Source organism: Mycobacterium liflandii (assembly GCF_022354805.1).
In the GTDB taxonomy this organism is placed as follows: Bacteria; Actinomycetota; Actinomycetes; order Mycobacteriales; family Mycobacteriaceae; genus Mycobacterium; species Mycobacterium marinum.
In genome coordinates this window covers 2,074,033-2,131,703 of the sequence record NZ_CP023138.1, presented here as the reverse complement: position 1 = coordinate 2,131,703, position 57,671 = coordinate 2,074,033, and the positions used below count along the sequence as shown (strand labels likewise).

Here is a 57,671-nt window from a genome sequence, read left to right as displayed (position 1 = left end):
GACGTTGTTCGTTACGTGATGCCCAGCCCCTTCTGGAGCTCACTGGAAATTCCGGCAAGCGACTCGAGGAACTGCTGCTGGCGGGCCTCGATGCCCGCGGACGCGACGGCATCCGCATCTTGGAGCGCCTCGTTGATTCGCTGCTCGACGGCTTCAGCGCCCAGCCGTAGCAGACCTTCTTCGATATGCAGGTCGGTGAGCCACTGGCGTCCGTTCAGAGTCACGTCGACGGTCTTGGCTTCGTCGGTTCCGGCGAAGGATCCGCTGTTGGTCCGGTGCATCTGGTCTTCAAACGCGGACTGGAACTGCTGCGCCTGGCGCAATGCCTCAGCCACCTGCGGGTGCATCTGGGTGCTCATTTGGAGTCCTTACTGTTGGAGCCGGCCTTGCTGTCGGGCCCGGCTTTGCTATCGGGGGCGGCACTCGCGTCCGGGCCGGCGACCTCGGCGGCGGATTTACGTGGGCGTTTGCCGATGAGGCCCTCGGTCCACGGCCGCTCTTCGGTGTAGAGCAACTCGTCCCCCGGCTCCGCGCGCTTGCCCTTACCGGTCTGCCCCGGGGCCTGTCCGGCGCCGGGGGCTCCCATGGGCGCCATGCCCGCACCGCCCGACCCCATCGCGGCCCCCGGCGCGGCGCCAGCCCCCAACAGATCGCGGCCACCGAGCTGCGATGAGATGGAGTCCGGTCCTATGGGAGGCCGCATCGACGCAGCTCCAGCTCCTCCGAACGAGGCCGGTTTGAGTTTCGGCGCCCCCGCCGAAAGACCCGTCCCGCCGCCGCGACCGGCAAAGGAATCGGCCAAGGTATTGCCCGGCAGCTGGGGGCTGCCGGCGAACGGCACGACGGGCATGTCAGTGGGGTTGGGCAGGGCCTCGTCCACTGGCCAGTCATCAGCCGGGGCGGGCACCGGATCGGGCCCGGGCGGCACCACGATCTGCTCGGGCGGCTTGGCCTGCGCGGGCGGATCGATTTTGACCTCATTGGCTTTGGGAGGCTTGGTTGGCTGCACGGGCGGCAATGGAAAATTCGCCGCCCGTTCGTATTCCGCCAGCTCCTCATCCGATGTTTGCTGCAGCACCGCATAGATCGCAAGGATCTGGTTCCGCATATTCGTGACATCAGCCTTGGGGACGCTGCAGTACAGGTCGTCGAGGTCTCTCAGATCCGCGAAGCGAACCGTCTTTCCCTGGAACTGGATATGGCTGGCATGAAGCTGGCGTTGCGCGGCCGCAACCGTTTGGGCCTGACTCGCCATGGTGCTACACAAGTCCGCCATCTGCCGCAGCCACGCGATCTGCCTGTCAAAATGGTCCTCGACGGCCGCCGCCGCTTCACCGTCCCAACGCTGAAAGGGTCCGAAGCGGTCGGTGGCCTCCAGCAGCTTCAGCCGATAGTCCAGCCACGTCCTCGCGAAGTTTTCGAATGAATTGCCGTTGTCGGCCCACTCGATGGTCAATGCCCTGACCTTGAGATCTGCGTAGCCGTCAAGGCGGTGATCAGCTGCCATTGTGGAGACCCCGGCGTCGTCGAATGCCTCCGTTTCCGGCTCCGCGCCTGCGGGGCCGGGGGTCGCCGCCGACACCGAGGCGCTGCCCGTGTCGAGGTCGGCCGCAGCGTGCTCGTCGACTTCCTCGTAGGCCTTGGCCGCGTTCCTCAACGACTGCGCCAGCCGCGCCCGCTCCGTGTCGAAATAGCCCAGATACTTGCGCATTTCACCGGCGGAGCGCGCAAGCTCTGCGGCAGCTTCCTTAGCCGGTGCGAAGTCGCACGGGGGCTGGGGATCTTCCGTCGGCAGTCCGGGTATCGGAGCCTCCAGCCGGACCGCTCTGGCCAAGAGCTCCTCGCCTTCCACGGCGAGCACCTGTGCTAGCGTCACGCGAATCCTCCTCCTAGGGGCTATTGAAAATCGTGAAATTCACCGTCAGTGGCTGATAGACGCTGATAGACAATGAATTCAGTGTTCGAGCTGCAGAACGGGTCCGTCTTCGGCGGGTTCGGGCGCGGTCCCCGGGCCCTGCTGGGCCATCGACGCAACCCCCTGCAGCTGCCCCATGGTCTGGTTGACCAGGTTCGCGTACTGAGAAGCGTGTCCCGATAGCGTCGCGGCCTGCCCCGGCAGCGAACCCATCTGGGCCATGGTGGGCAAGGTGAACCTCGATGCGATCGGTATCTCGGGTTCAGCCGCCAAGCCATATCCGAGGGCCGCACTGCCCGCCATCAAGGCGTTGCCGCGAGCGGCATACTCGGACGTCGTTGCGGCGGAACGGAATTAGAACTGGCCCAATTGTTCTCCGAGCGACTGGTCGGCTTCCGCATAGATCGCGGCGGCGGCGACGAAATTGGACCCCGTCTTCGTCAGGGCGGAGTTGACGACGGGCAACGAGTCGGCCACCGGCGACTCGATAATCGGCAAGATTGCGTTGATGGCTGCCGACGCGGAATCCAGTCCGGTCGCAACGATCGGCGGCGGGGGCGTCGGCAAAGTCAGCTCCGCCAAATCGATTCCAGCAATCTTCAGGCGGGAAGAATCGATGACCAGCTCCTTAGCCATGTCCAATCCCCTTACATGTGTTGCTATTTGAGCTAAGGCGGCCCGCGGCCGCCGCGCCTGTCTTCGTGGGGTGGGCCACAAAACGCCTGAATCCGCACCTAGCGCAGGCGTTGAGGCCCTGGGATCACCGTCGATCCGGTCAGAGTTACGAATCTCGCGATCGTCGGCTCGGGTTGCATCCGCTACACGGCCGAGGCGTCGAAATCTGCAGCAGTTCCACAGCTATCGGTATCGGGTGGAGAAAACCTCTGCTTGTTTTGCGGTGGCCTGTTCTTCGGACATCAAACCCATGGTGTTCTCCATGAAGTCACGCAATACCTCGCGCTCGTCAGTGCCCATCTCCGCCACGGGTTCCCACTCGGAATAGCTTCCCAACATATAGCTGTGCTGGGCCGCCAACCCGTTTTGTCGAGCCAGGGCCGCGATTACCAGTACCTCCTCGGCGAGCTCGGCTTCACTCATGCTGGTCACCTTTGCCGACAGAGTGACTCGATGGATCCGGCCGTCCATCAGCGCCGACACCGACACCGTCCCAGGGGGGTTGACGACCGTGAACAGCGGGGCGCCATTCGAGTCGACGCCTTCCTCGGCACCCGCCGTCTCGGCGGCACCGTGGGGCTCTTCGATCTGCAATGGGGCGGTGTCGGGCTCGGTGTCTTCGTCTTCGACCTCGCCAGGCATGAACTGATCCATCGCATCGATGTCCGGTACTGGGTGTGTCGGGTCATCGGTGGCAAAGCCATCCAGGGCATCCGACTCCGCGCCGTCTTCGCAAACCTCCTCGGCGACAAAGAAATCCAGGGCGTCGAGATCATCGTGGTCGTGGTAGAGCGACATGGTGTCCCTTCTTTCTGCATCTGAAGCGCTAATGGTCGACCCCGGCGCGGTAACCATGCCCACCAGCGGGTTCCGACCCGATCAGCGCTCAATGATCTGTTTGTCGAGGCTTTCGCCGGCCTGCTCGTCGACTCCCTGGTATGCGCTGCTGGCGATGCGTAGCTTGGCGGCGAGCTTGCTAGAAGTCGTGTTCATGCTGTTGGCCGCCGCGCGGCGGGCAGCCTCGGCATTGGCAAATGAGGTCTTGGAGGCTCCACTGATCACACCGTGAGACACCCAGACCTCATTCTTGAGATTCGTGGACGCGGCACCCGCAGATGCTGCCGTGGCCGCCGCTTGGGTCTGTGTGGCGGCCAGTGTCTGTAGGTATTGCGGTGTGACAACCAAGTTCGCCATGGATCTATCTCCTCGTCATATCGTTTCTGTGCGCTATCGCATCGGCCTGCAGCGGCTTCGACTCGACGGCGAGCGTCACACGACCTGCTGCGCAAAGATCGGCTGCTGCGCCGGTGGGGTGTCAGCAGCGGCCGCTTCGATCGGTGCACGCCCGGCAGCTGCGCCGGCCGAGTCCGCCCCGGCGCCCTCGACATCTTCAACAGTGGTGGCCTCGGCCTGCGCGGTGTCCTCGGCGGGAGCAGTCCCCTTGCCCTGTTGGGCCATCGATGCGACCTGCTGGACCTGTCCCATCGCCTGGTTGGCCAGGTTCGCGTGCTGAGAGACATGCCCCGAGAACTTTGCGCCTTGCCCCGAAATCGCCATCAGTTGGGCCAGGTTGGGCATGGTGAACGCCGACGTCGCCGACGGCGCATCTTCGAGCGGCACAGCCTCATCGGCGGCAGCGCTGTAGAACGCGGATTCGTCCGCGGCGCCGCTGGCGCGGCCGAGCGACCCGGCCGCCTCAGCTGTGAACGCCGTGCCCGACGCCGCAAAGCTCGAGATCGTCGACTCGGCCGACGCGGGCATATTGGCCGCCACCGGCATACTCGGGTCCGCTCCTTGGTACGGATCCCAGGGCTCCGGCGTTGTTGATTAGCAGGCTTGTGAGCTGGGGAATTGTGGATTGAGGAGGTCTAGGCGGCGGTTGGCGGTCAAAGCGGTGATCCGGCAGGCTTCGGCGATGTTGTCGGCGCCGTTGAGGCGGTGCAGATTGATCGCGGTGTTGCGTAGCGTTGCTAGGACCTGTGCGCCCAGGGCTCCGGCGTTGTTGATTAGCAGGCTTGTGAGCTGGGGAATTGTGGATTGAGGAGGTCTAGGCGGCGGTTGGCGGTCAAGGCGGTGATCCGGCAGGCTTCGGCGATGTTGTCGGCGCCGTTGAGGCGGTGCAGATTGATCGCGGTGTTGCGTAGCGTTGCTAGGACCTGTGCGCCGTTTCCGGTATGTGCCCTTTGATGGTCTTCGTCGAAGGTGACGTCGCGTATCCAGTGCAGGCTGTTCTCGATTCCCCAGTGTTGACGCATCCAGGTCATGATCGCGGTAGGGCGGGCGTGCTCGAACGGCAGGCTGCAGATGGCATAGACCACCTCCACGCTGCGCTGGTCGGTGGCGGTGATCAAGCGTTCACGAGTGATCCGGATGATTTGTTTTGCGTAGGGGAAGCCGATTCCTCGTGCAGCGGTGATGATTTGCAGGGTGCGGGTCTCGACACGGCCGTGGTCGCGGGAGTCGTCGGTAGCGGCTGTGGGCACCTCGGCCCAGGGCAGCGCGGTGATACGCGCAAGTATTTTGGCTTGGTTGGACTTGACGATCATCAGGTAGTGCGACTTCAAGGTGGCGCAGATCAACTTCGCGGTGACGACCTGGGTATGCATCGCATCCACGGTGACCAGCCACCGCAAGCTACCCGGCAGCAGCGTGAGCAGGGCACGTACGCAGGGAATTTCATTGCTTTTCTCGGCGACAGCGAGTTGACTGAGCACCAATCGGGCACGGTGGGCGAACACCGACACGAGATGCGTGGCTGTCGCTTTGGCGCGTAAAGGCACCACGCAGCATCTTGCCGTCCAACGCGATCGGCACCAATCCACTGGGGTCGCTGCTGGCCACGTGTGCAGTGAAGTAACTGCCCATCCTGGCGTTGAGGTCGGCGGGGTCTAGCCGAGACAAAACAGCGCGGAAGGTCTTCTCACTGGGCCGCCGGAACCGGACCCCTAATTGGGCCAACACATCATCGGGAGCGGTGGCCGCCCATGTGGCAAAAACAGCATAGCCGCGCATCCCCGCGGCAGTGGCCAGAACCGCGATCGCCAACAAAGCCATCAGCGAATACCTCCGACCGCGTGGGTCCCTCGGGTCCGGCACCGAGACCAACACATCGAGAAACTCCGATCCGATGAGCTCGCTACGCTCACCAGGACTCCAGCGGTCGAACACCTCTGGAACCGACGACACAGGCAATACTGAAACGGTAGGCACGGGCAACTCCAGACCAACGACGAACAGTAACCAACTCGATCGTTCTCCAGATAGCCCGTGCCTACACTCCGGCCCCAATAGCGCGGCACCAAAGATCATCAACCCAGCTCACAAGCCTGCTAATCAACAACGCCGGAGCCCTGGTACGGATCCGGAGTCAAATCTTGGTAATTGGCGGTCAAGACGTCCGCCTTCTTGGAGTTCTCAACCGAATAGGTGAGCACGGTGGAAAGCAGGCCCATGGCGATGGCGATGCCAAGCCCACTCACCGTGAATCCGAAAGACCGGGCCATGGCTGGGCCGGCCGGTACCGCAAACATCAAGGCCATCTCAACCGCGAAAGCCGCCAGAAGTAGGTTCTTGAGAATCGCAATCCCCAGGCGCCCATGGGTCACCCATTCGGCCTGATCTTTTACCAGGGCCGCGAACTTGACGTCGAGCTCGGCGAGCGCTTGTCCGCGATTCTGCAGTGCCGTGTTCTGGCTGGCATAGGCATAGGATGCCGAGCCCTGCCAACTGTTATCCGGAAGGGCCGACCCCAACTGTGCCTGAGCCTTGGCGAACTGCGTCGAGCCGACCAGGAGTTCATCTCCTTCGGCTGGCGGCCCGAACCCCATCAACGTCTCCAACACTTCGACGATGTTGATCGTCCAGAGGATGGCACTGGCCCCTTGCGCCGCTTTTGAACTGGCAAGACTGGTCAACTGAGAGTGACCTACGCGCTTCGCCAGCGCCTGCGGCACCCAAGTTTGTCCGAAAACAGCGGTCAGCCCGTCCGAGGCCATGCCGGTCGCACTCGCCGCGAGATATTCAGGGTTAGTGAACTTTGGATCATTAACTCCGACGAATTGTTGACCAAAACTGCCGAGGTTGACGATGGTCCTAACCGCAGCGGCGATTAGTCCTGCAGGCATAGAGACGTCCTTACTGTTCGTTCTTGGCGATTCGGCGCCGTACGGGTGCCCCCGCGGGGCGACCCACTTCCATCACATCGTCGTGAGGCAACGCGGCGAACTGAATTGGCTTCGCACGCGCCGCCACACGCGCGGCCCGCCGGCCGACGCGGCTGGTGATCCAATTGCCCTCACCAGGAACGGTTCACACACGAACCGAACGTGGCTCGAGACGGCAAATCCAGTGCGAGGTGTCCGGGCAACGTACGTTGTCGCGCCAGACGTCGGCAGGCTCCCCCGACCGCGTGCCACTGGGCGCAGCTGGCTGCGGCACGGGTGAATACCGGGCGACCGGTTGGGATTCGGCGCGGACATCACTGCTGGGATTGATATTCCAGTGTCCGAGCACCGCGCGGTGCGGCAACAACGCGAGGGCGCCAGGCATCATCGGGGCAACCTCGCCGGGACGCGGACACGGCTGGCCAAAGCCCATGGATGAACACCACCGGTGTCCACGTACACGGCATTCGCTGCTCCTTGCCCTAGTCCCGCTTCATGGCGGTGACATGCCAAGGGTTGCACCTGGCGAACCGGGCGGCATCGGTCAGATGACTCAATTGCGTGAGGTAATCGGAATCAGCCGATACGGCTGCGCACCAACGGTGCGTTGCGATAGACGCAGCTTTGCACCGATCTACTCGTTTGTCAGGCGTTTTGCCACAAGTGCGGCCCGTCATGGTCGGCAACCGCACCGCGTTCGGGCCGCTTGGAGACGTCGGTGGTTACGCTGGCCGGCGGATGGAATCAATCAGATTTGATCGGGTGCCGCATGGATGGCGTCGAGGGCGTCATGCAATCCGGCCCGGTTTGTGACCCCCAGTTTGGGGAACAACCGATACAGATGTGCACCGACGGTGCGCGGCGACAAGCATAGCCGTGCGGCTATCTCCTTGTTCGACAGGCCTTTGGCGGCCAATTCGGCCACCAGGCGTTCCTGCGCGGTGAGCGGAGCGGGACCCACCGCGGCCGAGTGGCGTACCGCGGTACCCGCGGCACGCAGTTCATTGCGCGCCCGCTGGGTCCACGGTTCGGCGCCCAGACCGGCAAAGATCTCCGCGGCTGCACGAAGCACAACGCGGGCGTTGCGATAGCGGCGCAGCCGGCGGAGGCGCATTCCGTACGCCAGCCGAATACGGGCGTGCTCGAATGGAAATGAAGCGACCGCCGGATGGCCAAGTACCTTCTCGAACAACGCTGGAGCCCGCTCGTCCGAGGCACACAAGGCCTCCGCAGCACCGGTTGCGATGGCCAGTCGCGGCGGGGCGTCGGCGAATTGCAGGCGCTTGGCCGCCCGAACGTGCCGGCGCGCCTCGTTGAGTCGATCCGTATGAACCGCAGCCTCGACGAGATCGAACAGGGTGCGGGTGGCGTGCAACGCGAACGGCGGGAACTCCCCCGGCGCCGTGATCGCGGTGGCCTGCAGGTAGGCCGATTCGTAGTCGCCTTCGGCAAAGCTACACAGGATCGCGATCTGCGCGACGGCCCCGGTGAGGAAGCCGACCCGCCGCGGCTCGGCCCATACCCGCACTTGGGCGGCGAGCTCACGGGCCCGCACCACATCGCCGCGGCAGGCCGATATGGCACCCAAATAACCTCTGAGCTGATAGCCAAACAGCTCGTAGTGGTGCTGACTACACAACGCCACGCCGCGCTGACTGGTATCGACCGCCTCGGCCCACTGACCGCTGGCCAGCTGATAGGCCGTGACCAACGCGAGCGTCGCAAGCGCAATGGTGGCCGCGCCGCCCTCGATTTCGCGGTCAGCCAGCGGAACCAGTACCGAACGAAAGTCGTCGATCAGGTCCACGTAATAGCCGGCCAGGGCAACGCGCATCACATCCCATGGCTCCAGCTCCGCCAACCGATCCAGTTGCTCCTTCAGCCGCTGCGTCACGGTGCGGCCGCGGCGGGCCGCATCGGCCCAGGCGTCGCGGTAGATGACGCTCAGCTCGCCCAGCCGGTCGGCTAGCGAGTCGACCAGGCCATCGGTGATCTGCCACAGCGCGGGGTCCGCGGCAAACATGCTGACCGCGAGCAACAGGTTGACCATCCGGGTCAGGGTTTCGCCGTCGAGGTCATCGGCCGATTGCAGCCGCTCAACCAGGCGACGATGTGTCGCGGTGACATCTCCATAGCGGTATAGCGAAATGAAAGACGAGATCAACAGCGCACTTGCCGACGCGCCGCCACCCAAACCCGCATCGGCCAGAAGTCGCTCGGCCTCGTCGAGTTGCGCCGCCTGCAACGCAACAAAGGCCGCGCTAGCCAGCAACTGTTCGCGACGCCGTGGTCGGTCGCTCAATTCACCCGCGCGCCGCAGCAACTCGATCGCCTGACAGGCATCGCCGCGGCGGATCGTCAGCTCGGCCGCCGCGGCGAGGGTATCGACAACCGCCGGATCGGGATCGACGGTGGCATGAGCGAGATAGGCGGCCCGGCGCACCACGTCATCGGGATACAGGTCGGCCAACTGCGCGTAGGCATGGCGCCGCTGCCCGGCGGTTGAGGTCTGGATCACTGCCGCACGGACCAATGGATGCCGGAAGACCAGCTCACCGCGGTCGACCACCAGCACGCCGTGTTCGATGGCGGCGTCGACTCCCTGCATCACATACCGCGTTCGCGGCGGCGCCGATGCCACGCCACCCGTCGCGGCCCCATCCAGTGCGCCGCGCAGCAGTTGCGCCTTGACCGACTCGTCGAGTTTGTTCAGCCGATCACCGAAGATGGCCACCAGTCGCTGAGTCAGCGGCAACGGCGCGTCAGGCGCCCAGCTGTTCTCCAACGCGCACCGCGACAGCTCGGCCAGCGCCAACGGATTTCCGGCGGCCTGCTCGAGCACCCCAACGCGCGCGGAGTGCGGCAGGTCGACGTCGAGTTGATCCAGAAACCGCTCGGCCTGCTCCGGGCCGAGCGGAGCCAGCACCATCTGCGGCCATCCCCCGTCCGCCAACGCATTGGGGACCTCATTACGGCACGCAGCCAGAAACCGCACCGCCGCACCGTCGAGCCGCCGTCCGGCCATCGCGATGACCCGTGCGCTGACGTCGTCGAACCAATGTGCGTCATCGATAACCACCAGCAGCGGCGTCACCTCACTCGCCAACGCCAACAGGTTGAGCAAGGCAAAGGTCAGCGCGGTAACTGTCGGCACCCGGTCGGGTACCGCACCCAGCACCGCCGCCAAGGTGCGCCGATCATCGGCGCCCAGTTGGGCGATGAACTCCCGCAGCGGGTAAACGAGCTGGCTCAGCCCGGCCAGCACGAAGGCCGCCTCGGCTTCTACCCCGCTGCACCGCAGCACCCGCCTGCCCGGTACCGCAGCCCGCTCCGACAATGCTTGGACCAGCATGGACTTGCCGACACCGGAGTCGCCTCGCAACGCCAGGCAACCGTCAGCGGTCCCACCGTTAACAAACGACTCCAGCGCGGCTAGTTCATCGACCCTTTCGATAAGACGACAACCACCCAAGTCCACAAATTCATTTCAGCAACCAAAGACCGATGATCCGCGAGTACGGCAGCGACTTGCCAGTGAACTGACAGCTACCTGCCAGCAAGCGCGCGCATCGGGCCAGGTGGAGCGGCCCGCGTGACCGCCCAGGACTGACAGCTTCCGTCAGCCCTGGACAGGACTGCGGCCGGGCGGATGGCCGAAAGCGGCCGCCGGAGAGTTCGCAGGCAGGTCCGCAAACTCTGCGTCGCGTTCGATCACCGGGTAGGGCCGCTACCCGATCACCCGGACCGGCACCCAATTCGGCAAAGACCGACTGTAAGTCATTACAGCGCAAGGTAATACGCTCCGGATGGCGATCTATTGATGCGACGAGGTTGGCGCTCAGGGCGGGCACGGGCCCTTTTCAGGATTGGCCGGGCGCGCTGACCATGGTGGTGCCGCCGATGGGTTTGGGTTCGTCTCCAGACAACAAGTCTGGACACAAAGTTGGTCGCTTGACGACATCGCAGCGCGCTCGGACTGCAATTAACTTACGTACCGAGCGCAACGGTGCGCATTCGAATAACCCACAGCCACAAACTAATTCCGCCCCACTGCGTCCTAGATCGGTGGCGCGGAGAAATGTGAGTAGATCATGACCGTCATCCTGCCGTACCTGACCATCGCCGGAATGCTTGCTCTTGTCTTGTTCCCGCTGATCGTGCCGGCTTTGATCACGCTGGTGCACACCGTCACCGACCCGGGCTCGCGGGCAGCCCGGTACCTGCGTCGCACCCGGTCTCAGGGGCTGGCCGTTCCCGAGGCCGGATAGCGCGGCCCGGCCGTCCTGGCCTACTTCGACTGCAAGACCGAGCCGCCGTACCAGTGACACACCAGCAGCGCGAGTTCGACATCAAGGCGGTCGCTACCGATCGCCCGGCCACGCCGGGCGACGGCGCGGCCGACGCGATACTTCACCGTGTTGAAATGCATGTTGAGCCGCTGCGCGGCGAGCTTGTAGCTCGACCCGCACGCCAGGTAGACGCGCAGGGTATCGCGCAGCCGCGCGTCGCTATCTCCGTCGCGCGCCAGCTCGCCCAGGACTTGGGCCACCCACTCTCGGGTGCCGGCCAGGTCACCACCAAAACGCGCCACCACCGACAACCCGGGTTCACCGGCGCTGATCATCAGCGGCGGGCGGCGATCGCACAGGATCCCAACGCTGCGAGCTTCGGCCGCCTCCCGGTGCGATCGGCGAAAGCCGTCCACCCCACTGGCCGGTGTTCCGATCGCCACGTTCGGTGAATCCGGGCGAGACCGTACGAAGTCAGCGACCGCCGCCACGGCGCGCTCCGGCGCCGCCCGGTACGGCAGCCACCCCCATCCGCAGCTCGGGTCAGCGGCTACGAACAACGGGCTGGCGTCGACTCCGGCGGCTTCGCCCAGTTCCCGCAGGAAGCGTTGCAGCCTGGGCAGTTCGTCGACTTCCGAGCCTTGGTCGGGATACCACATGACAAGGGCGAGATGGTGCCATCGCAGCGGATGACGCACCGAAGTGATCGCCGCGTCGGCGTCGATCTCCTTGTCTGCGGCCAGGATCTCACGCACCCGCACGCCACGAAGACTGTTCTGGTTTTCCAGCCAGCATTCGCGCTCGTCTTCGTAGACGACGACCTGCTGCGACATCCAATCGATGTACTCGAACATCGCGACACTGATCGCTTCGATAACCGGCACCCGCATCGACTCCGGGATGTCGGTGGCCCGCAACTCGTCGAAGATCAGCTCGTTCATCAGGCGCTGACCCAGCCGATACGCCCGCACCAACGCGTTGACCGGCACGCCATGCTGCGCCAGTCGGCGCGCGTACTCCAATGCCGTGGTGGGCGCCTCGACTCGCTCGACGGCGATGTCGTAGCGCAGCGCATGCAGCATCGTGTCCACGTTGGCCTCGATGCTGGTGCCCAGCAATTCCTCGATGCGAAGGTCGCCGCCGAGTTCGGGAATGGTGCGCTCCAACGAGCGCCGAATGTGGGAAGCCACCTCGCCCAACCGGTCGTGCAGTCGCACGGCGACAGCGGCGACGTAACGGCTCACCCCGACCTCACCATCGAGGTGCGGATTCTCCACGTCCTCGACGTTAGCCCTTGCCGTCACGTTTCGGTGCCAGCAAGACGGTCCCGGATTCGCGCAGCTACGTATCCGAGGAATTCGGGTAGGTGTAGAAACCTTCGCCGGTCTTGACACCGAGCTTGCCCGCGTCAACGTAGGACCGCAGCAAGTCCCGCACGTTTGTCGGCAGGTACGAAAACTCGTCGGCATAGTGGTTTTCGATGTCGAGCACGACGTCCAGACCGACCTGGTCCATCAGCTGGAACGGCCCGGCCGGTACCCGCCAATTGACCTTGAACATCCCGTCGACGTCCTCTGGGCGGGCCACTCCCTCGGCGACCACGGCCAGCGACTCACGTTTGATGGCGGCCCAGACCCGATTGAAGATGAAGCCGGTGCACTCCCGACGCGCCTCGAAAGGATGCACGCCGAATTCGGGCAAAGCGGTCAGCAGGGTATCCAGGAGACCACGTTCGGTCTCGCCGTCGGACATCAGGTCCAGCGCATTGAACTGAGGCGGCATGTAGAAATGCGTGTTGCACAACCGGGTCTTGTCGCGCACGTTGTCGGCCATCAGCCGGGACGGGAAGGACGACGAGTTGGTCGCGAAGATGGTGTCCGGCGGCGCCGCCTGATCGATCTGGCCCCACAGCGCAGTCTTGATCTCCAGCTTCTCGGGAGCGGACTCGACCGCCAGCCATGCACCCTCTAGTGCGGTCGCCAGGCAATCCGTGGCCGTGACACTACCGACTTCACCGAAACCTCTGTCCTGCAGCAGCTTCGGCAGATTGTCTGCCACATACTGCGTGGGCCCGCTGTTCGGCGCGGCGCGCATAGATTCGCACGGTCCCGCCACGGCTGGCGAACATCAACGCGATACGGCGCCCCAAAATGCCCGCGCCGATCACCGCCACCGGGCGGCTACGGATGTCTGCAAAGGTGTACGTGTATGCGCCAGTCACACCCGCATGCTAGGTCCGCGCGGGGTGTTCGGGCAGTGTCGCGAAAGCACAAAGATCGACAGCTTGTTGTCTTGCCGAGACAGCCCGTACCGGCGCGCTAGAGCAGCGTGATCTGTTCGGGCTGCGGCTTGGCCGGCTCCAGCAGCTCCGGCCCGTTATTGCGCACGCTGTTGACCAGCGTGGACACCTCACGAAACGCCATGTCGCGCACATCGGGCGGATGGGACAACAGCGCCGGGTCCAGCGGTGCATCCGGGTTGAGCCAGGCGTCCCAGTCGCCTTCGGACAGCATCAGCGGCATCCGGTCGTGGATCCCGGCCAGTTCGCCCGCGGCATCGGTGGTGATGATCGTGGCGCTCAACAACGGGGCGGCCGCGTTATTCGGCTTCCACACCGACCACAGCCCGGCCATGCACACCGTGTTGCCGTCAGCGCGATGGATGAAGAAGGGCGTCTTGGCAACCTTCTTGCTCCCTGCGCCGCTGAGAACGTCGGGGTTGGCCCGCCATTCGTACCAGCCGTCCATCGGCACCAGACAACGCTTGTGCTGCGCAGCGCCACGAAACGCCGGCGACGTGGCGACCGTCTCCGCGCGGGCGTTGATCAGCAGCGGCCCCTTGCCCTCCGGTGCGCCCTGAGGCCCCGGTTTGGCCCACGACGGCACAAATCCCCAGCGCATCATCCGGACGCGGCGAGTCGGCTCGTCATCGGGCTCGCTGTGGCGGGTCACGACGGTGGCGATCATGTCGGTTGGGGCCACGTTGTAGTTGGGGGCGAAGCCATCGGAGGCCGCGCCGCTGGCTTCTTCGATGGCGTTGATCTTCTCGGCCAGCAAGGCCGGATCGGTGGTGACCGCAAACCGTCCACACATGACTCCCATGGTGCCTGGTATCCACGACACCCGCCGACACGGCAGGATGAAGCGGTGAGCAGCATCGAGCCATGGCCAGCCCCATTCGCACCGACACCCGTGCACGCGACCGTGACCGTCCCGGGCTCGAAGTCGCAGACCAACCGGACGCTGGTGCTTGCGGCGCTGGCCGCGGCACAGGGCCAAGGCTCCTCGACCATCACCGGCGCGCTGCGCAGCCGCGATACCGATCTGATGATCGAGGCGTTGCAGACGTTGGGCTTGCGGGTCGACGGGACTGGTTCCGAGCTGACGGTCAGTGGCCGCATCCGGCCCGGCCCCGAGGCCCGGGTCGACTGCGGCCTGGCCGGCACGGTGTTGCGGTTCGTTCCCCCGCTGGCGGCGCTGAGCGCCGCCCCGATCACCTTCGATGGGGATGAGCAGGCCCGGGCCCGCCCCATCGCACCGCTGCTGGATGCGCTGCGCGGCCTGGGTGTGCCCGTCGATGGTGCCGGCCTTCCGTTCCGGGTTCAAGGCACCGGGTCGGTCGCGGGCGGCACGGTGGCCATTGATGCATCCGCGTCGTCACAGTTCGTCTCCGGCCTACTGCTGTCCGGCGCGTCGTTCACCGATGGCCTAACGGTGCAACACACCGGTTCGGAGCTGCCGTCCGCACCGCACATCGCGATGACGGTGCAGATGCTGCGCCAAGCCGGCGTCGATGTCGACGACTCGATACCCAACCGCTGGCTGGTCCGGCCCGGCGCCCTCAGGCCTCGGCATTGGGACGTCGAGCCGGATCTGACCAATGCGGTCGCATTTCTGGCGGCGGCCGTGGTCACCGGCGGGACGGTGACCATCACCGGCTGGCCGGCGGACAGCGTGCAACCCGCCAAGAACATTCTCGACATTCTGCAGACACTGAATTCCACGGTCCGACATATTGATTCATGCCTTCAGGTGCAGGGTCCGCAGACCTACCGCGGATTCGACGTCGACCTGCGCGATGTCGGCGAACTCACCCCATCGGTGGCGGCGCTGGCGGCGCTGGCGAGCCCCGGATCGGTGTCCCGGCTGGCTGGCATCGCGCATCTGCGCGGCCACGAGACCGATCGGCTGGCCGCCTTGAGCACCGAAATCAACCGCCTCGGCGGCAACTGCGAACAAACCTCCGACGGTCTGGTGATCACCGCTACGCCGCTGCGTCCGGGCAGCTGGCGCGCCTACGCCGATCATCGGATGGCGATGGCCGGCGCGATCGTCGGGCTCCGGGTGGCCGGGGTCGAGGTGGACGACATCGGGGCTACCAGCAAGACGTTGCCGGAGTTCCCACAGCTGTGGACCGAGATGGTCGAGGGGTCCAGCGGTTGAGGCCAGGCGACTACGACGAATCCGACGTCAAGATCCGTTCGGGTCGCGGCTCACGTCCGCGTACCAAGACCCGTCCGGAACACGCTGACGCCGAAGCCGCCATGGTGGTCGCCGTTGACCGCGGCCGCTGGGGATGCGTGCTCGGCGAGGACCCGCTGCGTCGGGTCACCGCGATGCGGGCCCACGAGCTCGGACGCACCCCGATCGTGGTCGGCGACGACGTCGACCTGGTCGGGGATCTGTCCGGACGCCCCGACACCCTGGCCCGCATCGTGCGCAGGGGGCCACGCCGAACGGTGCTGCGTCGCACCGCCGATGACACCGACCCCACCGAACGGGTCGTGGTCGCCAACGCGGATCAGTTGTTGATGGTGGTGGCGTTGGCCGACCCGCCACCGCGCAGCGGATTGGTGGACCGGGCCTTGATCGCCGCCTACACGGGCGGTCTGACCCCCATACTCTGCCTGACCAAGACCGACCTGGCCCCGCCCGAACCTTTCGCCGAGCAGTTCCTCGAACTGGACCTTCAGGTGGTTGCGGCGGGCCGCGACGATCCGCTCCTCGCGGTGGCCGACCTACTCGACGGCAAGACGACCGTACTGCTCGGGCATTCCGGCGTCGGCAAGTCGACTCTGGTGAATCGCCTGGTCCCTGAGGCCGATCGGGCCGTCGGCGAGGTCACCGAGATCGGCAGGGGCCGGCACACGTCGACGCAGTCGGTCGCGCTGCCTCTCGAGACGGACGGGCAGGGCGGCGGGTGGGTGATCGACACTCCCGGAATCCGCTCGTTCGGCTTGGCCCACATCCAGCCAGACGACGTGCTGCTGGCCTTTACCGACCTGGCCGAGGCGATCGGCGATTGCCCGCGCGGCTGCGGGCACATGGGGCCGCCGGCCGATCCCGAATGCGTACTGGACAGTTTGTCCGGAACCGCGGTGCGCCGCGTGGCAGCGGCCCGCCGGCTGCTGACCGCCCTCAGGGAGACCTGACCAACCGCATACCGAGTTCGTCGGCGGGCACCAAGTGCCCTTTGGCACATCGAATTTCAACCTGCGCCTGCGCCCCACAGCCCAGGTGGGTCAGTTGCAGGCAATCGCCGCCGGGCAGGTGGCGCTTGCCCCACTGAAACAGGGAAAAGACCACCGGCATGAAATCAAGCCCGGCCTCGGTGAGCACATACTCATCGCGGCTGCGCTGCCCCGGCTCGCGATACGGCCGCCGCGCCAGCAGTTTGAGGCTGACCAATTCGGCCAGCCGCGCCGAGGTCGCGGCCTTGGTGATACCCACCCGGCGGGCGAAGTCATCAAAACGGGTGGTGCCGTAGTAGGCCTCCCGCATGATCAGCATCGCGGATTTGGTACCGACGACGGCCATGGTCTTCTCAATCGGACACTCGCCCACCGCCGACCAGCCATCACGGTCGGCCAGTGGGCCCTCAAGCATTGTCACGAAGATCACCCTCCGCTCCAGGTTGCGTTGAGTATACCCAGCTGTTATAGCCGAGTATAGTTACCAATACTCAGCTTAAGGAGGAGCCATGTCCCAGAGTCGCGACGCCGTCATCGTCGGCGCCGTCCGCACCCCCATCGGCAAGGGCAAGGCCAACGGCGCACTGCACCAGGTACTACCCGCCGACCTGCTGGCGCATAGCCTGCGCGAACTGGCGGCCCGAACCGGCGTCGACCCGGTACAAGTCGACGATGTGATCGCCGGCGCGGTGACCCAGGTCGGCGATCAGGCGGTCAACATCGCGCGCAATGCGCTGGCTGGGTGCCGGATTCCCGGAATCGGTTCCCGGGGTCACCATCGACCGGCAATGCGGCAGCAGCCAGCAGGCCATCAGCTTTGCCGCCCAGGGCGTGCTGGCCGGTGCTTACGATCTGGTGATCGCCGGCGGCGTTGAATCGATGAGCCGCGTCCCGATGGGCACCTCGGTGCTGCCCGGAAGCAACCCGTTCGGCGCGGACATGAACAACCGCTACCCCGACGGGCTGGTCCCCCAGGGCATCAGCGCCGAGCTGATTGCGGCACGGTGGGGCTTGTCGCGCACCCAACTCGACGAGTTCTCCGCAGCCAGCCATGACAAGGCCGCCCGCGCCACCAAGGACGGACTCTTCGACAACGAGCTGATCCCGATCGCCGGGCTCACCCACGACGAGATCATCCGCCCCGGCGCCACCGTCGATACGCTCGCCGCGCTGCGGCCGGCGTTCTACAGCGATGCGATCAAAGAGCGCTTCCCGCAGATCAACTGGTCGATCACCCCGGGTAACTCGTCACCGTTGTCCGACGGCAGCGCCGCGATCATGATCACCAGCAGCGACGTCGCCCGGAAGCTGGGCCTGCGCCCGTTGGCGCGCATTCACACCACCACGGTGGTGGGTTCGGATCCGCTCTACATGCTGACCGGGGTCATCGCGGCCACCGAAAAGGCGCTACGCCGCGCCGGGTTGGCCCTGCGCGACATCGACCTGTTCGAGGTCAACGAGGCCTTCGCCCCGGTCGTGCTGGCCTGGGCGAAGGACACCGGGGCGGATCTGGCCAAGACCAACGTCAACGGCGGCGCAATCGCCATCGGCCACCCGTTGGGCGCCAGCGGTGCGCGTATCATGACCACGCTGGTCAACGCTTTGGAGCAGCGCGGTGGCCGCTACGGCCTGCAGACCATGTGCGAGGGCGGCGGCATGGCCAACGCGACCATCATCGAGCGACTGGGGTAGCCGCAGCGCGCGCCGACGGCCGCCGCCACCGCCGAGGCTAGGCCGCCAGACCGTCGGTGCCGCCGGCCTTCTTGGCCTTGCCGGGCTTGGCGCGCCGCCAGGCGCGTACCGCGGTTATCGCGGCCTTGAGGCCGCGACGACGGCCGGTCATCGGATCGGTTCCCGCGAAGCCCGCCTCCAGACCGGCGAACATGCGCTCGCTGCGGGTCTCCGGAGCGTCGTCGGCGTTGTCGCGCAGGTACTTGTTCGGCAGCGAGAGCTTGGCGAGCGTGCGCCATGTCTTGGCGTACTGCAGCGGAAATGAGCCTGTGGTGTAAGGCAAGTCGTACTTATCGCAGATCTCGCGCACCCGCACCGAAACCTCGGCCAGCCGATTGCTCGGCAAGTCCGGATAGAGATGGTGCTCGATTTGATGACTGAGGCTGCCGCTCATGAAGCGCATCGCCGTTCCAGCATTGAAATTGGCGCTTCCCAACATCTGCCGCAGGTACCACTGGCCCTGGGTCTCGTCTACCAAATCAGTCTTGGTGAATTTCTCTGCGCCGTCCGGGAAATGCCCACAGAAAATAACGGCGTTGGACCAGACGTTTCGGATCACATTGGCAAACGCGTTGGCGGTCAAGGTAGACCGGTAGGTCGCGGCAGGCGACACCGACGTCAACGCCGGGAAGGCCACATAGTCTTTGACCGCCTGACGACCGGCCTTACCCGAGAACTCCCGTAGCCTGAATTTGGCAGCTTCGCGCTCTGTCCCATCTTTGAAGAGGTCGCGAGCCTCCAAGTGCCGCAACGCGATTCCCCATTCGAACCCGATCGCAAGCAGAGCATTGATGGCCAGGTTGAAGGCGTCTCGCCGCCGCCACCCTTGATCCCGGGTCACCCGCAGCATGCCGTAGCCGACATCGTGATCCATGTCGAGAATGTTGGTGTACTTGTGGTGCACCACGTTGTGGGTATACCGCCAGTGCTTCGACGTCGAGGCCATGTCCCACTCCCACGTCGAGGAGTGCACCTCGGGATCATTCATCCAATCCCATTGGCCATGCATGACGTTGTGACCGATCTCCATGTTCTCGATGATCTTGGCCACGCTGAGCGTCACCGCACCTACCCACCACGCCGAGCGACGCGAGCTGGCCGCCAGCACCAACCGGCCACCGACCTCCAGCGCCCGCTGTGCGGCGATGGTTCGGTAGATGTAGCGGGCATCGCGTTCACCGCGCGATTCTTCAATGTCGCGGCGGATGTCATCGAGTTCAGTGCTCAGGTTTTCGATATCGCCGTCCGTCAGATGCGCGAACACGTCGACGTCGGTTATCGCCACCTCTCACCTTCCTGCCCCGTAGCCATCAGCCACGACAATGCTAATCTACGACCCCGTAGGTTACCTACGGGTAACTGGATCATGTCTCGCCCGCGAGCACCTGATGCGATCCGGGCGCGGGCCCGGTTACCGACCGCTTTGCGGCATGGCCGCGGTGGCCATCCCCGCCGCGACACCAATCTCGCGTCAGCAACGAACTGGCTGCCCCCGCAGCGGGATGCTATCAGCTAGGCCGCCAGATCGTTTGTGCCACTGTCCCTTACCTCCGGGACACGCTTGCCGCGCCGACGGCCCCGCACGGCGGCAATCGCACTCTTGAGGCCACGGCGCCGGCCGGTCCGCGGATCGGCTCCCGCGAAGCCCGGCTCCAGGTCCGCGAACATCCGCTCACTGCGGGTCTCCGGAGCATCGTCGGCGTTGTCACGCAGGTACTTGTTCGGCAGCGACAGCTTGGCCAGGGTCCGCCAAGTCTTGCCGTACTGCACCAGGAACGAGCCTGTGGTGTAGGGCAAGTCGTACTTGTCGCAGATCTCGCGCACCCGCACCGAAACCTCGGCCAGCCGGTTGCTCGGCAAATCTGGATAGAGGTGGTGCTCGATTTGATGACACAGGTTGCCACTCATGAACCGCAGCGCGGGCCCGGCTTCGAAGTTGGCGCTACCCAGCATCTGCCGCAGGTACCACTGCCCCTTGGTCTCGCCCACCATGTCAGTCTTGGTGAATTTCTCTGCGCCATCCGGGAAGTGCCCACAGAAGATGACGGCGTTGGTCCACACGTTGCGGAGCACGTTGGCCGTGACGTTGGCGGTCAGGGTGGACCGGTATGTCGCGCCGGGCGACACCGACGTCAACGCCGGGAACGCCACGTAGTCCTTGAACACCCGGCGACCGGCCTTGCGGGAAAACTCGCGCACCCGGGTCTTGGCGGTGTCGCGGTCCAGCCGCCCCTTGAGGAGCTTGCCGATCTCCAAATGCTGCAACGCGACTCCCCATTCGAAGCCGAGCGCCAGCAAGGTGTTCCACACCAAGTTGAAAATGTTGTAGCGCTTCCAGCGCTGATCGCGGGTGACGCGAAGCATGCCGTAGCCGACATCGTCGTCCATGCCCAAGATGTTGGTGTACTTGTGGTGCACGAAGTTGTGGGTGTAACGCCAATGCTTGGACGCGCCGGTGATGTCCCACTCCCACGACGAGGAGTGAATCTCCGGATCGTTCATCCAGTCCCATTGGCCGTGCATGACATTGTGGCCAATCTCCATGTTCTCGACGATCTTGGCCACCCCGAGGGTCAATGCCCCCGCCCACCACGCCGAACGGCGCGAGCTGGCGGCCAGCATCAGGCTGCCACTCACCTCCAACGCGCGCTGCGCCGCGATGGTGCGGCGGATATAGCGGGCGTCGCGCTCACCGCGAGAGTCTTCAATGTCTTGTCGTATGGCATCGAGCTCAATCGCCAGATTCTCGATATCGGCGTCCGTCAGATGCGCGAATACGTCGACGTCGGTAATCGCCATCGTCTTCTCCCTGCGTCGTACGGTCCCAAATCTGCTACGAACCTACGCAATCGTAACCTACGACTCCGTAAGTTACCAGTGGGTAGCTTTAGACGTCGATCACACAATCGCCGGACGCTGCCGTGACACAGGTCTGCACCCGGCTCCCGGGATCGTGCTCCTGGCCCGTGCGCAGGTCACGGACGTGCCCCTGCACCAGATCGACCACACACGACTGGCAGATACCCATCCGGCAACCGAACGGCATTTGCACACCGGCGCGCTCGCCGGCATCCATCACCGAGGTCGCCGCGTCGACGTCGACACTGCGCCCACTGCGGGCGAACGTGACCGTCCCACCGGCGCCCGCGGGGGCCGCCTTGGACACCGCGAACCGCTCCAAGTGCAGTCGGTCGCCGATCCCGGCCGCGGACCACACCTTTTCCGCCTGGTTGAGCATGCTCTCGGGCCCACACGCCCAGGTCTGTCGCTCACGCCAATCCGGCACCTGCTCGCCGATCCGGGAAAGATCGAGACGACCCTGGGAGCGCGTCGCGCGCACCGAAAGCCGGTAGCCCGGGTGCTGGGCGGCCACCCCGGCAAGCTCATCACCAAACATCACGTCCGCTTCGGTAGGCACCGAATGCAGGTGGGTGATGTCAGTGATCTGGTTGCGGCGCAGCAGCGTTCGCAGCATCGACATCACCGGCGTGATCCCCGACCCGGCGGTGAGAAACAGAATCGACGGCGGGGCGGGGTCGGGCAAAACGAAATTGCCCTGGGGTGCGACCAGTCGCACGATGGTCCCCTGCGCGACACCGGCCACCAAATGCTTGGACAGGAAGCCTTCGGGCATCGCCTTGACAGTGATCGTCACCGTCCGCGCCGACCCCGGCCCGGACTTCCCGCCAACCGGGCTCGACGTCAGTGAATACGATCGCCACCGCCAACGCCCATCCACCAGCAGCCCGATCCCGATGTACTGGCCCGGCTGATAGTCGAAGCTAAAGCCCCAGCCGGGTTTGATGACCAGCGTGGCGGAATCCTCGGTCTCCCGGCGAACCTCGAGAATGCGGCCGCGCAATTCGCGCGCCGACCACAATGGGTTGGCCAGCTGAAGGTAGTCATCGGGCAACAGCGGCGTGGTGATACGTGAGGCGATCTTGCGCAGCGCGTGCCAGCCCGGGTGTTTGTCCGCACCGACGATGCTCGGCCGCTTGGTATCGATGATCTGGGCGCTCAGTGCCGCGTTCTTCTTGACCATAAAAAGCTCCTGCTCGCGGCGTGGAGTCGGTAGCCGCCCGGGTTTGGGCGGCAGCACGCCCTTGCGATAAATCTACGGTAGCGAAGGTTACAGTTGCGTAGCTAGACCCCGGCGGTGCTGATTACCTCACATCCGCGGGGTTACAGCAGGTCGAGCAGGAACGGCAATTCCTGGTTCGCGTACCACGCCAGGTCGTGATCCTGCGCGTCGCCGACGACCAAGTCGGCGTCCTCGTCACCGAGGTCGGCGGCATCTATGACGGCGATGGCCGCGCTGACGGCCGGTTCGGCGGCAACGTTGTCGACGTAGGCGGCGACCACCTGATCCATGGCAATCGGAGCGCTCAGCCGGACGACGGCATCGTCGAGATCCGGCCGGTAGATGGCGTCGTCCACCTCCGCGGTAAGCACCGCCCGCCGCGGCGGCAGCTTCTCGTCCTCATCGTTTGCCAGCAGCCGCAGCGACGCCAGCGCGGCCTCTTGAAGTGCCACTTCGGCCAGCTCATCGTCGTCGCCTTGCGCGTAGGCCTCACGCAACGTCGGAGTCACCGCGAACACCGTGCCATTGACCGGCCACAACGAGCCATCAGCCACCAGTTGCTGCAACATGGCCAGCGTCGCGGGCACATAGACCTGGATCATCGGCCGACCACCTGTTGGCACGGTTGTCTACACCAGCACCGGCCCGCCGCATTTGGGATCGTCATTCAGCGCCCGATCAACGTCGACGCGTAGTCCTCGACATACTTGGACAATTCGCGTGGTGGACGCTTGTAGTTGCCGGTGACGATCGGCTGGTCGGGCAGATTGACCTTGGGCATCTCCACCGGGCGGTAGTCGATCGTCGACAACAGATGCGCCATCATGTTCAGCCGCGCATGCTTCTTGATATCGGATTCGACGACGTACCACGGGCTCACCGGGGTATCGGTGTGGACCATCATCTCGTCCTTGGCACGCGAATAGTCCTCCCACCGATAGACCGATTCCAGGTCCATGGGGCTGAGTTTCCACTGCCGGACCGGGTCGGTCTGGCGCGCCTTGAACCGGTGCAACTGTTCCTCATCGGAGACCGAGAACCAATACTTGCGCAGCAAGATCCCATCATCGATGAGCATCTGTTCGAAGATCGGCGTCTGCCGCAGGAACAGCGCATGTTCTTGGGGCGTACAGAATCCCATCACCTTCTCGATACCGGCGCGGTTGTACCAGGACCGATCGAAGAAAACGATTTCCCCTTTCGCGGGCAGATGGGCGATATAGCGCTGGTAGTACCACTGCCCGCGTTCCCGATCGTTGGGCACCGGCAACGCGGCAACGTAGGCGTGTCGTGGGCTGAGGTACTCGGTGATCCGTTTGATCGCGCCACCCTTGCCGGCGGCATCTCGACCTTCGAAGATGACCACCACACGCGCGCCCGCGTGCCGGACCCACTCCTGCAGCCTCACGAATTCGGTTTGTAGCCGGAATAATTCGGCTTCGTAGACGCCTTTGGAAATCTTGTGTCTGCCGGCCCCGGCTGACTTCTTCTTCTTTTTCTTCGCCTTCGCCGGCGCGCCGTCATTCGTCGCGGTGCTCACATCAACGAATGCTAGCTCTAAGCAGCACCTTTGCCCCGGCGACTACCGAGAAGCTTCCAGCAGCTCCTCGAGCGATTGAGCCAGCAGCGCCGGCAGCAGCTCGACGTCGCTCATCGCGTCGCGGTCGGCGTTGATGCCGAAGTAGAGCATGCCGTTGTAGGAGGTCACGCTGATGGCCAGGGCCTGATTGTGCAGTAGCGGCGGCACCGCATCGGCCACATACATCTGCGACTGGGCTCCGGGGGCATTGGTAATCAACAAGTTGAACGTCCGCTTGGAAAAGCTGGGAAAACTGGTGGCGACCCGGATACCCATCGCGTGCAGGGTGGGCGGCGCAAAGCCGGACAGCGTGACGATGGTGCGGGCATCGACCAGGCTGGCCGCCGTCGGGTTCGATTCGGTGGCGTGAGCGACTTGCGACAGCCGCACCACGGCGTTGCGCTCCCCCACCGGCAGGTCGATCAGGAACGGCGTCACCTGGCTGATCTGCTGACCGGGCCCGGACGAGTCGAGTTGGTCCTCCACATAGACCGACAGCGGCGCCATCGCACGCACCGTTGCCGTCTGGGAAACCGTCTCACCGCGCGACATCAGCCAGTTGCCCAGGGCGCCGGCTATCACGGCCAGCACCACGTCGTGGACGTCGCAGTCGTAGCGGGCCCGCACCGTCCGGTAGTCCTCCAGGCGTCCGCTGGCAACCGTCAACCTTCGATTCCGCGAAACGGGCGCATTGAGCGGACTGCTGGGGGCGGTGCCGCGCGCGACGTTACGCGCGACATCGAGGATCCGACGGCCGGCGTTGACGAGCTGACTCTGATTGGTCGCCAACCCGGCGATCGCCGATCCGACCGCCTGCAACTGCGCGCCGGGTCCCACCACCCAATCGCCGATGGCCCCCATCACCAACCTGGTGTTGCCCGGATCGCGCTCGGGAATCCAGATGTCTTCCGGGAACGGCGGTGGGCGCTGGGTCCGGTCAGCGATGACGTGTCCGAGCGACAGCGCTGTCACCCCATTGATCAAGGCCTGGTGCGTCTTGGTGTAGAGGGCGACGCGACCCTTTTCCAGCCCCTCGATGAGATACATCTCCCACAGCGGGCGCGACTTGTCCAAGGGCCGCGCGGCCAGCCGCGCAATCAGCTCATGCAGTTGCTCGTCACTGCCCGGCGACGGCAGCGCCGACCGCCTGACGTGATAGGTGATGTCGAAGTCCGGATCGTCGATCCACACCGGCCGGGCCATGCCGATCCGCACCTCACGGACCTTCTGCCGGTAGCACGGGATCTGAGCCAACCGCTGCTCGACCGTGGCCAGCAGCGCCTCATAGCTCAACCCGGCACGCGGACGGCGCAGGATCATCAGCGACCCGACGTACATCGGGGTAGCGGTGTTCTCCAACCGATAGAAAGACGCATCGGTGTTGGACAACCGGGTCACCATTACGGCCCTGTCCTCCTTGTCGACTGGTTGCGTCAACCGATGTGGGTCACCGTAACCGCTGGTGTGGCCACCTGCGGGCGCGGGTACGCGCCGCCGTCATTTGTGCGATGATGGCCCGCAGTTTGTCTGCCACTCTCCAGCGGGCACTCGCACCCGATCTTTGGGTCGGTTGTTGGTTTGCGCCATTACGAGTTGGAGAGTGCCACTTGAGTATTGGTCCTGATGCCGCCGCGCCCCGTCGGGCGGCCTTCGCCGTCATCCCGGTAGTCGAATACGAACCTGCGAGCCGCACCGTCGAGCGGTGCCGGCCCTCGTCGCACGCACCGGCGCGGCCACGCCTTGCCCGCACCGGCGGTCCCGCCCGCGGCGAACAGCCAGCCGCCACAGCGACCGATGCCATGTCCGCGCCGATGCGCCAGGCGGCCGCGTTCACCGACGCGGCACTGCGCCGCGTTCTGGAGGTCATCGACCGCCGCCGTCCGGCGGGGCAGCTCCGGTCGCTGCTGACGCCCGGCCTGGTCGATTCGGTGCTGTCGGCCAGTCAATCGATGGCCGGGCGCAACGGCACCGCTGCGCTGCGCCGGCTCGGGCTTCAGCCCGTCGCGTGCGCTGGCCGTGACACCGCGGCCGAGGTTTTTGGAACCTACAGCCGCGCAGACCGGATTCACGCGATCGCCTGCCGGGTGGAGCGGGTCGCCGCGTTGGGCACACCGCGCTGGGTGGTCGTCGCCCTGCATATCGGTTGAGTGCCACCCGAGACCGGTCAGGCGGTGGTTGCCACCGGCCCGCCGGTATAGCGGGCTAGCACCGGTCCGGCGACCGCCATGATGAAGACATACGCGGTCGCCAACGCCGCTACGGCGGGGATCGACGCGCCGACCAGTCCGATGATGATCAATGAGAACTCGCCTCTGGCGATGAGGGCGGTACCCGCACGCAGCTGTCCGCGGCGGGCCACTCCGTCGCGTCGAGCGGCGAACATTCCGGTGAGCACCTTGGTTGCCGCGGTGACGACGGCCAGCAAGATGGCCACCGGGAGCGCCGGAATCAACTCTTTGGGGGCGACCGACAGGCCGATGCCCAGGAAGAAGATCGCCGCGAACAGATCGCGCAGCGGCCCCAGCACCCTGCGGGCCCGCTCAGCGGTCTCGCCGGTGAGGGTCAGGCCCACCAGGAACGCGCCCACCGCCGCCGAGGCGTGCAACGTCTCGGCCAGCGCCGCAACCATCAGGGTGATGCCCAATACCCGCAGCAACAACTGCTCCGAATCCGGGTGCGCGAACAGCCGGCCGAAGTGATGGCCCCAGTAGAAGGACGCCGCAAAGGCCCCGAGCAGGGCTGCGATCGCGGCCAGCGTTCCACCGAGCGCATGGAGCCAATCGCCGTGCAGGGCCAGCACCGTGAACAAGGGCAGATAGCCGGCCATGGCGAAGTCTTCGAGCACCAGCACCGACAACACCGCCGGTGTTTCGCGGTTACCGAGCCGGCGCAGGTCTTCCAGCAGCCGCGCCACCACGCCCGACGACGAGATGTAGGTGACCCCGGCCAGCGCGAGGATCGCCACACCGTCCAACCCCAGCAGCCAGCCGGCCACCGCCCCTGGCGTGGCATTGAGGACGATATCGACCATGGCAGAGGGCATGTGGTGGCGCAGACTGCTGGCAAATTCGGTCGCGGAGAACTCGAGACCCAACGTCAGCAGCAGCAGCACAATGCCGATGGGCGCGCCGGTGGCGACGAAATCGTCGGCGGCGGCCACCGGCAGGACGCCGCCCTTGCCCAACGAGAGGCCGGCCAGTAGATAGACCGGGATCGGGGACAACGCGAATCTGCGCACGATTGCACCAAGCAGGGCAAGCGTTGTCAGGAGTGCGCCGACCTCAAAAAGCAGCGCCCTCGAAACCTCCACCGATTCAGCCCTTGTCGACGATCTGCTCGACTCCGGCAATGCCCTCTTCGGTACCGATCACGATAAGGACGTCGCGCTCGCGCAACAGCTCCGCCGGGTTCGGCGATGCGACCACCTCTTGGCCACGCACGATTGCCACGATCGACGCGCCGGTGCGGGTGCGGGCATGGGTCTCCCCGAGCGGCCGGTCAACGAACGGGCTCTGTGGCGCGATGATGATGTGGCCCGCCTCGAGCCCGGGCACCTCACGGGTCAGCTCGGTGAACCGCTCGGCGATCCGTGGTGCACCCAGGATCTGAGCCAACGCATCAGCCTCTTCATCGGTCAGGCAGAAGACCGGCCGCGCCGCATCCGGGTCGTTGGCGGCGTATACGACGACCTCGAAATCGCCGGTGCGCCGGGCAATAATGCCGATCCGCTCGCCTTTCTGGCTAGTGAACTCGTAGCGGAGACCGACGCCAGGCAGCAGCACCTCCTTGACATCCATACCCCAATACTTAACGAAATGCCGTCAAGATCATAGTGGCAACGACCAAACTCATAGCCGGCGGCCGGACATCGGGCTGCCCGCGCGGCACCGGCCGGGTGGCCGAAAATCAGTGCTGACCAACCGTTTTACCCGAGCCGCGGTGCGGTACCGGCAGCAACATCGGTACCGAGCCAGGGCTCCGGCGTTGTTGATTAGCAGGCTTGTGAGCTGGGTTGATGATCTTTGGTGCCGCGCTATTGGGGCCGGAGTGTAGGCACGGGCTATCTGGAGAACGATCGAGTTGGTTACTGTTCGTCGTTGGTCTGGAGTTGCCCGTGCCTACCGTTTCAGTATTGCCTGTGTCGTCGGTTCCAGAGGTGTTCGACCGCTGGAGTCCTGGTGAGCGCAGCGAGCTCATCGGATCGGAGTTTCTCGGTGTGTTGGCCTCGGTGCCAGACCCGAGGGACCCACGCGGTCGGAGGTATTCGCTGATGGCTTTGTTGGCGATCGCGGTTCTGGCCACTGCCGCGGGGATGCGCGGCTATGCTGGTTTTGCCACATGGGCGGCCACCGCTCCCGATGATGTGTTGGCCCAATTAGGGGTCCGGTTCCGGCGGCCCAGTGAGAAGACCTTCCGCGCTGTTTTGTCTCGGCTAGACCCCGCCGACCTCAACGCCAGGATGGGCAGTTACTTCACTGCACACGTGGCCAGCAGCGACCCCAGTGGATTGGTGCCGATCGCGTTGGACGGCAAGATGCTGCGTGGTGCCTTTACGCGCCAAAGCGACAGCCACGCATCTCGTGTCGGTGTTCGCCCACCGTGCCCGATTGGTGCTCGGTCAACTCGCTGTCGCCGAGAAAAGCAATGAAATTCCCTGCGTACGTGCCCTGCTCACGCTGCTGCCGGGTAGCTTGCGGTGGCTGGTCACCGTGGATGCGATGCATACCCAGGTCGTCACCGCGAAGTTGATCTGCGCCACCTTGAAGTCGCACTACCTGATGATCGTCAAGTCCAACCAAGCCAAAATACTTGCGCGTATCACCGCGCTGCCCTGGGCCGAGGTGCCCACAGCCGCTACCGACGACTCCCGCGGCCACGGCCGTGTCGAGACCCGCACCCTGCAAATCATCACCGCTGCACGAGGAATCGGCTTCCCCTACGCAAAACAAATCATCCGGATCACTCGTGAACGCTTGATCACCGCCACCGACCAGCGCAGCGTGGAGGTGGTCTATGCCATCTGCAGCCTGCCGTTCGAGCACGCCCGCCCTACCGCGATCATGACCTGGATGCGTCAACACTGGGGAATCGAGAACAGCCTGCACTGGATACGCGACGTCACCTTCGACGAAGACCGTCAAAGGGCACATACCGGAAACGGCGTACAGGTCCTAGCAACGCTACGCAACACCGCGATCAATCTGCACCGCCTCAACGGCGCCGACAACATCGCCGAAGCCTGCCGGATCACCGCTTTGACCGCCAACCGCCGCCTAGACCTCCTCAATCCACAATTCCCCAGCTCACAAGCCTGCTAATCAACAACGCCGGAGCCCTGGGTACCGAGCGCTGGTAATCGCGGTACTGATCCCCCAGCGCGGCCACCAAGTCGCGCTCTTCCAGGGGCAGGGCGACCAATACGTAGGCCGTTGTAACAATGGCAAACAGCAAATTCCCCGCCGTCATTGTGGGCGTTGCCCAGAACGCGATGATAAAGCCCAGCATGAGCGAATGGCGCACCACCCGGTAGAAGAAATTGACGCGAAAATTTATTTCGGTATAGGGCTTTTCACGCCAGGCCAGATACACCTGGCGCAGACCGAGCAGGTCGAAATGGCTGACCATGAACGACGAGGCAAACACGACCACCCACCCCAGCCCGAACAGCCCCCACAGCACCACCCGGGCGGGCGGATACTGCACGTCCCAGATGACGGCCGGCATCGTGCGCCACTGCCAGAACAGCAGCAGCAGTATCGCGCTTGCCAGCAATACGTAGGTGCTGCGCTCAACCGTCTTCGGCACAAATCGCGTCCACCAACGTTTGAAACCCGGTCGCGCCATAACACTGTGCTGAATACCGAACAGGCCCAGCAGCGCCACGTTGAGCAGCACCGTCAACCATATGGGACCGTCGATTCCGTGATCGATGTTGCGCGGCACCACAATTGCACCTACGAAGCCGATAGCGTACAAAGTGGCAACCAAAAACAACAGGTAGCCCGCCGCTCCATACCCGATGATCGGGTAACGCTTCATTACTCGATTGTGCTCCCCGCAGTAGCAATTGCACCCACAATTTCCGGTGTCGCCGCCTAACGCCGCTGATTCAGCAGCGCCATGATCTGCGGCATCGACTCTCGGGCGGCGGCACGTCCCGCTTCGCGAGCGGCATCGATCTGGTGGAATTCCAGCAGCCCAACGGCGGAAGTGTCGGGACGGATCACGACCTGCGCGAGGCCCAACGCGACATCGGCCCCGCGCTGGCTGCCGATAGTCATGGTACGGATCAAGGTGTCGCCGATTCCGGGCACCCGGGGCGGGCCGTCGGGCTGCAGCGGGGCGCCAGGCACCTCGCCTGAGGCCAGACTCACCGCGATCAACGGGCCGTCCGACGTTGCCAGGGTGGACACGGGCAGGTTGTCCAGCACGCCACCATCCACATGCAACCGACCCTGGTAGACCTGCGGCGGATAGATTCCAGGCAACCGTAGCGAACATCCAACCACATCAACGAGTCTGCCCCGGCGGTGCACGACGGGTTGCCGAGCAATCAGATCCACGCTGACACAACGGAATTCCTTCGGAAGCTCTTCCACCAGCCGATCTCCGAACGCAGCTTCGAGCAGCGTCAGGGTCCGCCGGCCACGAACCAGCCCCTTGATCGGTACCGCGTAGTCACGCAGCGGATTGTTCCGTATGAAGTACTCGTAGGCGTACGCGTCCGCGGTGGCGGCGTCCAAGCCGCTGGCTCCCAGCGACGCGATGACCGCCCCCATGCTGGTACCAGCGAAGCGGTCGATCGCGACCCCGGCCTGCTCCAGCTCTTCGAGTATTCCGAGGTGGGCAAAGCCCCGCGCACCGCCGCCGCCGAGGACCAGCCCGATCGATCGGCCGGCCAGGCGCGCGGCAAGTGGTCGCAGGTCCTGAACCACGCGCCGGTAGTGCACCGCGTGCACCGATCGCGGCGTGATCAGCTCCTCCCAGCTGCGCCGTTGTTCGCGGCTGGCGGTCGGCCCGGCCAGGACGAGGTCCGCACCCTGGGCTCGTGCCGGCAGTGCGGCCGCGCCCGGGTCCGGATCCCCGGTCACCAGCACGATCCGATCCGCGACCCGCAGGCAGAAATCGCGCCAGTCCGTATCCTGGGCGCCAGCGTGCAGGAGCACCTTGTCGGCACCGCGCTCGGCGCGGTCCAGACCGTCGATGTCGACCCGGCCGGGATCCACCACCCGCAGCTGCTTCGACAAGGCCGTCAGCAGTCCAGCCGCGACCGACTGCACGGGGGCGTTGGCCCCTACCCCGACAACCGACACCACCACCCCGGGCGAGGTGGTGTGAACGGCGGGCGGTGGCGCCTCGCGCAGCCGGGTGGCCAGCACCCTGACCAGCGCCGCCAGCACGCCACGGTTGGCGATCTGATCGAACTGGGCCTTGGTGAGCCGAACCAGCCTGGAGTCACGCAACGCCCGCACCGATGCGGAGCGGGGCGCGTCGATCAGCAGCCCAAGCTCGCCGAGGACCTCACCGCGGCCCAGCTCCTTGATCACGATGTCGCCGTGTAGCACCTGCACGCGGCCCCTGCGGATCACGTAGAGCGAGTCGGACGCGTCGCCGGCAAGAAACAGATACGAACCCGCCTGCAGTTCAACTTCTTCGACTCGATCGGCGAGTTCGGCCAGGGCGGCCGCATCCAGCCCGGCGAACAGTGGCAGATTTCCCAGCAGATCCGCCTCATCGGTGGCCCGGTTGGCGATCAGTGCCGCCGCCGGCTCCGTCGTGGTGGGCGCCGCGCGCGCCGCGGCCGCCGGCTCGGGTTCGAGCTCCTGACCGGGCTTGCTGTTGGTGCGGCCCAACAACACCGCGGCGATCGCCACCACGACAAATCAGATCGCCGCCATCGCCCATCCCCGCCGCAGCGCGTCTGCGGCGGCACCATGCTCGGGCTTGCCGATCAGGATCACCAGGGCCGCCACGCCGATCACCGCGCCGAGCTGACGCGTCGTGCTGACCACCGCCGAGGTGGTGGCATAGCTGCCGCCCTTGGCCACCCCGGTGAGGGCGGCGCTGCTGAGCACCGGCAATGCCGCACCGACACCGATACCTTGCAGCAGTTGGCCCGGCAACCACCTGCGCAGGAAATCCGGTTCGGTGCCGACCCGCTGTAGGTACCAGAACAGGCTCCCGGCCCAGACGAGAGCACCGAGGGTGACGATGAGCCGGTGCCCGTGGCGGTCGGCGACCCGGCCGAGCAGCGCGGCTACCACCGCCGCGACCAGCGCGGCCGGCGCAATCGCGAACCCCGCCTTCAGCAGCGAGTAGCCCCACACGTAGTTCAGATACAGCACGTGGGTCACGTACGTAGCAGTAGAAGCCGGCCGCGGCGACCAGCGTGAGCACGTTGCCCACCACGAACGGCCGGCTGCGCAGATACGCCGGCTCGACCAGCGGCACCGGCGCGGCCATCGAACTCAGCACGAAGCCGACCAGGGTGATCGCGCTGGCCGCGAACACGGCCAGGGTGGGCACGCTCACCCAGCCCCAATCCGGGCCCTTGACCAGTGCCAGGGTAAGCAGCCCCAGCGCCCCGGCCAGCAGCGTCGCACCACGCAGGTCGGGTTTGCGCCGGCGCCCCGCGGCGCGGCTTTCGACCAGCGCCCGACTGGGTGCCAGCACCGCGACGACGCCCAGGGGAATGTTGACCAGAAACACCCATCGCCAGCTTGCCCAGTCGACCAGCATGCCGCCGATGGGCGGGCCCAAACCGGACGCGATGGCCGCGGCCGCCCCCCACAGACCCACCGCGTGTGCTCGGCGCGCCGGCTCGAAACCCTCGACGACCAGCGCCAGGGATGCCGGGACCAGCACCGCCGCCCCGATGCCCTGCAGCAGCCGGAAGGCCACCAACCACTCGCCACTGCCGGCCACCGCGCACAGCCCGGAGGCGATGGTGAATATCACCACTCCGAACGTGAATGTTCTTCTGCGGCCCAGCAAATCGGCCATCCGGCCCGCAGCGACCAGGAAAGCGGCGAAGACGATGTTGTAGGCGTTGAGGATCCAGGACAGACTGCCGAGATCATAGGAGGGGAACGATTTCTGGATATCGGGGAACGCGATGTTCACGATCGTCGAGTCCAGGAAGGCTAGGAAGGCGCCAAATGCGGCCACCAGCAGAACCGCCGCCGACGAGGGCTGCCGGCGGTGGGTCAGATTGGCGAACCCCTTGCGCGCATGACCGGCCAGATGGGTTCGCGCGGGCGTCGCACCGGGGCGTTTGCTGTGACGGGAGGTGACCTTCTCGAACGAAGAAATCGACACACCGCTCATCGTGCAAGCTCCTGTTGGCGACACTGCGCAGCTGGTGAGGGTGCCTACTATAGCCGATCACCAATGCCGCGGGTAGCTAGCACATCAGCGCTTTTTGACCGACTTCGGCGGCTTGGCGCCGCGGCCCTGCCGACGCGCGGCCTCACGTCGCTCACGCCGGCTGCCACCCGCGGGTACTCCGGCCGGGGTCTTGGCCGCGCCACCACCATTGCGCTGCACCTGCGCCGAGCCGTCCTCGGACGGTCCGGAATATGTCAGAGCGGGCGACTCGTCCTCAATCCCCTTGGCGCGCAACCTACTCGGCGCTTCTTCGCGCGCCGCCGCAGTCTTGCGGCCAGCGCCCCCCTCCTGGGCCGCGGCCGCGGTGGCAAATTCGGCCAGGTCTTCGGGCTCGGCGACGGGAGCGACCTCAACCTGCGGGGCCGGGACCGCCTCGACACTGACGTTGAACAGGAATCCGACCGATTCCTCTTTCATGCCGTCGAGCATGGCCATGAACATGTCGTAGCCTTCGCGCTGGTACTCGACCAGCGGATCGCGCTGCGCCATCGCGCGCAGGCCGATGCCCTCCTTGAGGTAGTCCATCTCGTAGAGGTGCTCACGCCACTTGCGGTCGATGACATTGAGCAACACGTTGCGTTCCAGCTGGCGCATCGCGCCCTCGCCGGCCAGCTCCTCGAGCTCGGCTTCTCGTGCCGCATAGGCCTGGTCCGCGTCTTGCAGCAGGGCTTCGAGCAGTTCATCACGAGTCAGGTCGTCGCGATCGGAGTCTTGGTCGCGCCGCATCAAGGTGTCGGTTTTGATGCCCACCGGGTACAGCGTCTTCAGCGCCGTCCACAGCGCGTCGAGGTCCCAGTCCTCGGCGTAGCCTTCGACGGTCGCACCGTCAACGTAGGCGGTGATGACGTCGGTGAGCATGTCCTTGGCCTGCTGCTGCAAATTCTCGCCCTCGAGAATGCGGCGGCGCTCGGCGTAGATGACCTTGCGCTGCTGGTTCATCACCTCGTCGTACTTGAGGACGTTCTTGCGCACCTCGAAGTTCTGCTGCTCGACCTGGGTCTGGGCGCTCTTGATGGCCCGGGTGACCATCTTGGCTTCGATCGGGACATCGTCGGGCAGGTTCAGCCGGGTCAGCAGCGACTCCAGCGCGGCGCCGTTGAACCGGCGCATGAGCTCGTCGCCCAACGACAAGTAGAAGCGCGACTCCCCGGGGTCACCCTGGCGGCCGGAACGGCCGCGCAGCTGGTTGTCGATGCGCCGCGACTCGTGACGTTCGGTGCCCAGCACGTACAGGCCGCCGGCCTCGATCACCTCGGTGGCCTCGTCGCCGGCCTCCTCCTTGACCTTGGGCAGTTCTTGGTGCCAGGCCTGCTCATACTCGTCGGGGGTCTCCACCGGATCCAGACCGTTGTCGCGCAGCCGCTTGTCGGTCAGAAAGTCGACGTTTCCGCCCAGCACGATGTCGGTACCGCGGCCGGCCATGTTGGTGGCGACCGTGATCGCTCCGCGCCGGCCCGCCTCGGCGATGATGCCGGCCTCCTGCTCGTGGTACTTGGCGTTGAGCACGTTGTGCGGGATGCGCCGTTTGGTGAACTGCCGGGACAGGTACTCCGAGCGCTCCACGCTGGTGGTGCCGATCAGCACCGGTTGGCCCTTTTCGTAGCGCTCGGCGACATCGTCGACCACCGCGATGTACTTGGCTTCCTCGGTCTTGTAGATGAGGTCCGACTGGTCTTCGCGGACCATCGGCCTGTTGGTCGGGATGGGGACCACACCCAGCTTGTAGATCTCGTGCAGCTCGGCCGCCTCGGTCTGGGCGGTACCGGTCATGCCGGCAAGCTTGTTGTAGAGGCGGAAGTAGTTCTGCAGCGTGATGGTCGCCAGCGTCTGGTTCTCGGCCTTGATCTCGACGTGCTCCTTGGCCTCGATCGCCTGGTGCATGCCTTCGTTGTAGCGCCGGCCGATCAGCACCCGGCCGGTGAACTCGTCGACGATGAGCACTTCACCGTTGCGGACGATGTAGTCCTTGTCGCGGTTGAACAGCTCCTTGGCCTTCAGGGCGTTGTTGAGGTAGCTGACCAACGGCGAGTTGGCGGCCTCGTAGAGGTTGTCGATGCCGAGCTGGTCTTCGACGAACTCCACCCCGAGCTCATGCACCCCGACGGTGCGTTTACGCAGGTCGACCTCGTAATGGGTGTCTTTTTCCATCAGCGGTGCGAGCCGGGCGAACTCGGTATACCAGTTCGAGCTGCCGTCGGCGGGACCGGAGATGATCAGCGGGGTGCGGGCCTCGTCGATCAGGATGGAGTCGACCTCGTCGACAATGGCGAAGTTGTGCCCGCGCTGGACGCAGTCGTCGAGCGTGTGGGCCATGTTGTCGCGCAGATAGTCGAAGCCGAACTCGTTGTTGGTCCCATAGGTGATGTCGGCGTTGTAGGCGACACGACGTTCCTCCGGCGTCATCTGGGCCAGGATCACGCCCACGTCCAGCCCCAGGAAGCGGTGCACCCGGCCCATCCACTCGCTGTCACGTTTGGCCAGATAGTCGTTGACGGTGACGATGTGCACGCCCTTGCCGCCGATGCCGTTGAGGTAGGCCGGCAACACCGAGGTCAGGGTCTTGCCCTCACCGGTCTTCATCTCGGCGACGTTGCCCAGGTGCAACGCGGCCGCACCCATCAACTGGACCTCGAACGGGCGCTGGTCGAGCACTCGCCATGCGGCTTCGCGCGCCACCGCGAAGGCTTCAGGCAGCAACTCGTCGAGGCTCTCGCCTTCGGCGTGCCGCTTCTTGAATTCGTCGGTCTTGGCCCTCAGTTCGGCGTCGGTGAGCTTCTCGACGTCTCCGGACAATGATTCGACATAGTCAGCGACCTTTTTGAGGCGCTTGACCATGCGACCTTCACCAACGCGCAGCAACTTCGACAGCACAGCAATGTCCCTTGTGGGTAGGAGTCTTCTTCGGTTAGGCGACTCCCATCGTAGGTGACGACGCGGTAATGGCCGGTGATCGTCAGTCGAGCCCGGTCACGACAGTCGGATCAACCCGTAGTCATAGCCGTGCCGGCGGTACACCACGGTTGGCCGCTCGGTCTCCTGGTCGAAGAACAAGAAGAAGTCGTGTCCGACGAGTTCCATCTCGTAGAGCGCATCATCGACCGACATCGGCTTGGCCGGGTGTTCCTTGGTGCGCACGACCCGCCCGGGCTGGTGGTCCAACACCGCCCCATCATGTTCGTGCGGCTCGGCCGGCTCCGCGGCGAAAGCCATTTCGGGCGCTGTCACCGTCGCGGTCGCCTCGGCTACCGAAACCGGGGTCTTGTCGCCGTAGTGAACCTTGCGCCGGTCCTTGGTGCGCCGCAGCCGGCTCTCAACCTTGACCACCGCAGATTCCAGGGCGGCGTAGAAGCTGTCGGCGCAGGCCTCGCCGCGCACAACCGGCCCCCGGCCGCGCGCGGTGATCTCCACCCGCTGACAAGACTTGCGCTGGCGACGGTTGCGTTCGTGGTCGAGTTCGACGTCGAACAGGTAGATGGTTCGGTCGAACCGCTCCAAGCGGGAGAGTTTCTGCGAAGCGTAGGTACGGAAGTGGTCGGGAATCTCGACGTTGCGGCCTTTGAAGACGATCTCGGCGGTCGCTTGCGGTTCCTCCGGTTGACCGGATTGTGCCGGCGCCTGGTCCAGAACCTGGTCGGAATCCACAGTTAGCCTTGTCATTCGTGACAACTCGTTTCTCTTTTCACGTCGCACGCGCCCTGCGTGCCCGGCTTTCTGATACGCGCCGACGGGGGTTGGAGCGGTTTGGAGCAAGCACCGCCGCAGGCTGCCCGCCGGAGCAAGATGTCGAGTAGCTCACCTCCTACCGCGGGTATTGCTGGAACCTAGGAGAATCGACCGTGAGTCTTCTCATTGAGTCTGAAATCTGCTCTCGACGTTAGCTGGTGTTTGCCCTACCGTGCCACCTAATTGGCACACGTGTTGTGTGTTCTTCACCGTCTCTTGGCAGATTCATCGGGTTGCGCGGATGCGTTGACATTCACGGCTTTCGATTCGCCCCATCACACCGCCGCGATGGTCAGCACGGCGGCCACCCGAACCCCGGCGGCCCGCAGCACCCGAACCGACTCCCGCACCGTCGCCCCGGTCGTCACGACGTCGTCGACGACGACGATTTCGGTGCCCAGTCGCTGTCCCTTCAGCATCAGCACGCGGCCCGCGGCGTTGCGTTCCCGGGCCGAGCTACCCAGGCCCACCGAGTCGCGAGCCAGTGCTCTCATCCGCAGCGCCTGGACTACGGCGATGTCAGGGTGAGCCGCCACCGCCGCGTCCGCGATCCGGGTGATGGGGTCCCCGCCCCGGCGCCGCGCCGCGGCACGCCTGGTCGGTGCGGGCACGAGCGTCAGCGGGGTGCCGACGATGCCCCAGCACAGCAGCCGATGGACACCGACGGCCAGCGCCCGGGCCAACGGCGCCACGAGGTCGCCGCGACCGCGTTCCTTCAGGGCCAGGATCGCGTGGCGCCGCGCACCCGCGTAGCGACCCAACGCGAACACCGGCACCTGCGGGTCGGCCCGGGGGCTGACCACATGCGGGCGGGTGGCGGCCACCGCGAGCTCGGTGGCGCAGGCAGCGCACCACCGCGTCGATGGGGCTCCGCAGCCGCCGCATTCCAGCGGCAAGACGAGGTCGAGCACGAAAGAAGTGTCGCCGCTCGGGGTGACATCCGAGGCCGGCGTTCAGTCCGAGCCGCGCAACAGGGAGGGCCAACTGAAGCTGAGCGCTCCCTGGCTCAGCCGGGTGATCAGGTCCTCTAGGCGCCGCAGCGGCAACTCCATGCGCCACTCGGGCAGCAGCGCAGACAGCTGCAGTGCATCCAGTCCGAGGTTGACGTGGGTGATCAGCAATCCGTGCGGCAGTGGCGGCAGCGGTACCTGGTAGGCGGGCATCCGGGCCGGCAAAGACCAGCGTCGGCGTCCGGTCATCACGGCGCGGGGTCGCAGCCACAGCGTCGTCCCCACCACGTCGGCGTCCACCTCCAGTCCGCCCCACTCGGGCCGGCGCGACCAGCGCAGTCGGGCGGTCCCATCCTCGGACAGCTCGCTGCGCAGCTGCGGAGCCACCTGCTGCAGCACCTCGTCGAAGATCGCCGCCGGCAGCACCGAGGACAACTCGACCGGTGCCGCCACCACCATCGGTGGTACCCCCGGGCGGATGTGCACGTTGCGCAGGACCGCGACCGCGCTCTGCAGCCGCTGCTCATCCCAGCTGACATCCCGGGCGGCCACCCGGACCTCGCCGAGCTGCCCGACGGCAAGGCCCTGCGGGTCCAGCGCGGAGTCCAACTCGGTGACGGTGAGCACCACGTCCTGGTCGCCCATGCGCACGGTGACTTCCTTGCCGACAAGCAGTTGCTGCAGCGTCATGAACAGCGTCCGGTATGGCATGGCGACGGCCTGGGCGGCTCCCGCGCTCATCGACTGCAAACCGGTTGATGACCATAGCGAGCCCAGCATTTCCAGCGCGCGGAACGGATCATCCCAACGCAGGAAAGGAACTTTGGGCGACATCGGAAAGCGACTCCTCACTACGAGGGTAGTTGGCCCGCCCGGCCCGGCGCAGCCCAGCGGTTATCCCGGCAACACCGGCGCCGCCCCGGCCACCATCAGGCCGGGCACTTCCGCCCAGCTCTGTTGGCCTTCGGCGGATGAGGCCGAGTACATCATCACCCCTTGCGGTCCGGCGACGTACACCGTCGAGGGGTTGGCCGCGATGGCGAACAGCGGAATCTGCAGACCGCGCGCCGGCGCATCGGAATTCACTCCGTCCAGGTTCACATACGACACCGGATGGCCGACGTCGTTACGGGTCACCACGATGTCATCGCCGGTTCGCCAGGACAACGAGACCACCGAGGTACCAAGCCCAAAACCCAGCCGCCGCGGGTAGGTCAGGGCGAACTGGCCGGCCTGGGTCTGCTCGACGCTGGACAGAATCACCCGCCCGTCAATCACCATCGCCGCGCGGGTGCCGTCCCGGGAGAGCTGCAGATCGGTGATCGCCCCGGGGAAGCGACTGGACACCGCGGTGGAGTCGACGGGAATCCGGGCCGGCTGTCCGGACGCAGGTTCTTGGATCGCGCGCAGCACATTGTTGGTGTCGACCACCACCCAGACCGCGTCGTCGAGCGACCAGCTGGGCCGCGACAGATCGTGGCCGTCGGCGGCTTGCACCGCCTCGGCGCCGAGCTCACCGATCCACAGTGAGGCGGCCACGTCGGGGGCGCCGCGCCGCAGCGTCACCACCGAGGCCACCAGGCGACCGGTGCGTGACAACGCCGCACCGGTCTGGTCCCCCATCCGACCGAAGGCTCCCCCGACGGTGGTGATCCGCTGTCCGTCCAGCGCCACGAGTGACCCCCCCACCAGGGCGTGCAGTCCCGCCCCGGCTCCGTCGGCTACCCCCGGGTCGGTGGCGGCGACATCGGAGGTGGTCCACCCTTCGGCGAACCGGTCATCCAGCGGGGCACCGTCGGCGTTGATCACATAGGGCCCTCGGATGTCCGCTCGGGCCAACGTCCAAATGATCTGCGCGGCCAGCAATTGCCGGCTGTGCGGATCGGTGGTGGACAGCTTCTCCAGGTCGATGCGCGCGCCACCGTATCCCTTGCCGATGCCGCTCTTGCCGCCATCGGCCCGCGTCACCGGACCGCGCAGCCGCAACGGCGGCGCCAGCAGGTTGCGCACCGAATGCGCCATCTCCGGACGTGGGCCGGCCAGCAGCTTGGACACCAGCTCGGTGGCCAGCTGGTCATGGTCGGACACGGCAACATAGCGTGGGTCGGGAACCACCGTCTTGCCGGTCGGGTCCGCGAAATACAGCGTGTTGCGCTTGTAGGTGGATTGGAATTGCTGCCAGTCCAGGAAGACTCCGTTGGGCAGCCGATCGATGCGCCAGCCGCCGGAGGTCTTGACCAACTCGATCGGCCCCGGGTCGGGTAACTCGCCTTCGGCGGTCTCGAAGACTCCCATATCGGACAGTGAGCCCAGGATGTCTGCCCGCATGGTCGCCGAAACCCGTTCGGCGCCACGGGTTTCCACGAAGACCACGTGGTCGATCAGCAGGGCGCTACCGGCATCGTCCCACGCGTTGGAGGCCGACTGGGTGAGGAACTGCCGCGCCGCCAGATGCCGGTTGGCCGGATCGGCCGTGGCTTTGAGGAATTCCCGCAGCAGCACGTCAGGATCCATGCCCGGGATCGGCTTGGGCAGATTCGACGGCGCCGGACGCTCCACGGTGCCGATGGCTTGTGGAGCTGATGAACTCGGCACGCTCGCGCAGCCACCGAGCAGCACAGCCGCGAACACCAGGGCAAATACCGACCGAACCATCGTCGGAAACTCCCGCATCAGCCGCTCCACTCCGCGTGCTCACGGGGGCGCAGGCGGTCGGTGTGCTCCAGCGCATTCGGTTGCGCCGCCGGTTGCGGGATCGGCTTCATGGGCAGCGGGCTGGTAGTGACCTTGTGGCCCCGAACCAGCGGCAAGGTCAGCCGGAAGCAGGCACCCTGGCCGGGTTCGCCCCAGGCTTCCAGCCGGCCCTGGTGCAGCCGCGCGTCCTCGACGCTGATGGCCAGACCCAGCCCGGTGCCGCCGGACCGGCGCACCCGGGACGGATCCGCCCGCCAGAAGCGGCTGAACACCAACTTCTCCTCGCCGGGCCGCAGTCCCACGCCGTAGTCGCGGACGGTGACCGCGACGGTATCTTCGTCGGCGCCCATCCGAATCCGCACCGGCTTGTGCTCGGCGTGATCGATGGCGTTGGCAATCAGATTGCGCAGTATCCGTTCCACCCGGCGCGCATCGACCTCGGCGATCACCTCGCTGTCCGGCATCTCCACCAACAACTCGATGCCGGCCTCCTCGGCCAGGTGACCCACGTTGCCGAGCGCGCTGTTGACGGTGGTGCGCAGGTCGACCGCCTCAACCGACAGCTCGGCCACACCGGCGTCGTGGCGCGAGATCTCGAGGAGGTCGTTGAGCAAGGACTCGAACCGGTCCAGTTCGTTGACCATCAACTCGGTGGAGCGCCGCAGCGTCGGATCCAGGTCGGCGCTGTGGTCATAGATCAGGTCGGCGGCCATCCGGACCGTGGTCAGCGGGGTGCGCAGCTCATGACTGACATCGGAGGTGAACCGACGCTGCAGGTTGCCGAACTCCTCGAGCTGGGTGATCTGACGAGACAGGCTTTCGGCCATGTCGTTGAACGACAGCGCCAACCGCGCCATGTCATCCTCACCACGCACCGGCATCCGTTCGGACAGGTGTCCCTCGGCGAAGCGCTCGGCGATCCGCGATGCGGACCGGACCGGGACCACGACTTGACGCGAGACCAGCAACGCGATACCGGCCAGCAGGACCAGCAGTACCAGGCTGCCGGTGGCCATCGTGCCGCGCACCAGCGTGATCGTGGCCTGCTCATTGGCCAGCGGAAAGATCAGGTACAGCTCGAGATTGGCCACCCGCGACGACGTCGGGGTGCCGACGATGAGCGCCGGCCCGGAGAAGCCATCGGTATGCACGGTGGCGTACTGATATGCGGCCTGCCCCGCCTTGACGAAGCCGCGCAATGCGCTGGGCACCTGGTCGACAGGGCCGGCCGCGGAGGCAGCGCGCGGACCGTCACCCGGCACCATCAGCACCGCATCAAACGCACCGGCCTGACCGGCACCCGAGGCCGGATCGGTCTTCGAGGTCAAAGTGTTGCGGGCAAGCTGAAGACTGCTGTCCAGCGAGCGGGTCTCCTCGCCGTTGACTATTCCGCTAACGGTGTTGCGGGCCCGCTCGATCTGGTCGATGGCGGCTTTGACCTTGATATCGAGCACGCGGTTGGTGACCTGACTGGTCAGCACGAAGCCCAGCGCCATGACGACAGCCAGCGAAAGCCCCAGCGTCAGCGCCACCACGCGCAGTTGCAGCGACCGACGCCACGCAACGCCAACGGCTCGGCTCAACGCGCTCAACCCGCGCGTCATCGGACCGGAACGCCCCCAGCGACCCCGCATGCGCCGTCGCGAGCCCCAGATCACTGGCACCGATCCTCAGCATCGCCGCGCTCTGCATCGTCGCCGGTGCAGATCACGGAGGTCCGGCCTTGTAACCCACTCCTCGAACGGTCAATACCACGGTCGGGTTCTCAGGGTCTTTCTCAACCTTGGCCCGCAGACGCTGGACATGCACGTTCACCAGGCGGGTATCCGCCGGGTGCCGGTACCCCCACACCTGTTCGAGCAGCACATCACGAGTAAACACCTGGCGCGGTTTGCGTGCCAACGCAACGAGCAGGTCGAACTCCAGCGGCGTGAGCGAGATCTGCTCGCCGTTGCGGGTGACCTTGTGCGCCGGCACGTCGATGTCGACGTCGGCGATGGACAGCATCTCGGCGGGCTCGTCGTCGTTGCGGCGCAGCCGCGCCCGCACCCGGGCCACCAGCTCCTTGGGCTTGAACGGCTTCATGATGTAGTCGTCAGCGCCAGACTCCAGGCCGAGAACCACATCGACGGTGTCGGTCTTGGCGGTCAGCATCACGATCGGCACCCCGGAATCGGCGCGCAGCACCCGGCACACGTCGATCCCGTTCATCCCGGGCAACATCAAATCCAACAGCACCAAGTCCGGGCGCAACTCGCGCACCGCAGTCAGGGCCTGAGTACCGTCGCCGATGACCGCGGTATCGAAACCCTCCCCACGCAACACAATGGTGAGCATCTCCGCCAACGAAGCGTCGTCGTCGACAACCAGAATCCTTTGCCTCATGGTGTCCATGGTGGCACCAGATTGGGACAAAACTGGCGCACCACACGGGCGTTTCGCGCTTGATTAGGGCAAATACCCCTCAATTTCCCCCCTCTGGGGCCGTCGGCGACATCAATGTCGCCGCCAGAGCCCCCGGATCGACGTCCGCGTCGACAACCAGCCACCGACCACCCCAGCCCGCGGCGGCCAGCTCGGCGTACACCGAGCCGGTGCGCTGCTGCAGCCCATCGTCGCGTTCGTAGCTGTCGCGGGGCCGGCCCGGGTCGCTGCGGGCCCGCCCACGCGACCTCTCGCCGGCCAGCTCGACGGGCACCGCGAGCAGTACCTGCCAGTCCGGTTCGGGCAGCCCGAACCGCTCATACTCCATCCGCCCCACCCAGGCCACAGCTTCCCCCGCCGAGTCCTGATGCAGGCGCGCCGCGCTGTAGGCGGCGTTGGACGCCACGTAGCGGTCCAGAATCACCACCTCGTAGGCCAGACACAAGCCGTGGATCTCGTCGACCGCGGCGGCGCGGTCCAGCGCGAACAGGGACGCCATCGCGAACACCGAGGACGCGAGATCGCCGTGCTCGCCGTGTAGCGCCTCGGCCGCGATATCGGCCGCGACCGAGTTTCCGTAGCGCGGGAAGGCCAGCGTGGCCACCGATCTTCCGGCGGCTTCGAACTCCTTGCGCAGACCCTCGGACAAAGTTCGCTTGCCCGCGCCGTCAACGCCTTCGATCGCGATCAGCACGGCATCAGCCTATTGCGCGCCGTGCGGCACTTCTGCGGAGCATGTCGGTGCCCATCCGCACGGTCAGTGAATCGGCCCTGACTTGACGTTCTGGGCGTTGAACAAGCCTGATACCTGGTTACCCAGGTTCCCGAACCCCGAATTTACCTGGTTACCCAGGTTCCCGAACCCCGAATTGAAGGTCTCCAACAACCCCGGGGTGAAGGTGCCCGCATTGAAGAAGCCGGAGATGAACGTCCCGGAACTGTTGACGAAGCCCGACATGAAGCCGGGGTTGATGCCCTCGGGGCCGGTGTTGCGAAAGCCCGAACTAAACCAGGGCTCCGGCGTTGTTGATTAGCAGGCTTGTGAGCTGGGTTGATGATCTTTGGTGCCGCGCTATTGGGGCCGGAGTGTAGGCACGGGCTATCTGGAGAACGATCGAGTTGGTTACTGTTCGTCGTTGGTCTGGAGTTGCCCGTGCCTACCGTTTCAGTATTGCCTGTGTCGTCGGTTCCAGAGGTGTTCGACCGCTGGAGTCCTGGTGAGCGCAGCGAGCTCATCGGATCGGAGTTTCTCGATGTGTTGGCCTCGGTGCCAGACCCGAGGGACCCACGCGGTCGGAGGTATTCGCTGATGGCTTTGTTGGCGATCGCGGTTCTGGCCACTGCCGCGGGGATGCGCGGCTATGCTGGTTTTGCCACATGGGCGGCCACCGCTCCCGATGATGTGTTGGCCCAATTAGGGGTCCGGTTCCGGCGGCCCAGTGAGAAGACCTTCCGCGCTGTTTTGTCTCGGCTAGACCCCGCCGACCTCAACGCCAGGATGGGCAGTTACTTCACTGCACACGTGGCCAGCAGCGACCCCAGTGGATTGGTGCCGATCGCGTTGGACGGCAAGATGCTGCGTGGTGCCTTTACGCGCCAAAGCGACAGCCACGCATCTCGTGTCGGTGTTCGCCCACCGTGCCCGATTGGTGCTCGGTCAACTCGCTGTCGCCGAGAAAAGCAATGAAATTCCCTGCGTACGTGCCCTGCTCACGCTGCTGCCGGGTAGCTTGCGGTGGCTGGTCACCGTGGATGCGATGCATACCCAGGTCGTCACCGCGAAGTTGATCTGCGCCACCTTGAAGTCGCACTACCTGATGATCGTCAAGTCCAACCAAGCCAAAATACTTGCGCGTATCACCGCGCTGCCCTGGGCCGAGGTGCCCACAGCCGCTACCGACGACTCCCGCGGCCACGGCCGTGTCGAGACCCGCACCCTGCAAATCATCACCGCTGCACGAGGAATCGGCTTCCCCTACGCAAAACAAATCATCCGGATCACTCGTGAACGCTTGATCACCGCCACCGACCAGCGCAGCGTGGAGGTGGTCTATGCCATCTGCAGCCTGCCGTTCGAGCACGCCCGCCCTACCGCGATCATGACCTGGATGCGTCAACACTGGGGAATCGAGAACAGCCTGCACTGGATACGCGACGTCACCTTCGACGAAGACCGTCAAAGGGCACATACCGGAAACGGCGCACAGGTCCTAGCAACGCTACGCAACACCGCGATCAATCTGCACCGCCTCAACGGCGCCGACAACATCGCCGAAGCCTGCCGGATCACCGCTTTGACCGCCAACCGCCGCCTAGACCTCCTCAATCCACAATTCCCCAGCTCACAAGCCTGCTAATCAACAACGCCGGAGCCCTGCCAAGGCGGCGCACCGGCGACGCCGGTGGTCACTTCGGGTTGGGCATGCACACGACACGATCGCGACAGTCCGCCCGGTCGACATCAGCGGAAATCGGGTGGGCGCTCGGCAACCTGCGTGTCAGTTGTGAAAGATGGTGGTCCCGACGCCGCTGGGGCTGTTCGAGATGTATATCGCCTGCTGCCCGAAGGGGAGATATCCGGTATTCATCCAGGGCTCCGGCGTTGTTGATTAGCAGGCTTGTGAGCTGGGTTGATGATCTTTGGTGCCGCGCTATTGGGGCCGGAGTGTAGGCACGGGCTATCTGGAGAACGATCGAGTTGGTTACTGTTCGTCGTTGGTCTGGAGTTGCCCGTGCCTACCGTTTCAGTATTGCCTGTGTCGTCGGTTCCAGAGGTGTTCGACCGCTGGAGTCCTGGTGAGCGCAGCGAGCTCATCGGATCGGAGTTTCTCGATGTGTTGGCCTCGGTGCCAGACCCGAGGGACCCACGCGGTCGGAGGTATTCGCTGATGGCTTTGTTGGCGATCGCGGTTCTGGCCACTGCCGCGGGGATGCGCGGCTATGCTGGTTTTGCCACATGGGCGGCCACCGCTCCCGATGATGTGTTGGCCCAATTAGGGGTCCGGTTCCGGCGGCCCAGTGAGAAGACCTTCCGCGATGTTTTGTCTCGGCTAGACCCCGCCGACCTCAACGCCAGGATGGGCAGTTACTTCACTGCACACGTGGCCAGCAGCGACCCCAGTGGATTGGTGCCGATCGCGTTGGACGGCAAGATGCTGCGTGGTGCTTTACGCGCCAAAGCGACAGCCACGCATCTCGTGTCGGTGTTCGCCCACCGTGCCCGATTGGTGCTCGGTCAACTCGCTGTCGCCGAGAAAAGCAATGAAATTCCCTGCGTACGTGCCCTGCTCACGCTGCTGCCGGGTAGCTTGCGGTGGCTGGTCACCGTGGATGCGATGCATACCCAGGTCGTCACCGCGAAGTTGATCTGCGCCACCTTGAAGTCGCACTACCTGATGATCGTCAAGTCCAACCAAGCCAAAATACTTGCGCGTATCACCGCGCTGCCCTGGGCCGAGGTGCCCGCAGCCGCTACCGACGACTCCCGCGGCCACGGCCGTGTCGAGACCCGCACCCTGCAAATCATCACCGCTGCACGAGGAATCGGCTTCCCCTACGCAAAACAAATCATCCGGATCACTCGTGAACGCTTGATCACCGCCACCGACCAGCGCAGCGTGGAGGTGGTCTATGCCATCTACAGCCTGCCGTTCGAGCACGCCCGCCCTACCGCGATCATGACCTGGATGCGTCAACACTGGGGAATCGAGAACAGCCTGCACTGGATACGCGACGTCACCTTCGACGAAGACCGTCAAAGGGCACATACCGGAAACGGCGCACAGGTCCTAGCAACGCTACGCAACACCGCGATCAATCTGCACCGCCTCAACGGCGCCGACAACATCGCCGAAGCCTGCCGGATCACCGCTTTGACCGCCAACCGCCGCCTAGACCTCCTCAATCCACAATTCCCCAGCTCACAAGCCTGCTAATCAACAACGCCGGAGCCCTGGGTATTCATCGAGGTTCCCGAGGTCACCGTTGGGCCGTTGGTCGCCGTCGTCGTGTACGAGTACAGCAGTGTGGAGCCGTCACTGGTATACACCGAAATGGTTGTCCCGGCTGGCACGGTTCCAGAGACCTGACCGGTTCCGAGCACCGATGACGGAATAGTCCCGTCCACACCACCGGAGTCGATGACCGCGGTAATGGGTTGCAGCGGACCGCCATTGACCTGTACCAGCAGCGGGGTAATCGGCGCACCCGGAACCGAGATGCCCGAGGGTAGTGAATTGGGGCCGAACTGCAGCTCACCCTGGGGCGCGTTGACGAGCACGCCCTCGTCGAGTTGGCCCGGCAACGCCGTAGTAGGACTGCTGATCCCCGGGCCCCCGGCGTTGGGCCCAACGCCCAGCGTGCCATGTGCCAAACCGAACATGCCCACGCCGAAAACGGGTTGTAGGACTGGGCTCAGGGCAATGATCAGTAGGCTGTTCAGAGTCGTCGGGAAGGGTAGGACGGCGACCTCAATCGGCGTCGGCGCGCTAACGGCGCCGTTGCCGAAATCCACCGTCGTGTTGAACCCGATGATGACGAAGTCCAGACCCGAGGCGTAGCTAGCGATGCCAATGCCGGTGGGCCAGCCCAGATTCTGGAACCCGACCGCCCAGAACGGGATGACGAGGCCCCTGGATCCGGTGTCAACCAGCACGGGCACGCTCGGTCCCCCGTTCACCGAGACGTTGACGTTCGGCGAAGTCAGACCGTAACCTTCGGCGACGTCCAACGGGACGGTGACGTTCACCGGTGAACCAACACCAGCGGCCCCGTTCTGCCCAAACAACCAGCCGCCGAGGCCTCCTGCCCCACCGGCCGCGTTGGTGCCGCCGGCACCCCCATCGCCGCCATTGCCGATCAGGACCGCCCTGCCTCCCGGCCCGCCGACGGTAGCGGGCCCGCTTCCTGCGGCTCCCGCCTGCCCACCGTGCCCGCCGTCACCGATCAGCCAGCCGCCGCGACCGCCGGCCCCGCCATTTGCGCCAGCACCGCCGGCACCACCGTCGCCCCCGTTGCCGATCAGCCCCGCCGCGCCGCCGGCCCCACCGGCGACCCCTGCCGTCGTCTGCGAATAACCAGTTCCACCGTCGCCGATCAGCAGCCCGCCCGCCCCGCCGTTGGGATCGGCGGCCGTCCCATTTGTTCCATTGCCGATCAGCGGGCGCCCCAAGAGGGCTCGAGTCGGCGCATTGATCGCGCCCAACAGGTCTTGCTCGACGGCCTGCAGCGGCGCGGCATCCACCTGCGCGCTGATCGCCTGATAGTCCCGGACATAGCCGACCGCAACCGCCTCAGCCTCCGCATACGCCCCCGCCCCGGCCCCCAACGCCCGCGCGAACCGCTGCTCAAACTCCGCCCACTGCCCACACACCGCCTGATACTCGCGACCAAACCCCCCAAACAACGCCGCAATCGCCACCGACACCTCATCACCGGCAGCCGCCGTCACCGACGTCGTCGCCCCCGCCGCCGCCGCATTAGCCGCACCCACCACCGACCCAATCCCGGCCACATCGGTTGCCGCCGCCGCCACCCACTCCGGAACCACACTCACAAACGACACAACACCCACCGCCCATCCACCCAAAGGCCAACAGAGTTCGACCCGGACCCAACCGGTCCAAACACGCTATATCCGCAGGTCAGCGATGCATCCGTAGAAAAATCAGATTGTCGAAAGTTGAGTAGCACCGCTCCCGCACGCCGCCCACCAGCGTCTTAGCCACCCCAACCCAAACTGCACAAACAACCACCGGCAACCACCAAACCCGTCTCAACACCGAGACAGACCCACAAACACCCCAACCATCACCCGCGCCCCGGTCCCACCACACCCCAACTCATGCACTCGGGTGTCTGGGGTTGCGGTCTTCGATGATGTCGCCACTCGGATCAGCGGCCGCCTATGGGGGCTTCGGGGGAACGGGCAGTCCCGCGGTGGCCGTCATGGCGATCGCCGCTACCGACACTTGGGTCGCGCGTCCGCTCACGACCGCCTAACGGTCGAAGCCACAACAGCGCGATTGCAGCGGGCACTTGCCGTACCCGCCAAAAGCGGAAGCCACGCGGGCAGCGGTGCAGCTACCAGCGTGGCTTCCGTTGAGTGTCAGTAGCGGTAGTGGTCGGGCTTGTAGGGGCCTTCGACGTCCACGCCGAGGTATTCGGCCTGGTCCTTGGTGAGCTTGGTCAGGCGACCGCCAAGGGCTTCGACGTGGATGCGCGCCACCTTCTCGTCGAGGTGCTTGGGCAGCCGGTAGACCTCGTTGTCGTATTCGTCGTTCTTGGTCCACAGCTCGATCTGGGCGATCGTCTGGTTGGCGAAGCTGTTGCTCATCACGAAGGAGGGGTGCCCGGTGGCGTTGCCCAGGTTCAGCAGACGGCCCTCGGACAGCACGATGATCGAGCGACCGGTGTCGCCGAAGGTCCACAGATCGACCTGCGGCTTGATGTTGGTACGCGTGGCTCCGGAACGCTCCAGGCCGGCCATGTCGATCTCGTTGTCGAAGTGGCCGATGTTGCCCAGGATCGAATGATCCTTCATCGCCTTGATGTGCTCGAGCATGATGATGTCTTTGTTACCGGTCGATGTGACGACGATGTCGGCGTCGCCGATGGCGTCCTCGACGGTAACCACGTCGAAGCCCTCCATCATGGCCTGCAACGCGTTGATCGGGTCGATCTCGGTGACCGAGACGCGGGCACCCTGGCCCTTCATCGCCTCCGCACAACCCTTGCCGACGTCACCGTAACCACAGATCAACACCTTCTTGCCACCGATCAGCGCATCGGTGCCGCGGTTGATGCCGTCGATCAACGAGTGCCGGGTGCCGTACTTGTTGTCGAACTTGGACTTGGTGACCGAGTCGTTGACGTTGATCGCCGGGAAGGCCAGATCCCCGGCCGCGGCGAATTGGTAAAGCCGCAGCACGCCGGTGGTGGTCTCCTCGGTGACGCCCTTGACCGACTCCGCGATCTTGGTCCACTTGCCCTTGTCGGTCTCGAAGCGGCTGCGCAGCAGGCCCAGGAAGACCTTCCACTCGGCCGAGTCGTCTTCCTCGGCCGGAGGCACCACACCGGCCTTCTCGTACTGCATCCCGCGCAGCACCAGCATGGTGGCATCGCCACCGTCGTCGAGGATCATGTTCGCCGGCTTGTCCGAGTCGGGCCACGTCAGCATCTGCTCGGCGCACCACCAGTACTCTTCAAGCGATTCGCCCTTCCAGGCGAACACCGGGACGCCCTTGGGCTCCTCGGGGGTGCCATGCGGGCCGACGACAACGGCGGCCGCCGCATGGTCTTGGGTCGAGAAGATGTTGCATGACGCCCAACGAACTTCGGCGCCTAGCGCGGTGAGGGTTTCAATCAACACCGCGGTCTGGACGGTCATGTGCAGCGAACCCGAGATACGGGCACCTTTGAGAGGTTGCACCTCGGCGTACTCGCGGCGCAGCGACATCAGGCCGGGCATCTCGTGCTCAGCGATCCGCAGTTCTTTGCGCCCGAAATCCGCTAGCGACAAATCGGCAATCTTGAAATCGATGCCGTTCTTCGTGTCGGCAGATAGCGAAGTTTCGGTAGTCGTCATACGGGTTACATCCTTACTTAGGGGACCTATGAAAAACTGAGCAGACTACTTTGGCTATAAATGCTCTCGCGCCACTCTATCCCTCGGCCCCCAAGCCGCGCAGGTCAGGGGACGTTAATCACACCATGACGCTCGGCGAACGGGGTCATCAGCCTAGCCAGATCCGCCGCCACATTGTGGTCGGCCTCCGGCGGCATCGACACATAACTCAACGACAGACGTACGATCGCCCGCGCCAGCACATTGGCGTCGTCGTCGCTGGTCGCCACCCAGGTCTGGGTGAAGGCCGTCGCCAGTCGAGCCGAGGCACGCGTGATGATCGGCGCGCTGTCGGTGGTGATGAGCTGTAGCAGGTCGGGCTTGGCCACCCCGGTCAGCAGCGAGATCACCAGCGGGTCGGCCGCCGACTCACCGAAGAATGACCGAAAGCCCTGCAGGAACGCCTCGTAGATGTTGCCGACGTTGGCGTCCAGGGCAGCATGCACCTTGTCGACCAGGCGGTCGGCCAGACGCAATGCGTAGCCCTGCGCAAGGCCTTGCCGCGAGCCGAACTCGTTGTAGATGGTCTGGCGGCTGATGCCCGCGGACCGGGCAACGTCGGACAAGGTGATCGCCGACCAGTCGCGGGTCAACAGCAGATCACGCATGGCATCCAGGACCGAATCACGCAGCAGGACGCGGGAGGCTTCGGCGTAGGGAACGCGCTTCACAGGGCCGACGATATCTCTTTTGGCGAAGGAGTTGGTGTCGATCACGGTCGAGCCACCTCCACCATCACGAAGTCCGCCTTTGCCGCACCGCAGTCGGGGCAACTCCAGTCCTCCGGGATGTCGTCCCATCTGGTGCCGGGTGCGATACCGTCTTCCGGCCAGCCCAGCGCTTCGTCGTACTCGAAGCCGCATTGGACGCACTGATACAACTTGTAGTCACTCACTTACTTGCCTCCCATCCTTTCGAAATCAACTTTCTCGCGCACTGAGCAGTCCGGACAGCACCAGTCGTCGGGAATCTGGTCCCACCGGGTGCCGGCCGGAAAACCTTCCCGCGGATCGCCTTTGCCCTCGTCATAGGTGTAATCGCAGACGGGACACCGGTAGGCGGTCATCACCCGATGCCTTGGTGCGAAGCCCCGTAGCGGGCCAGCATCTTGTCCCGCACCCGGGGGTGCAGGTTGACCTTGGTGATGTCACCGCCGTAGTGCTCGAGCACACGGTGGTCCATCACTTTGCGCCACAGCGGCGGGAAGTAGGTGAGCGAGATCATCGACGCGTACCCGCTGGGCAGGTTGGGAGCGCCGTCCATGCTGCGCAGCGTTTGGTACCGACGGGTGGGGTTGGCGTGGTGGTCGCTGTGTCGCTGCAGGTGGTAGAGGAACAGGTTGGTGACGATGTGGTCGGAGTTCCAGCTGTGCACCGGCGCGCAACGCTCATAACGGCCGTTGGAGGTCGGCTGCCGCAGCAGCCCGTAGTGCTCGAGGTAGTTGACCGCTTCCAGCAGGCAGAAGCCGAACACCGCCTGGATGATCACGAAGGGAATCAGCCCCAGCCCGAAGACCGCGATCAGCACGCCCCACAGCAGCACTGACATCGCCCAGGCGTTGAGCACGTCGTTGGACGGATAGGTCTTGGGGTTCCAGGGGCTGCGCCCCTGCCGGCGCAGCCGTTGTGCCTCCAGCCCGATCGCCGAACGGAGGCTGCCGAAAACGGTGCGGGGCAGAAATTCCCAGAAGGTCTCCCCGAAGCGCGCCGATGCCGGGTCTTCCGGTGTGGAGACGCGCACGTGGTGGCCCCGGTTGTGCTCGATGTAGAAGTGGCCGTAGCCGGTCTGCGCCAGGGTGATCTTGGACAGCCAGCGTTCCAGCGAATCCTTCTTGTGCCCCATCTCGTGGGCGGTGTTGATGCCGACGCCGCCGAGAACCCCGACCGACAACGCCACACCGATCTTCCCCAACCAGTTCAAGCCGCCGTCAAAACCAAGCCAGCCGAGGTCCGAGGCGGTGAACAGGTAGGCCCCCAGCACCACGCTGAGGTACTGGAACGGGATGTAGATGTAGGTGCAGTAGCGGTAGTACTTGTCGTTTTCCAGCCGCTCCATCACCTCGTCCGGCGGGTTCTGCCCGTCGGGCCCGAACCCCAGGTCGAGCAGCGGCAGCAGGATGTAGACGAGCATGGGGCCCACCCACAGGGGCACCTGGGCGGCGAGGTGCCAGCCAAAGTGATTCAGCCCCCAGACGATCGGCAAGACCACGAACAGCGCGGTGGGGGCGATGAGCCCCATGAGCCAGAGATAGCGCTTCTTGTCTCGCCATTCGGTTTCCGGCGCATCAGGTACGTCGGACCTGAACTGTGTGGTCATATGCCAAACCTCCTCGTGAGTCACACCACGTAGGTTTGGACAATACGCACCTATTCGCCGGCTGTCTAGACACAGCTATCTATTTTGTCCAGTTAATTATCAAACGATCATTATTTGTCCATCGCGGCTTCGGCCAGCTGCCGACGACCCACCATCGAGTGCTTGCGCCCGTACCCGACGTAGATCACGGTGCCCACCAACAACCAGACGCCGAATCGGATCCATGTCAGGGCCGTCAGGTTCAGCATCAACCAAAGGCACGCGCAGAGCGAGGCGATGGGCAGCACTGGCGCCCAGGGCGCGCGGAACCCACGCTCCAGGTCAGGCCGTTTCTTGCGCAATACGATCACGCCGGCCGAAACGAGGACGAACGCAAACAGCGTGCCGACGTTGACCATCTCTTCAAGCTTGGTGATCGGGAACACCGATGCCGTCGCACCCACCACCACCGCCACCAGCACGGTGATCCGAACCGGGGTGCCGCGTGCCCCGGTCTTGGCCAACTGGCGCGGCAACAGTCCGTCGCGCGCCATCGCGAACAACACCCGGCACTGCCCCAACATCAGCACCATCACCACGGTGGTCAATCCGGCCAGCGCACCCACCGAGATGATGCCGCTGGCCCAATACACACCGTTGGCCTTGAATGCCGTGGCCAAGTTCGCGTGTCCGCCGCCGGAGACCGTGCGTAGCTGGGTATAGGAGACCATTCCGGACAATACGATCGAAACGGCCACGTACAGCAGGGTGACAACACCGAGCGACACCAGAATTCCCCGCGGGACATCGCGTTGGGGATGTTTGGTCTCCTCTGCCATGGTGGCCACGATGTCGAAACCGATGAACGCGAAGAAGACGATCGAGGCCCCGGCCAACACGCCATACCAGCCGTAATGACTGCCCGGAGCACCGGTCAGCAGTGACAGCAAAGACTGATCGGCGCCTCTGCCCTCTGGCCCGGCCTCGGGTTCAGGAATGAACGGCGAATAGTTGGCGGCCTTGACGTAGAACGCCCCGACCACCACGACCAAGATCACGACCGCCACCTTGATGGTGGTGACCACGGCGGAAAACCTCGAGGACAACTTGGTGCCGTAGGCAACCAGCAGCGACACGCTGGAAACGATCAGCAACGCACCCCAGTCGAGGCGTATCGATCCGAAATCGGCGGTGCCACCGGAGAATCCGAATACGGTCCCGAGGTAGCTGGACCAGCCCTTGGCGACCACCGCCGCGCCGATGGCCAATTCCAGCACCAGGTTCCAGCCGATCACCCACGCCAAAAACTCACCGAAAGTGGCGTAGGAGAACGTATAAGCGCTCCCCGCCACCGGCAGCGTCGAGGCGAATTCGGCATAGCACAGGGCCGCCAGCGCGCAGGTGCCCGCGGCGATCAGAAACGATATCCAGATGGCCGGGCCGGTGATGTCACCCGCGGTCGACGCCGTAACCGTGAAAATACCCGCCCCGATCACCACCGAGACACCAAAGACCACCAAATCACGCCAGGTGAGGTCCTTGCGCAGCCGTGTCTCCGGCTCGTCGGTGTCGGCGATTGACTGTTCTACCGACTTCGTGCGCAAACGACCGGCCATCAATTTGTCCCTCTCATCAACGGATGTGAACGCACAGTACTGGGTACGCTTCCGGGATGGGCGCGAGCGTAGAGAAGCGCGCCGTAAATCCCGCCGAACACGCGACCGTAATCGGCGCCAGTATCGGTGGTTTGTGCGCCGCGCGGGTGCTATCCGATTTCTATTCCAAGGTCATTGTCTGCGAACGCGACGACTTACCGAGCACGCCATCCGGGCGCGGCACGGTTCCTCAGGACCAGCACCTACACCTGCTGATGGCCCGCGGCGCGGCGGAGTTGGACACCCTGTTTCCGGGACTGCTGACCGACCTGGTGGCCGCGGGGGTGCCCATGCTCGACAACCGTCCGGATTGCATCTATCTCGGTGCCGCGGGCCATGTCCTGGGCACCGGCGCAAAGCTGCGCAAGCAATACACCGCCTATCTGCCGAGCCGGCCGCACCTGGAATGGCAGCTGCGACGACGGGTGCTTGCCCTCGGCAACGTCGAAATCCGGCAGCGCAAGGTTCGTGAGCCGCACTTCGATCCGGTACGCCAGCGGGTTACCGGACTGCTGCTCGATGACCACGACGGCGATCCAGAACTGATCGCCAGCGGCCTGGTAATCGACGCGGCCGGACGCGGCACCCGGTTGCCGGTGTGGTTGACCCAATGGGTATATCAGCGCCCACCGGAGGAAACCGTGGACATCGACATCAACTACGCCAGCCAGCGGCTCCGTATCCCGGACGGCCTGATGCGGGAAAGGATCGTGGTCACCGGTGTCGGCCCAGGACAATCACTGGGGTTGGGCATGTTGTGCAACGAGGACGGCAGCTGGATCTTGACGACCTTCGGGGTGGCCAAGGTCAAGCCGCCCTCGACGTTCGGCGAGATGCGCGAACTCGCCTACCGGCTGCTCCCCAGCAGATTCGTTGCCGCGCTGGCGGCGGCCGGACCCATCGGCGAACCGGTGTTTCACGCATTTCCGGCCAGCAGATGGCGCCGCTACGACAAGCTGAGCCGCTTCCCGGCCGGAATCGTGGCGTTGGGGGATGCGGTGGCCAGCTTCAACCCCACCTTCGGGCAGGGAATGACCATGGCGTCGCTGCAAGCCGGTCATCTGCGCCGGGCCCTGCAATCCCACCCCGCCGAACCGGCGAACGAATTCAACCGGGCGACCGCCAAGACCATCCGACCGGTGTGGACGATGAACGCACTCACCGACCTTTGCTTCCAACACGCCGAGGGACGGATGCCGCGGTGGTACCGGCCGGTCGGGGGGCTCTACGACCAATTCCTCGGTGCCGCCGAAACCGATCCCGTTCTCGCCGAATGGTTCTTGCGCCGGATCTCGCTGCTCGACAGTCTCTACATGGTGCCGTCGCCACTGATCATCGGCCGCGCCGTCGCACACAACGCGCGGATGTGGCTTCGGCAGCGCCGGCCGAAACCACCGGCCACATGACGGTAGTAACGGCATGGCAATGGGTACCCTGCGCAGATGAGGGGGACCTTGAGCACTTCGAATAACCATGCGCTGGTCATCGGGGCAAGCATCGCGGGGCTCTGCGCGGCACGGGTGCTCTCGGATTTTTTCCACCGAGTGACTCTCATCGAGCGCGACGAGTTACCCAGCGTGCCACACGGTCGTGCGACCGTTCCGCAGGACCGCCACCTGCACATGTTGATGGCCCGTGGGGCAAACGAATTCGAGAACCTGTTCCCCGGCCTGCTGACCGACATGGTGGCTGCGGGCGCGCCCATGTTGGAGAACCGGCCGGACTGCATCTACTTCGCCGCCGCGGGCTACGCCCTGGGCACGGGTCACACCCTGCGCAAAGAATTCACCGCCTACGTACCCAGTCGGCCACATCTGGAGTGGCAGCTGCGCCGGCGAGTGCTCGAACTCGACAACATCGAAATCGTGCGGGGACTTGTCATCGAGCCCCGTTTCGAACCGACGACCCAGACAGTGAGCGGGGTGCTGGTCGCACCCCCCGACGACGACGATAGTGCTGAGCCACAGTTTCTGGCCGCCGACCTCGTGGTCGACGCGGCAGGCCGGGGTACCCGCCTACCGGTTTGGTTGAGCAAGTGGGGGTATCAGCGCCCCGCCGAACAAAGCATGGACATCGGCATCAACTACGCGAGTCAACAGCTACGCATCCCCGACGGCCTGATCCAGGAAAAAGTGGTGGTAGCCGGTGTCGCACATGACCGCTCGCTTGGGCTTGGGATGCTGTGCTATGAGGACGGCACCTGGGTCATGACCACCTTCGGAGTCGCCGGCGCCAAGCCACCGCCGACCTTCGGCGAGATGCGCGCGCTCGCCGAGCGGCTGCTCCCGGCCCGATTCAACGCCGCGCTGGCACAGTCCGAACCCATCGGGGCCCCGATGTTTCACGCCTTCCCCGCCAGCAAGTGGCGCCGCTACGACAAACTGGACCGCTTCCCGGCCGGGATAGTGCCGTTCGGTGACGCGGTGGCCAGTTTCAATCCCACTTTCGGGCAGGGCATGACGATGACATCGCTACAAGCCGGTCATCTGCGCCGCGCGCTGCAATCCCCGCACGGTGACCTGGCCACCCAACTGAATCGGGCCACCGCCAAAACGACCTACCCGGTGTGGACGATGAACGCTATCGGCGACATCAGCTTCCACCATGGCCTCACGCAGTCGCCACCGGCCTGGTGGCGGCCGGCCGGGGCCCTGTTCAATCAGTTCCTCGGGGCCGCCGAAACCGATCCCGTTCTCGCCGAATGGTTTCTGCGCAGGTTCTCATTGCTGGACAGCCTCTACATCGTCCCGCCACCGCGGCTGATCGGTCGCACCATCGCCCACAATGTAGGACTGTGGTTGCGCGAACGCCGGCAATCGGCCAGCAGCCGCGGCCGAACCCTCACAGCCCCACGGTCGCCCTGAACAGCTTGGTGGGCTCCTGGGCAAGCAACCGGATCGGGCCGTCGTCAGCCGCCACCCAAGCGGCATTACCGTGTTCGAGCGTCAGCGACTGAGACTTCCCATGCACCACCGTGGAACCCTCGGTGCACAACAAGATCTGCGGTCCCTCGTGG

General features: G+C 65.1%; 45 protein-coding genes and 7 pseudogenes (1 of these 52 running past the window's edge). 10 read left to right on the top strand and 42 right to left on the bottom strand.

Annotation, left to right across the window (positions count from 1 at the left end; translation table 11 throughout):
* Nucleotides 1–11: 11 nt before the first annotated feature.
* The 11 genes and pseudogenes from CKW46_RS09635 to CKW46_RS09585 all read right to left on the bottom strand — a co-directional run bounded on the left by CKW46_RS09635 (nt 12) and on the right by CKW46_RS09585 (nt 10,231).
* A complete protein-coding gene (locus CKW46_RS09635) occupies nt 12–359 on the bottom strand; it encodes a YbaB/EbfC family nucleoid-associated protein (RefSeq protein ID WP_011740506.1) in 348 nt (115 codons plus the stop codon).
* Nucleotides 356–1,876, bottom strand: coding sequence for an EspB family ESX-1 secretion system-associated protein (gene espB / locus CKW46_RS09630; protein WP_015354880.1), 1,521 nt, complete (start codon nt 1,874–1,876; stop codon nt 356–358). The genes CKW46_RS09635 and espB overlap by 4 nt, the downstream gene beginning before the upstream one ends.
* Nucleotides 1,877–1,954: 78 nt before the next feature.
* The gene (locus tag CKW46_RS09625) at nt 1,955–2,218 is read right to left on the bottom strand and encodes a hypothetical protein (protein ID WP_252872556.1); all 264 of its coding nucleotides are present in this window, start codon (nt 2,216–2,218) and stop codon (nt 1,955–1,957) included.
* 51 nt (nt 2,219–2,269) lie between these two features.
* On the bottom strand, nt 2,270–2,551 hold the full coding sequence (locus CKW46_RS09620) for a hypothetical protein (protein ID WP_252872557.1): 282 nt from the start codon (nt 2,549–2,551) through the stop codon (nt 2,270–2,272).
* Nucleotides 2,552–2,773: 222 nt separating this feature from the next.
* Nucleotides 2,774–3,388, bottom strand: coding sequence for a hypothetical protein (locus CKW46_RS09615; RefSeq protein ID WP_015354878.1), 615 nt, complete (start codon nt 3,386–3,388; stop codon nt 2,774–2,776).
* Nucleotides 3,389–3,469: 81 nt separating this feature from the next.
* Nucleotides 3,470–3,784, bottom strand: coding sequence for a type VII secretion target (locus tag CKW46_RS09610; RefSeq protein ID WP_117437028.1), 315 nt, complete (start codon nt 3,782–3,784; stop codon nt 3,470–3,472).
* Nucleotides 3,785–3,859: 75 nt separating this feature from the next.
* A complete protein-coding gene (locus CKW46_RS09605; RefSeq protein ID WP_499019082.1) occupies nt 3,860–4,363 on the bottom strand; it encodes a hypothetical protein in 504 nt (167 codons plus the stop codon).
* A 54-nt stretch (nt 4,364–4,417) separates the two neighbouring features.
* Nucleotides 4,418–4,576: pseudogene (locus tag CKW46_RS09600) on the bottom strand (ISAs1-like element ISMul1 family transposase); the annotation flags it as partial.
* Between the two features lie 20 nt (nt 4,577–4,596).
* Nucleotides 4,597–5,800: pseudogene (locus CKW46_RS09595) on the bottom strand (ISAs1-like element IS2404/ISMul1 family transposase).
* A 119-nt stretch (nt 5,801–5,919) separates the two neighbouring features.
* The gene (locus tag CKW46_RS09590; RefSeq protein ID WP_252872229.1) at nt 5,920–6,714 is read right to left on the bottom strand and encodes an EspA/EspE family type VII secretion system effector; all 795 of its coding nucleotides are present in this window, start codon (nt 6,712–6,714) and stop codon (nt 5,920–5,922) included.
* A 787-nt stretch (nt 6,715–7,501) separates the two neighbouring features.
* Nucleotides 7,502–10,231 carry a helix-turn-helix transcriptional regulator gene (locus CKW46_RS09585; RefSeq protein ID WP_482053093.1) on the bottom strand — a complete coding sequence of 910 codons (2,730 nt, stop codon included), beginning with the start codon at nt 10,229–10,231 and terminating at the stop codon, nt 7,502–7,504.
* 613 nt (nt 10,232–10,844) lie between these two features.
* On the opposite strand from CKW46_RS09585, the gene CKW46_RS09580 reads away from it, so the two are divergent.
* On the top strand, nt 10,845–11,021 hold the full coding sequence (locus CKW46_RS09580) for a hypothetical protein (protein ID WP_015354875.1): 177 nt from the start codon (nt 10,845–10,847) through the stop codon (nt 11,019–11,021).
* 20 nt (nt 11,022–11,041) lie between these two features.
* Here CKW46_RS09580 and CKW46_RS09575 read toward each other — a convergent pair whose 3' ends face one another.
* From CKW46_RS09575 to CKW46_RS09565, 3 genes and pseudogenes are all read right to left on the bottom strand, one after another.
* Complete coding sequence (locus CKW46_RS09575; RefSeq protein WP_041298904.1) at nt 11,042–12,319, bottom strand: PucR family transcriptional regulator; 1,278 nt, start codon at nt 12,317–12,319, stop codon at nt 11,042–11,044.
* Between the two features lie 64 nt (nt 12,320–12,383).
* A pseudogene (locus CKW46_RS09570) lies at nt 12,384–13,263 on the bottom strand (3-hydroxyacyl-CoA dehydrogenase family protein).
* A gap of 97 nt (nt 13,264–13,360) precedes the next feature.
* Nucleotides 13,361–14,134 (bottom strand): SOS response-associated peptidase, encoded by a 774-nt coding sequence (locus CKW46_RS09565; RefSeq protein ID WP_482053387.1) that lies wholly within the window; start codon nt 14,132–14,134, stop codon nt 13,361–13,363.
* A 63-nt stretch (nt 14,135–14,197) separates the two neighbouring features.
* Here CKW46_RS09565 and aroA point away from each other — a divergent pair, with 63 nt between their 5' ends.
* Both aroA and rsgA read left to right on the top strand, forming a co-directional pair.
* Nucleotides 14,198–15,484, top strand: a complete 1,287-nt coding sequence (gene aroA / locus CKW46_RS09560) for a 3-phosphoshikimate 1-carboxyvinyltransferase (protein WP_085979872.1) — start codon at nt 14,198–14,200, stop codon at nt 15,482–15,484.
* On the top strand, nt 15,481–16,473 hold the full coding sequence (gene rsgA / locus CKW46_RS09555) for a ribosome small subunit-dependent GTPase A (RefSeq protein WP_117435154.1): 993 nt from the start codon (nt 15,481–15,483) through the stop codon (nt 16,471–16,473). Before aroA ends, rsgA begins: the two co-directional genes overlap by 4 nt.
* Here the strand turns inward: rsgA and CKW46_RS09550 are convergent.
* Nucleotides 16,460–16,933 carry a winged helix-turn-helix transcriptional regulator gene (locus CKW46_RS09550; protein WP_015354870.1) on the bottom strand — a complete coding sequence of 158 codons (474 nt, stop codon included), beginning with the start codon at nt 16,931–16,933 and terminating at the stop codon, nt 16,460–16,462. The genes rsgA and CKW46_RS09550 overlap by 14 nt on opposite strands.
* 88 nt (nt 16,934–17,021) lie before the next feature.
* On the opposite strand from CKW46_RS09550, the pseudogene CKW46_RS09545 reads away from it, so the two are divergent.
* Nucleotides 17,022–18,204 (top strand): annotated as a pseudogene (locus CKW46_RS09545) (thiolase family protein).
* Between the two features lie 37 nt (nt 18,205–18,241).
* Here CKW46_RS09545 and CKW46_RS09540 read toward each other — a convergent pair.
* The 6 genes from CKW46_RS09540 to CKW46_RS09515 form a co-directional block, all read right to left on the bottom strand.
* Nucleotides 18,242–19,528, bottom strand: coding sequence for a fatty acid desaturase family protein (locus tag CKW46_RS09540; RefSeq protein ID WP_015354868.1), 1,287 nt, complete (start codon nt 19,526–19,528; stop codon nt 18,242–18,244).
* Between the two features lie 227 nt (nt 19,529–19,755).
* The gene (locus CKW46_RS09535; protein ID WP_015354867.1) at nt 19,756–21,042 is read right to left on the bottom strand and encodes a fatty acid desaturase family protein; all 1,287 of its coding nucleotides are present in this window, start codon (nt 21,040–21,042) and stop codon (nt 19,756–19,758) included.
* Nucleotides 21,043–21,130: 88 nt separating this feature from the next.
* Nucleotides 21,131–22,285, bottom strand: a complete 1,155-nt coding sequence (locus CKW46_RS09530) for a ferredoxin reductase (protein ID WP_015354866.1) — start codon at nt 22,283–22,285, stop codon at nt 21,131–21,133.
* Nucleotides 22,286–22,425: 140 nt separating this feature from the next.
* Nucleotides 22,426–22,926, bottom strand: a complete 501-nt coding sequence (locus tag CKW46_RS09525; RefSeq protein WP_012393180.1) for a DUF6912 family protein — start codon at nt 22,924–22,926, stop codon at nt 22,426–22,428.
* A gap of 65 nt (nt 22,927–22,991) precedes the next feature.
* Entirely contained in the window at nt 22,992–23,864 is an 873-nt protein-coding gene (gene ppk2, locus CKW46_RS09520; RefSeq protein WP_011740525.1) for a polyphosphate kinase 2, read from the bottom strand.
* A 42-nt stretch (nt 23,865–23,906) separates the two neighbouring features.
* Entirely contained in the window at nt 23,907–25,304 is a 1,398-nt protein-coding gene (locus CKW46_RS09515; RefSeq protein WP_117435158.1) for a WS/DGAT/MGAT family O-acyltransferase, read from the bottom strand.
* Nucleotides 25,305–25,510: 206 nt separating this feature from the next.
* Here CKW46_RS09515 and CKW46_RS09510 point away from each other — a divergent pair, with 206 nt between their 5' ends.
* Nucleotides 25,511–26,050 (top strand): Rv3235 family protein, encoded by a 540-nt coding sequence (locus CKW46_RS09510; protein WP_020727266.1) that lies wholly within the window; start codon nt 25,511–25,513, stop codon nt 26,048–26,050.
* Between the two features lie 17 nt (nt 26,051–26,067).
* On the opposite strand, the gene CKW46_RS09505 is transcribed toward CKW46_RS09510, so the two are convergent.
* A complete protein-coding gene (locus tag CKW46_RS09505; RefSeq protein WP_482053092.1) occupies nt 26,068–27,213 on the bottom strand; it encodes a cation:proton antiporter in 1,146 nt (381 codons plus the stop codon).
* A 4-nt stretch (nt 27,214–27,217) separates the two neighbouring features.
* A complete protein-coding gene (locus CKW46_RS09500; RefSeq protein WP_012393175.1) occupies nt 27,218–27,700 on the bottom strand; it encodes a cation:proton antiporter regulatory subunit in 483 nt (160 codons plus the stop codon).
* Nucleotides 27,701–28,017: 317 nt separating this feature from the next.
* Here CKW46_RS09500 and CKW46_RS09495 point away from each other — a divergent pair.
* A pseudogene (locus CKW46_RS09495) lies at nt 28,018–29,221 on the top strand (ISAs1-like element IS2404/ISMul1 family transposase).
* Here the strand turns inward: CKW46_RS09495 and mddA are convergent.
* From mddA to CKW46_RS09440, 11 genes and pseudogenes are all read right to left on the bottom strand, one after another.
* Nucleotides 29,187–29,942 (bottom strand): methanethiol S-methyltransferase, encoded by a 756-nt coding sequence (gene mddA / locus CKW46_RS09490; protein WP_117435457.1) that lies wholly within the window; start codon nt 29,940–29,942, stop codon nt 29,187–29,189. The pseudogene CKW46_RS09495 and the gene mddA sit on opposite strands and share 35 nt — an antisense overlap.
* Nucleotides 29,943–29,998: 56 nt before the next feature.
* Nucleotides 29,999–33,230 (bottom strand): annotated as a pseudogene (locus CKW46_RS09485) (MFS transporter).
* An 84-nt stretch (nt 33,231–33,314) separates the two neighbouring features.
* Complete coding sequence (secA, locus tag CKW46_RS09480) at nt 33,315–36,161, bottom strand: preprotein translocase subunit SecA (protein ID WP_117435456.1); 2,847 nt, start codon at nt 36,159–36,161, stop codon at nt 33,315–33,317.
* A 96-nt stretch (nt 36,162–36,257) separates the two neighbouring features.
* A complete protein-coding gene (hpf, locus tag CKW46_RS09475; RefSeq protein WP_015354859.1) occupies nt 36,258–36,947 on the bottom strand; it encodes a ribosome hibernation-promoting factor, HPF/YfiA family in 690 nt (229 codons plus the stop codon).
* Between the two features lie 341 nt (nt 36,948–37,288).
* The gene (locus tag CKW46_RS09470) at nt 37,289–37,924 is read right to left on the bottom strand and encodes a ComF family protein (RefSeq protein WP_240275019.1); all 636 of its coding nucleotides are present in this window, start codon (nt 37,922–37,924) and stop codon (nt 37,289–37,291) included.
* Between the two features lie 42 nt (nt 37,925–37,966).
* On the bottom strand, nt 37,967–38,797 hold the full coding sequence (locus CKW46_RS09465; RefSeq protein ID WP_482053091.1) for a hypothetical protein: 831 nt from the start codon (nt 38,795–38,797) through the stop codon (nt 37,967–37,969).
* Nucleotides 38,798–38,857: 60 nt separating this feature from the next.
* Nucleotides 38,858–40,618 (bottom strand): MtrAB system accessory lipoprotein LpqB, encoded by a 1,761-nt coding sequence (gene lpqB / locus CKW46_RS09460; protein ID WP_041300087.1) that lies wholly within the window; start codon nt 40,616–40,618, stop codon nt 38,858–38,860.
* A 17-nt stretch (nt 40,619–40,635) separates the two neighbouring features.
* A complete protein-coding gene (gene mtrB, locus CKW46_RS09455) occupies nt 40,636–42,315 on the bottom strand; it encodes an MtrAB system histidine kinase MtrB (protein ID WP_012393168.1) in 1,680 nt (559 codons plus the stop codon).
* A 49-nt stretch (nt 42,316–42,364) separates the two neighbouring features.
* Complete coding sequence (gene mtrA, locus CKW46_RS09450) at nt 42,365–43,051, bottom strand: two-component system response regulator MtrA (RefSeq protein WP_015354856.1); 687 nt, start codon at nt 43,049–43,051, stop codon at nt 42,365–42,367.
* A 70-nt stretch (nt 43,052–43,121) separates the two neighbouring features.
* A complete protein-coding gene (locus tag CKW46_RS09445) occupies nt 43,122–43,775 on the bottom strand; it encodes a dTMP kinase (RefSeq protein WP_015354855.1) in 654 nt (217 codons plus the stop codon).
* Nucleotides 43,776–43,838: 63 nt separating this feature from the next.
* Nucleotides 43,839–44,039, bottom strand: a complete 201-nt coding sequence (locus CKW46_RS09440; protein ID WP_252872273.1) for a hypothetical protein — start codon at nt 44,037–44,039, stop codon at nt 43,839–43,841.
* 195 nt (nt 44,040–44,234) lie between these two features.
* On the opposite strand from CKW46_RS09440, the pseudogene CKW46_RS09435 reads away from it, so the two are divergent.
* Both CKW46_RS09435 and CKW46_RS09430 read left to right on the top strand, forming a co-directional pair.
* Nucleotides 44,235–45,438: pseudogene (locus CKW46_RS09435) on the top strand (ISAs1-like element IS2404/ISMul1 family transposase).
* A 375-nt stretch (nt 45,439–45,813) separates the two neighbouring features.
* A complete protein-coding gene (locus CKW46_RS09430) occupies nt 45,814–47,016 on the top strand; it encodes an ISAs1-like element IS2404/ISMul1 family transposase (protein ID WP_482053386.1) in 1,203 nt (400 codons plus the stop codon).
* On the opposite strand, the gene CKW46_RS09425 is transcribed toward CKW46_RS09430, so the two are convergent.
* The 7 genes from CKW46_RS09425 to CKW46_RS09395 all read right to left on the bottom strand — a co-directional run bounded on the left by CKW46_RS09425 (nt 47,013) and on the right by CKW46_RS09395 (nt 54,616).
* Complete coding sequence (locus CKW46_RS09425) at nt 47,013–48,644, bottom strand: PecA family PE domain-processing aspartic protease (protein WP_482053090.1); 1,632 nt, start codon at nt 48,642–48,644, stop codon at nt 47,013–47,015. The two genes, CKW46_RS09430 and CKW46_RS09425, sit on opposite strands and share 4 nt — an antisense overlap.
* Nucleotides 48,645–49,187: 543 nt before the next feature.
* Nucleotides 49,188–50,666 (bottom strand): adenosylhomocysteinase, encoded by a 1,479-nt coding sequence (ahcY, locus tag CKW46_RS09420; protein WP_012393163.1) that lies wholly within the window; start codon nt 50,664–50,666, stop codon nt 49,188–49,190.
* A gap of 104 nt (nt 50,667–50,770) precedes the next feature.
* The gene (gene alkX, locus CKW46_RS09415; RefSeq protein WP_020732140.1) at nt 50,771–51,376 is read right to left on the bottom strand and encodes a TetR family transcriptional regulator AlkX; all 606 of its coding nucleotides are present in this window, start codon (nt 51,374–51,376) and stop codon (nt 50,771–50,773) included.
* 41 nt (nt 51,377–51,417) lie between these two features.
* On the bottom strand, nt 51,418–51,600 hold the full coding sequence (locus tag CKW46_RS09410) for a rubredoxin (RefSeq protein ID WP_011740541.1): 183 nt from the start codon (nt 51,598–51,600) through the stop codon (nt 51,418–51,420).
* Entirely contained in the window at nt 51,601–51,771 is a 171-nt protein-coding gene (locus CKW46_RS09405; RefSeq protein WP_011740542.1) for a rubredoxin, read from the bottom strand.
* Nucleotides 51,771–53,021, bottom strand: coding sequence for an alkane 1-monooxygenase (locus CKW46_RS09400; protein WP_012393161.1), 1,251 nt, complete (start codon nt 53,019–53,021; stop codon nt 51,771–51,773). The genes CKW46_RS09405 and CKW46_RS09400 overlap by 1 nt, the downstream gene beginning before the upstream one ends.
* Before the next feature lie 110 nt (nt 53,022–53,131).
* The gene (locus CKW46_RS09395; protein ID WP_482053089.1) at nt 53,132–54,616 is read right to left on the bottom strand and encodes an APC family permease; all 1,485 of its coding nucleotides are present in this window, start codon (nt 54,614–54,616) and stop codon (nt 53,132–53,134) included.
* Nucleotides 54,617–54,672: 56 nt separating this feature from the next.
* Here CKW46_RS09395 and CKW46_RS09390 point away from each other — a divergent pair, with 56 nt between their 5' ends.
* On the top strand, nt 54,673–56,061 hold the full coding sequence (locus CKW46_RS09390) for an FAD-dependent oxidoreductase (protein ID WP_482053088.1): 1,389 nt from the start codon (nt 54,673–54,675) through the stop codon (nt 56,059–56,061).
* 72 nt (nt 56,062–56,133) lie between these two features.
* Nucleotides 56,134–57,519 carry an FAD-dependent oxidoreductase gene (locus CKW46_RS09385; RefSeq protein WP_499019256.1) on the top strand — a complete coding sequence of 462 codons (1,386 nt, stop codon included), beginning with the start codon at nt 56,134–56,136 and terminating at the stop codon, nt 57,517–57,519.
* Here CKW46_RS09385 and manA read toward each other — a convergent pair.
* Nucleotides 57,497–57,671, bottom strand: the 3' portion of a protein-coding gene (gene manA, locus CKW46_RS09380; protein WP_012393157.1) for a mannose-6-phosphate isomerase, class I. The gene runs 1,052 nt beyond the window's last position; 175 of the gene's 1,227 nt are visible here — the last part of the coding sequence; its start codon lies off the right edge, out of view; its stop codon occupies nt 57,497–57,499. The two genes, CKW46_RS09385 and manA, sit on opposite strands and share 23 nt — an antisense overlap.

Coding starts and splice junctions, on each gene's coding strand:
- CKW46_RS09635 (WP_011740506.1), bottom strand. CDS start 359: ATGAGCACCCAGATGCACCCGCAGGTGGCTGAGGCATTGCGCCAGGCG.
- CKW46_RS09625 (WP_252872556.1), bottom strand. CDS start 2,218: ATGGCGGGCAGTGCGGCCCTCGGATATGGCTTGGCGGCTGAACCCGAG.
- CKW46_RS09620 (WP_252872557.1), bottom strand. CDS start 2,551: ATGGCTAAGGAGCTGGTCATCGATTCTTCCCGCCTGAAGATTGCTGGA.
- CKW46_RS09615 (WP_015354878.1), bottom strand. CDS start 3,388: ATGTCGCTCTACCACGACCACGATGATCTCGACGCCCTGGATTTCTTT.
- CKW46_RS09610 (WP_117437028.1), bottom strand. CDS start 3,784: ATGGCGAACTTGGTTGTCACACCGCAATACCTACAGACACTGGCCGCC.
- CKW46_RS09590 (WP_252872229.1), bottom strand. CDS start 6,714: ATGCCTGCAGGACTAATCGCCGCTGCGGTTAGGACCATCGTCAACCTC.
- CKW46_RS09580 (WP_015354875.1), top strand. CDS start 10,845: ATGACCGTCATCCTGCCGTACCTGACCATCGCCGGAATGCTTGCTCTT.
- CKW46_RS09565 (WP_482053387.1), bottom strand. CDS start 14,134: ATGTGTGGACGGTTTGCGGTCACCACCGATCCGGCCTTGCTGGCCGAG.
- CKW46_RS09535 (WP_015354867.1), bottom strand. CDS start 21,042: ATGGCGATTACCGACGTCGACGTATTCGCGCATCTGACGGACGCCGAT.
- CKW46_RS09530 (WP_015354866.1), bottom strand. CDS start 22,285: ATGGTCAAGAAGAACGCGGCACTGAGCGCCCAGATCATCGATACCAAG.
- CKW46_RS09525 (WP_012393180.1), bottom strand. CDS start 22,926: ATGATCCAGGTCTATGTGCCCGCGACGCTGGCCATGTTGCAGCAACTG.
- CKW46_RS09515 (WP_117435158.1), bottom strand. CDS start 25,304: ATGGTGACCCGGTTGTCCAACACCGATGCGTCTTTCTATCGGTTGGAG.
- CKW46_RS09500 (WP_012393175.1), bottom strand. CDS start 27,700: ATGGATGTCAAGGAGGTGCTGCTGCCTGGCGTCGGTCTCCGCTACGAG.
- mddA (WP_117435457.1), bottom strand. CDS start 29,942: ATGAAGCGTTACCCGATCATCGGGTATGGAGCGGCGGGCTACCTGTTG.
- hpf (WP_015354859.1), bottom strand. CDS start 36,947: ATGACAAGGCTAACTGTGGATTCCGACCAGGTTCTGGACCAGGCGCCG.
- CKW46_RS09465 (WP_482053091.1), bottom strand. CDS start 38,797: ATGTCGCCCAAAGTTCCTTTCCTGCGTTGGGATGATCCGTTCCGCGCG.
- lpqB (WP_041300087.1), bottom strand. CDS start 40,618: ATGGTTCGGTCGGTATTTGCCCTGGTGTTCGCGGCTGTGCTGCTCGGT.
- mtrA (WP_015354856.1), bottom strand. CDS start 43,051: ATGGACACCATGAGGCAAAGGATTCTGGTTGTCGACGACGACGCTTCG.
- CKW46_RS09440 (WP_252872273.1), bottom strand. CDS start 44,039: ATGTCGGGCTTCGTCAACAGTTCCGGGACGTTCATCTCCGGCTTCTTC.
- ahcY (WP_012393163.1), bottom strand. CDS start 50,666: ATGACGACTACCGAAACTTCGCTATCTGCCGACACGAAGAACGGCATC.
- CKW46_RS09405 (WP_011740542.1), bottom strand. CDS start 51,771: ATGACCGCCTACCGGTGTCCCGTCTGCGATTACACCTATGACGAGGGC.
- CKW46_RS09400 (WP_012393161.1), bottom strand. CDS start 53,021: ATGACCACACAGTTCAGGTCCGACGTACCTGATGCGCCGGAAACCGAA.
- CKW46_RS09395 (WP_482053089.1), bottom strand. CDS start 54,616: ATGGCCGGTCGTTTGCGCACGAAGTCGGTAGAACAGTCAATCGCCGAC.
- CKW46_RS09390 (WP_482053088.1), top strand. CDS start 54,673: ATGGGCGCGAGCGTAGAGAAGCGCGCCGTAAATCCCGCCGAACACGCG.